Here is a 57,671-nt window from a genome sequence, read left to right on the forward strand (position 1 = left end):
TACCGGCCTGTCACGCCGGGGGTCGCGGGTTCGAGTCCCGTCCGGTCCGCCATTTGCTTGCTACATACCTATCTTGTAATTCTGAAATAGTCCTGTAACTCCCCTCCGATCGGAAAACTATTCTCAGCGTTTCCTGCGTCCACGTTGCATCTCTGAATAAAACTATCCCCTGGTTTATCCACAGTCCTTCTGGCTGCTATTTGTTCCTGTTCAGCTCTTTTCTGTATTGGCCTGGAGCCAGGTTGTGCCAGCGCTTAAATGCTCGCTGAAATGCGGGAGTTGATGAAAAGCCCATAAGCCATGCTATTTCACCTAAAGTCAGCTGTGTGTCACGGGTGTAGCGGGTTGCCAGAGCTTTTCGTGTTTCATCAAGTAGTCCCGTAAAACTTGCATGTTCTGTCTGTAACTGGCGTCTCAGTGTCCAGGGTTCCAGGTTAAAATGCCTGGCAATGCTCTCTAATGTTGGGGTTTGACCGCTGAGTTGCATCGCAATCGCTTCGCAAACCTTATCCACAAGCGACCTTCCCTGAAGAATACGATCCAGTTCCTGCTGACAAAGCTGTTCCAGATGTCGGAATGTCACAGGGTTGCTCTGATGACAGCTTTGACGACACAGGTCGTCAGGTAACCAGAGAGTGTTGCCCTGTGCTGAAAATTGCACCGGTATTTTCCAACGCTGATACGATGCGGCGTATGCAGGGCGATTAAATTCGATATCGATTTTAGCGCCTGCCTGAGTCAGTTCTGATAAAGAGAACCCGCTCCATTCCTGAAGAAGACTCAGCCAGCCTCCCAAAACGGCATCCACGACAAAAAAGTTGTATCGGTTGTAGGGGCTGATTGAGTAAAAGCAGAAACCGGTTCGCTCTTTTTCATGGACGATATAGCTATGTCCGCGGCTGTTTGAGCTGTAGAGGCGCTCAAAGCGAATTGACGTTATTAAGGCTTCTTCCAATGTTGCTGCCGATTGTGCTGCCAGACCCATCAGGCCAAAGTGATGGCTGCGGCATTTTTCGCCCATCAGAATACCAATATCATCCCGTTCGGTGAGCCGGCTCGCCTTTTCTCCCAGTCGCATATAGCGGGGAATACTGATCCTGCGCTCCGGGTGACTGTTTTTCAGATCGCCCAGTCCAAACTCTGCAAAAAGCGTATCCGGGTTTTTACCCTGTTCTTCCACCGCCTGATAGAGGCATTGCAGGATGTTGACGTTGATATCGCCCAGTTTCATAGCTTGCGTGTTCTCTAAAGTTATTCATTTGTCTCTCAAGGATAATACGTTTTTACGGGCATGGTTTACAGTTAAGCCAACATAAAAAGAAAGCTATGCATCTGTCACAGGCAGAACAGCAACATAATGAGAGTTTGCGACCGAGGATACTTTGATGACAATCGCCAATACTTCTACCTCTTCACCATACCCGACACTGCTACAGCCTCTCGATCTGGGTTTTGTCACCCTGCCTAACCGGGTACTGATGGGCTCTATGCATACCAATCTGGAAGAAAGCCCAAATGGTTTTGAACGATTGGCAGCCTTTTATGCCGAGCGTGCGAGAAATGGTGTCGCTCTGATCGTGACCGGTGGTATCTCGCCCAACAAAGAGGGGGCTGTCTTTGAAGGCTCAGCCAAAATGAGCACTCCAGAAGAGGCAGAAAAACACAAGGTAATGACTGAGGCGGTGCATGATGCCGGTGGCCGTATCTGTATGCAGATTCTGCACGCGGGTCGTTATGCTTATTCACAGCGACTCGTGGCACCCTCTGCGGTTCAGGCTCCGATTAATCCTTTTCCTCCTCGTGAACTGACCGGTGAGGAAGTCGAGCAGCAGATTGCGGATTACGTGAATTCTGCAGCGATGGCCCAGCTGGCGGGTTATGACGGTGTTGAGATCATGGGATCTGAAGGCTATCTGATTAACCAGTTTATCGCTGCCCGTACCAATAAGCGTTCGGATGAGTGGGGTGGCAGTTTTGATAACCGCACGCGCTTTGCCACTGAGATTGTGCGTCAGGTTCGGGAGAAAGTGGGTACTGACTTTATTATCATTTTCCGCCTGTCGATGTTGGATCTGGTAGAAGGCGGCAGTAACTGGGAAGAAGTGGTTGAGTTGGGCAAGCGTATCGAAGCCGCGGGTGCCACTCTGATCAACACAGGTATCGGCTGGCATGAAGCCCGCGTTCCGACCATTGCCACCAGCGTTCCCCGGGCAGCCTTTACTCAGGTAACGCAGCAGATGAAACAGGTACTGTCGATTCCTCTGATCACCACGAACCGAATTAACACGCCGGAGGTGGCAGAAGAGGTACTGGCGGAGGGTCATGCGGATATGGTGTCTATGGCGCGTCCGTTCCTGGCGGATCCGGCCTTTGTCAGTAAGGCTGCTGAAAACCGTGCCGATGAGATCAATACCTGTATTGGTTGTAATCAGGCCTGTCTGGATCATACCTTCTTTATGAAGATAACCTCCTGTCTGGTAAACCCTCGTGCCTGCCATGAAACGGAAGTGCTTGTTGAGCCAGCACAGCAGGTTAAAAGCGTTGCGGTTGTCGGTGCAGGTCCTGCAGGTTTGTCAGCGGCCACTACGGCGGCAGAGCGTGGCCATAACGTCACCCTGTTTGATGCGGGTTCTGAAATCGGTGGTCAGTTTAATTACGCCAAGCGCATTCCGGGTAAGGAAGAGTTTTACGAAACCCTGCGTTACTTTAAGCGCCGTATCGAAGTGACAGGTGTCGAACTCAAACTAAATACCCGTGTTGATGCTGATGATCTGAAAGCGTTTGACGAGGTGATTCTGGCAACCGGTATCACGCCGCGCACACCGGGTATTGAAGGTATCGATCACCCGAAAGTGGTGACCTATATCGAAGCGATCACCGGTGCCAAACCGATCGGTCAGAAGGTGGCTGTGATGGGTGCAGGTGGTATCGGATTTGATGTTTCCGAGTTGCTGACCCAAAAAGGCGAATCTGCCAGCCTGAATATTGAGGAGTTTATGCACGAGTGGGGCGTGGATCTGACGGTTCAGCACCGTGCCGGTATCGAAGGGGTAGAAGCCCATAACCCGGAACCCGCCCGCGAAGTCTGGTTAATGCAGCGTAAGGCCAGCAAACTGGGCAAAGGCTTGGGTAAGACCACCGGTTGGATTCATCGCGCTTCCCTGCAGAAACGTAATGTTCATATGCTGTCAGGTTGCGACTATCTGAAAATTGATGATGAGGGTCTGCATCTGACCATTAATGGCGAGGAGGATCTGCTGCCAGTGGATAATATCGTCATCTGTGCCGGGCAGGAGCCATGCCGTGAACTGGAGGCGGGCCTGAAAGCGCTGGGTAAGAATCCCCATCTGATTGGTGGTGCTGATGTGGCTGCCGAGCTGGATGCCAAGCGGGCGATCGATCAGGGCTTGCGTCTGGCCGTAACCTTGTAAGTCTGAACCTTGTTTAAATACCTGTAGGGAGCTTCGGCTCCCTTTTTTTATGGCGGATTATGAGCGGGCTGATTGTATGGCGTTCATTATGTCTCAGTCTGCTTTACTGCGTCCGTTGCCTTATTGGCCGCCTGTGTTATTACACTTATGATTGCAGGGGCTTAATTGAGGATCATATTCGTCAGCTTGATTCTGCTGCCTTATAATGCCCGAACTTTTATAACGGTTTAAATGTGAGCAGTTGATATGCAGATCTGGGTGGATGCGGACGCTTGTCCGAAGGTGATTAAAGATATTTTGTTCCGGGCCTCGCAGCGTTTGGATCTGCCGATGATTCTGGTGGCAAACCAGCCCTTAAGCGTGCCGCCAAACTGTAAAATCCGCGCGGTTCAGGTACCGCCGGGTTTTGATGTAGCTGATAATTATATTGTTCAGAATCTTAGTGCCGGAGATCTGGTCATTACGGCGGATATCCCTCTGGCCGCTGAGGTCATCGACGAAGATGCCCATGCCCTGAATCCCCGTGGCGAGCTGTACACCAAGAACAATATTCGTGAGCGCCTGATGATGCGGGACTTTATGTCTGACCTGCGCAGTAGCGGTGTTCAGACCGGTGGCCCTGCGGCTCTTAGTCAGCGTGACCGTCAGGACTTTGGTAATGCGCTGGATAAGTTTCTGGCCAAGCATGTAAACACTGCCAGCTGATATGCGGGGCAACCAATTTCTTTTACGGTTTCAGCGTTGGCAGGAAATAATCGGTGAACCCCCTTTGCAGCAGATTGATCATCCTCTGCTGAAAGAAAAAAATGTTGACCTGAGGGTGTTGAGAACTGATTTAGTACACCCTGTCATTTCCGGCAACAAAGCCTATAAGCTCAAATACAATCTTGATGCCGCGATTCAGCAACAGGCTACGGGGGTGCTCTCCTTTGGCGGGGCCTGGTCAAACCACCTGCACGCACTGGCCTATTCCTGTTACCAGTTGCAGCTGCCTTGTGTGGCCGTGATTCGCGGTGAGCCAGAGCTGATCCTGAAAAGCGCCATGCTTCAGGATGTTAAGCGTTGGGGCTGCCTGCTGCACTTTGTGAGCCGCAAAGAGTACCGCTTGCGGGAAGAAGCGGACTGGTTGCAAAAACTCTCTGAAACCTTTCCCGGATACTTTATCGTGCCGGAGGGTGGCAGTAGCCCCTTAGCAGAACCTGGGGTTGCTGAGTTATCTCATCAGCTTGAACAGGCCTGTCAAAAAAGTGATGGGGGAGAGGAGAGTGAGTTGCCGGATCAGGTCTGGTGTGCCGTTGGCACGGGGGGGACGTTGGCAGGGCTGCTTGCCGGACGGAAAAAGCCTTATCATCTACTGGGCGTGCCGGTGTTAAAAAGGGGGGATTTTCTTTGGCAGCAGATCGCTGACCGTTTTTCTGCTGCCGGCGATGATGTTCCCGGTAACTGGTCGCTGTTACTGGATGGCCATGGTGGTGGCTACGGTAAGGTCTATGAGGATTTACTCAATAGGATGGCATCTCTTGAAACCGCTTTAAGCTCAGATTGCGTTTCGTTACCGCTTGAACCTGTTTATACCGGCAAGTTATTTCTCAGATTCTGGCAGGCGTTAGAGAATGGAGAGCTGCCGGAAGGCAGTCGGGTTGTGCTGGTTCATACCGGAGGCCTGCAGGGGCGAAGGGGTTATGGTTTACCGTGGAGTTCGCCGGATGCCTGATCGTGACAGCCTTTTTCAAAATGCACTTAAATCGCTTTCCTCTCAACAGTATGATTGAACTGATGGCATAATAGGCCGCACCAGATTTTAGGAGACCAAAGGGTTATGCAGGATCACACGATAAAGAATGTTCAGTCTGGCATTCTCGCTGAATCAAATCAGTTTGGTTATTACATCACTTACACTCTGAGCCCCGATGATGATCTGTTGCCTCTGGTTCGCGATATGGTGGCTCGTTTTCCTTCTATGATCGATGAGTGCGGCCGTGTTTTTGATGTGCCGTCTCTGAATGGTGTGGTTGCCGTCAGCTCGGATGCCTGGGATCGTCTTTACCCGGAAGGGCGTCCCGCTGCGCTGAAATCGTTTCCTGAAATGAAGCAAAGTGGTCGTTCTGCACCTGAGACACCCTGTGATCTCTATTTTCAGATTCGTTCCGATCGCCATGACATCAACTTTATTGTTGCCCGTCGTATTGATGGCATGTTGGGTGAGATCGCCAACCTTCAGGAAGCGATTCCAACCTTCCGTTATCTCGATTCCCGTGATTTGACCGGTTTTGTGGATGGCACGGAAAATCCACAAGGCGAAGACAGAGTCCGGGTCGCTCTGGTGGGTAATGAAGATCCCGCTTTCTCGGGCGGTAGTTATGTTCATTTTCAGCGCTATGTTCACAATATGCCGGTCTGGAACGGTGTTCCTGTCAAAGAGCAGGAGCAGGTGATTGGCCGGACTAAGGCTGACAATATCGAGTTTGAGGGTGATGAAAAGCCGCTGACCTCGCACATTAAGCGTGCCGGTATTAAGGACGATGATGGCTCCTCGATTGAAATTCTTCGTCAGAGTATGGCCTACGGTAACCTGAGTGCACAGGGGCTTTATTTTGTCTCCTACTGCCGTTTTGCTGATAACTTTACCCGCATGCTGGCCAGCATGATCTACAGCGATGCTCACGGGCATTATGATCATATGTTGAAATATACCGAAGCCGTTACTGGAGCCTCTCTGTTTGCACCCTCCCGTGAGTTTTTAGCGAAGTATGTGGGTGCGGCAGCAGAAGCAGAACAGCTGAAAAAAGCGAAAGCTGAGGCCGAAGCCAAGCGCTTGGCGGAAGAAGAAGCAGAGCTGAACTCGACCCGTTCAGAGCTGGCTTATACGCCGCTCAGTGATGCTTTTGCTAACCCGGAAGCACTGAACCCAGTTGAGCCGGAGGTGGATCCGGAAGCGGAAGCAGAGAAGAAGGTGTCTGATCAGGTGGAAACCCCACCGGGAGAGCCTGAAGTGAAAAGTATTACCCCAACCAACACAGGTGGCCGTCGTTACTCTGCAAGTTTCTATCAGGCGATGCTGGATGACGATGAAGAACAGCGTCAGGCGCAGCAGTCCAGTGAACCGCAGGAAAGTAAAAACCTGAAACAACAGCCCGGTCTGCCTTGGACATTGACAGAAGAGGGCAAAAAAGGAATTAAAGACGACTAGCCCATTTTTAAGGCTGACTATTACCGGGGGCTGCTTTGCAGCCTCTTTCCTTTTATGACGCGGGCTCTTGTAGCCTGTTAACCGTCGAGATCTCCAATGTTTTCTATCTCCCGAACCGACAAAAGGCTAGCTGCAGATTTGCAGGAAAAGACTGATACCAAAACCAAGCCGCTTGGCGCATTAGGGCAGCTGGAAACTGTTGCCCTCAAGGTTGGTTTGGTTCAACAGACACTGACTCCCGCATTGAATAAACCCCATATGCTGGTTTTTGCAGGAGATCACGGCATCGTGAGTGAAGGCGTCAGCCCTTATCCACAGGAAGTGACGCCACAGATGGTGCTTAACTTTCTGGGCGGTGGCGCAGCAATCAATGTTTTTTGCCGTCAGCATGGCATTGATCTGGAGGTGGTTAACGCGGGTGTGGCGGCTGATTTGCCTGATCATCCTAAATTGTTCGATGCCTGTGTTGCCAGAGGAACTGCCAATTATCTGCACGGGGCTGCGATGACCGACGAAGAGGTCCGGCAGGCATTGCAGCGGGGTGCTGATCAGGTTGTGCGGGTGGCGTCCGGAGGCTGTAATGTGATCGGTTTTGGTGAAATGGGGATCGGTAATACCTCATCGGCCGCCTTGCTGATGCATCACCTGACCGGTATCTCGCTTGCGGAATGCGTCGGGCGTGGAACAGGACTGGATGAGAAAGGCGTTCTGAAGAAACTGGCGATTCTGCAGAAGGCTTCTGCAAACTATCTGCAGGACAATGACGGACAGCCAAGTCATAACCCGCTGCGCATTCTTGCCCGGTTTGGTGGTTTTGAAATTGCCATGATCTGTGGTGCCATACTGAAAGCCGCTGAGCTGAAAATGCTGGTGCTGATTGATGGCTTTATTGCCACCAGTGCTCTGTTGGTCGCCCATGGCCTGTTTCCGGATGTTCTGGATTATTGCATCTTTACCCATCAGTCTGATGAAAGCGGGCATCGCAAGATGCTCAGCTATCTGAAAGTTCAGCCGTTGTTGCAACTGGACCTGAGACTTGGTGAAGGCAGCGGTGTTGCTGTGGCTTATCCGCTGGTGGTCTCTGCTGTGGCTTTTCTGAATGAAATGGCTTCTTTTGCCGATGCGGGAGTCAGCGTTGAAGAGCTGGTATCCGGTACTGACGATGCGGGGAATGAGAGCAGCAATGACGGCTGATAGGTCCGGGAAAAGTTTTTGGCAGCAGCAGGGTTATCTGCTGCTGGGGGCTATCGTGTTTTTTACCCGTATTCCGGTGAGAAAACAGGTGCCGGATGAGGCGTTACAGCTGAATCGTGCCGCGCGCTTTTTGCCTGTTGTGGGGCTGATGGTTGGTGCGGTTTGTGCGCTGTCTTTTGTTGTCTTTTATGGCATCTGGCAAAACCTCTGGCTGGCGCTGTTGCTGAGCACAACGGTTGGCATTCTCACGACCGGGGCATTTCACGAAGATGGCTTTGCGGATTCCTGCGATGGCTTTGGCGGCGGCTGGCAGAAGGAGCAGGTGCTGCGCATCATGAAGGACTCCCGATTGGGAACCTATGGTGCACTAGGTCTTGGGCTGATGCTGGCGATTAAGCTCTCGACCCTTGCGCTGCTGTCACCGGACCTGATTCCCTGGGTGTTGCTGCTCGGACATGCCTTAAGCCGGAGCTTCTCCGCCAGTTTTATGTTCACCTTAAATTATGTTCGCGATGATGCCGACCGAAAGTTATCCGGCCGCAGCGATCCTATGACGGCTGGAGAACTGAGCTTTATTACCGCTGTCGGTGCTCTTGGGTTACTGTTTCTTTCCCTGGGAACTGCACTGCTTCTCATCGCTGGCCTTTTTCTGCTGCATCGTCTTCTTAGCTGGTATTGGCTGAAACGAATCGGTGGCTATACCGGTGATTGTTTGGGCGGTGCTCAACAACTGGCGGAAGTTCTGATTTATCTGATTTTGTCTGCTGCACTTGTTTAAGCCATAAACTATAAGTTACGAAGCATGCCGCAAGAAACCTCATCGAGTCCTAACGCTTTGCAACGCAAAACCTGCGATTACCTGCTGGTACGTCATCTTAAGCCAGTGACAGAAGCAGGAATCTGTTACGGTCAGAGCGATCTGCCTGCTGCCGAGCTTCCCGATCCTGCCTGGCAGGAGCTGATAGCTTTCCGGTCGGATCTGCCTCTGCTTTCTAGTCCGCTGCTTTCCAGTCCTCTACAGCGCGCACGAACACTTGCGGATCATTTGTCAGCTTTGCAAAGAAAGTCTTCGGAAGCTCCTGCTCCCGCATCCATAGCGGAAGACCATCGCTGGCAGGAACTTGATTTTGGTGACTGGGAAGGGCTGAGCTGGCAGCAGATCGGGCAGGACAATGTCGAGTCCTGGCAACAGAATCTGCTGGGGTTTCAGTTCCCCAACGGTGAGTCCGCCCTGCAGATGCAGCAGCGGGTGTTGTCAGCCTGGCGGGATTGGTTACGACAGCGAACAGGCGGTGTTCTGGTGACCCATCTCGGCGTGATACGTATGTTGCTTGGGCAGGTGCTGCAAATTCCTTTTCAGCAACAACTCATGTTGCAGATCGATTATCAGAAAGTGGTCTGGCTGCAGCAAAGCTGGCTTGAAGATAACAAGGGTGTGATTCAGCCCGGTTCAGAGGTCTGGCAGCTAAAAGGCGTTAATCTTTCAGCTGATGCTCTACTTCGTTAGCGGCTTATCGGCAGATTGAAGCCACGATCAATTTTATTCGGAAGGACAAGACTAAATGGCCGAGCGTGAAGGCGTTATTAAATACCAGCTGGACTACACACCATCGTCACCCTGTGACGATAGGCTGCTGGAATCGATTCAGCAGTGGCGGCTGACGTTGTTTCAACTGGGGCTGATTGGTCAGGATCCTGCCCGCTATGGCGGCCTGGGTTATGGCAATATCAGCATTCGCCACGGTAACGGCTTTATTATCAGCGGCACCCAGACCGGTGGGCTGGAACGCCTGACATCTGAGCATTACGCCATTGTTGAGCATTGTGATCCGACGACCAATCATATTGTTGCCCATGGGCCGGTGAAACCCTCATCAGAGGCGTTAACCCATGGCGCTGTTTACGCATTGGATGACACTATTCAGGCGGTGATACATATTCATAGCCCTGAAATCTGGCAAAAGCGTAACCAGCTGTTCCTGCCGGAAACCCCGGCGGATGTGCCTTACGGCACGCCGGAAATGGCGCAGGCGGTTAAGCTGCTCTGGCAAGCGGATGCTTTCAAACTCAGTCCTGTGTTTGCCATGGCAGGCCATGAAGATGGCATTATGAGTTTCGGCTCGGATATGACTGAAGCCGGTATGCCACTATTAAACACCTTTCAATGGGCCAGAGCCTTTGAACTGACCGAAGCGATTGAGTCCGGTGTTCGTGACCCAGACGAAAAACACTTCTGATGAGCCTGCAGAAATGGCTCTGTAGGCCAGAGCGATAAGGAATCTTTGCTGATGAGTACCTGGGTTGCACTGACACTGATGGCGGCTCTGATGCAGTCGGTCAGAACTGCAGGTCAGAAGTCTCTGGGACATGGCCTGACCGCCAGTGGCGCTGCTGTGGTGCGCTATCTCTATGGTCTGCCTTTTGCGCTGATCTATCTGGCGGTACTGATTTTCTGGTCCGGTGCAGACGAAACCTCATTTGTTGTCATTCCCAATCCGGAGCTCAGGTTCTGGGGTTATGCCCTGTTCGCCGCTATCTGTCAGTTGATTGCCACGGCGCTGATGGTTTGGCTGTTTCGTTTCCGCAATTTTGCTTTGGGCAGCTTTTACGTCAAAACCGAAGCTATGCTGGCGGCGGTTTTGGGCGTACTGATCTGGTCTGAGAGCTTGTCTCTCTTGGCATGGCTGAGTATTGCCCTGGGTGCTGTTGGCATCTTCCTGATGGGGCAGGGAAAAGCTTCTCTACTGATCAAATCGGATCGGGGCAAGACTCTGATTTGGGGGCAAAGAATCAAACACTTTTTGCTCGACCCTGCCGCTGGTGTCGGGCTTTTGGCTGGCCTGCTGTTTGCCCTGACCTCACTGTCATTGCGTCAGGCTAGCCTGAGTCTGAATCTTAATTTTCAGCTGGGTGCGGCAGTAACTCTGGTGGTGATGGTGATACTGCAAACCTTAATTGGCGCGCTTTATCTGAGCTGGCGCTCACCATCGGACTGGAAAGCGATGAAGCTGCAAACCGGTGTTTGCGCCTTTGTGGGGCTAACCAGTGTCGTGGGTTCTGTCGGCTGGTTTACCGCGATGACCTTGCAGCCTGTGGCCTACGTGAAAGCCGTCGGGCAGATCGAGTTTGTTTTTACTCTGTTGGTAGCTGTGCTCTTCTTTAAAGAGCGCCCTTCTCCGATTGAGCTGATCGGTATGGGCGCTATCCTGAGTGGTGTCTTGCTGTTGCTACTGGTGGGATAATACTGGCCGGATAAAGTCCTTTGTGTCGATTGCTTCAGATAACGGCCTGCTTGCGAAGTTTGGTTTTTCCATAATGGATAATAAGTGCCGCCAGAATCATCGCGGAACCCAACATCAGCCATTCCGGTAGCAGATGTTCACTGGCTGCCAGTTGCGCCTGAATGTCGATGTTAAAGTTGTGAACCAGTGCATTGGTCGCAAAGCCGGACAGAAACGCCACGCTTAATACACCGGTTAAGTAAGTCACAACAGCTCTGCCACCTAATTCTCTTTTAATGATGCCAAGCGTTGCCATATTGGTTGCCGGGCCAGCCAACATAAACACCAGAACTGCTCCGGGGGATAGTCCGGATAGCAAGAAACCTGCAGCAATCGGCGTGGATGCAGTGGCACAGATATACATAGGGATACCCACCAATGCCATCACCAGCATGGCGGTGAAGCCATCGCCCCACTGGGTCAGAAATTGTTCCGGAACCCAGGTCAGCGTTGCCGCTGCCAGTATGAGGCCGACCAAAAGCCAGCCTGCCATATCATTGAAAATATCCACAAAAGCGTAACGCTGGCCATCCATAAAGCGTTGGAAGAAACTGCTTTGGTTTTCCTGCGGGTTGTCCGGCTTTTTGGTTTTTACGCTGGCCGAGCAACAGCTTTTACTGGCGCAACAGGAGGTTGTCTTTTTTGGACTCGTTTGTTCCGATACTGTTTCAGGTTTGGGCGCATCGTTAAAATATTGTGTCAAAACTCCTGCGCTAATAGCGCTTAAAATTGCTGCAATGGGACGGATAATCGCCATAAAGGGCCCGAGCAGAGCATAAGAAACCGCGATAGAATCTGCTCCGGTTTCTGGTGTCGAGACCAGAAAAGAGACGGTCGCACTTTTGGATGCTCCGTTTCGTTTCAGACTGATTGCCGCAGGAATCACGCTACAGGAACAAAGCGGTAAGGGCGCACCAAAAAGAGCGGCTTTAACCGTCGAAGAGAGGTTATCCTGACCAAGATGTTTCGCTAGTGTGGCGGTGCTGACAAAGCTGTGAATCAGTCCGGCAATCACCAGCCCCCCTAATAGCCAGGGGGCCGCATCCAGAAACAGGTCGTAGAAATGTTCAGCAAGAGGCATCTTGTTCGTCCTGTCTTTTCGGGTCATCGGCAAGAGCGCTTAAAATGGTGCAGTGACTGGCGGGCATATTACCTCCGCAACAGGCATCGGTTATCTGCTTTAATGCACCGCGCATCTGTTCTAACTCCTGAATTTTAGCTTCGATCTCGGCCAGTTTTTCCTCGGCAAAGTCTTTAACCGTTTGGCAGGTTTCCTGTTCTCGGTTTACCTCCAGGTCCAGAAGGCCTGCGATATCCTTAAGAGAGAATCCCACTGCTTTGGCACGAAGAATAAAGGCGACCTGACTTAGGGTGCTTTCAGGGTAAAGTCGGTAGCCGGACTCCGAGCGATGAGGTTCCGGAAGCAATCCCTGCTTTTCATAAAAGCGCAGAGTTTCTACTGTGACGCCTGTTTCTTTAGCCAATAATCCTATTCTGTACAGGTTGCTCATTATGCGACCTCCATATGGCTTTTGCATTATTGTAAACCCTATAGTTAGCTTTAGGGTCAAGGCTGTAATCGTTTACTCTGATCTCAGGAAACAAAAAGTAGTGTATTAGGCTTTAAGTGAGGCTTATGCTTGCCGATAAGTGTGTTAATCTAAACGCAAATCGACAGCGGATGTTTATAACCGGCTGTCAGGGATATAAGAATATAAACAGAGGTTCACTGATGAAGCAGCGTATCATCGCCAGCACTTTAGCCGTTGCGGCTACCCTAGCTTCCATTCCGTCCGAAGCCGCTCCAGTCTATCGTCAAACCCGTGATTCAGCTCCTAGAGTCGATGCCTACCAAGAAGTTTATACTTATGTTGGTATTGATATGATGAGTTACAGCTACAGTGGTACAGCAAACGATTCTGGTAGCTCGACCCGACTGACGTTTGGCCAGCGATTCGAAGAATTTGTATCTGCAGAAACTCAGCTTGCTATTGGCGATGGAACTCATGAATACTCTGTTGGTGTTTATGCCAGAGGCGCTCTGCCTATGGGGCGTTTGCAGTTAAAAGCGCTCATAGGACTTGCGGCCTCTCAGTTTGATAATTCCGGCACAATTGAGAATGTGAAAAGTATTTCTTATGGTGGTGGGGCGGAGCTGACGCTATGGAGAGATTGGTATTTTAATGCTGACTACATGAGTTACGATTCCTCTTTAGATTCAATTAATCTTGGAATTGGCACACGCTTCTAAAGCTAATCGCTTAATAACAAAAGCCAGCATTGCTGGCTTTTGTTGTTTTTGGGGCCGAAATTAATTACAGAGTTAAATTGCGGAGGGCAATCCTATGGCAGAACTACTGCAGTATTGGCCGGAGTTTCTTACAGTAGTTGTGGTTCACTTTCTTGCAGTAGCGAGTCCGGGGCCGGATTTTGCGGTCATTTTACGACAGAGTCTCTGTGCCAGTAGTCGCTCAGGTATCTGGACAGCGATCGGAATTGGTAGCGGAATCCTGGTGCATGTTACCTACTCGCTCCTGGGGCTGGGTCTTCTGATTGCTCAGTCGACTACTGCGTTTACCGTACTGAAAGTGTTGGGTGCCGCATATCTGCTTTGGGTTGGTTGGCAGTGCCTGAAAGCAAAGCCTGCTGCGGACTCTGCAGAAGACGGTGTCGGTCTGAAAGAGGGGGCGAGTGCAGCAACGGCCTGGAAGGCTTGGCGATTGGGCTTCCTGACTAATGCGTTGAATGCTAAGGCGACCCTTTTCTTTGTGTCTCTGTTTTCTGTAGTGATCAGCCCGAGTACCCCGCTTTGGGTTCAGGGGTTCTATGGTCTTTGGATGACGGTGATGACTGGCCTCTGGTTTATCGGGCTTGCGCTGTTTCTGTCCCGTGAGCAGGTTCGGGGCTTCTTCCGTAAGATCAGCCATTGGATAGAGCGGGTGACGGGGGTTGCTCTGATTGCATTAGCGGGCAAGCTTGCGACAGCATCTCAGGGCTGAGATAAGCGCTACGGGTTAGCGTACAGGCGTTATTGGTGAGTCGGGTTATAGCCTATGCCAGGGCAGAGGGATATATCCCGGCCAACCATCGGAAACGACAAACAGGCGCTCACCGGAGCGCCGCTCCAGTAATAATCCTTCTGTACCCATTTGTGGTCTCCGATCACGTTTTTTTCCTGATAAATTGCTTGGGTCTGCTATTTCAGGGGCTGTGAGCTCTTTTATTAAGACCTGGGTGATATCCGGTGCGCTAATCCATTCCGGCATTATCGGTTGTGCCATCCAGTGGGGCTTTCGGCAGACCCGCCATTTTTCTTCAGCCTCTTTCTGATAATGTTCCTGCCATTGAGATAACGTTATCCAGCTTCCTTTCAGGTGATTGGGGTTCATCCTTTCAGGTGATGGAAGTGGTTGCCTAGGCTGGGTTGGATAAAACAGATAGCCTCTGGTCAGAGCGCTGGCGCGATCCGGAATCAGTGATTGTCCGGCTGCTGGGGCATGTTGCTCAAGCCATTGTTGAACCTGTGGCTGTTCTCCCAGTTTTAACTGTTGGTTGATCAGACGTTGCCATTTATGTTCCATACTGTCCTGACAGGCGACACCCAACCAGTGACTCCAGGCGTTGGGTTGGCCCCAGCCGGATTCCGTGCCCAGATAGAACTTGATGGCCAGTTCCAGATGCCAGACCAAACCATCTCGGGTATCTCTGAGCAGTACATCGAATTCTCCCAGCGTTCGATTCTCTCCCTGAATAATCAGGTTGCTGGCAAGAAGCTCAAGTTCAGGATGGATATGGAAATAAAACAGCCAGAGCTGTTCGTGATAATGGCCCAGTAATCCAGTCTTTTTATTGGTCAGCCATGCATCGATAGGGCGCGGGTCTGAATCAAGTTGTACCAAGGTACCCCAGTGGGGGGCGGGTATTTGCCAGCTTTCTGCAGTACAATGGCACAGCTGGGGCGAGGTTAATAACCAGACCAGATCTCTGATTGCCTGATGCTGAAATTTTTCTGGTGTCACGCCTTTATAACCTTTGCCTGATTTATTGGGGAAAGGTAGGTTAAAGCTCTGGCGGTTACAAGACCAACTTTGGCATTTGGGCGCTTTTGAAAAAGCATACATCCACACCAACAAATCATAAGACGGCAGATGGAACAATTTAAAAATATTGGCCTGATCGGGCGACTGGGTAGCACTAAGGTTGTGGATACCATGAAGCGGCTGATCCGCTATCTTCAGGAGCGTGATCTGCACATCATTATTGAAGATCAGATCGGTGAAGTGATGCCGGGTCATGGTCTTCAGGAGGTCAGCCGGAAACTGATCGGTGAAGTTAGTGATCTGGTGATTGTTGTCGGTGGTGACGGCAGCCTTCTGGGCGCAGCACGGGCTATTGCTAAGTACAACACTCCGGTGCTGGGTGTGAACCGTGGTCGTCTAGGCTTTCTGACTGATATTTCGCCAAGTGAGCTGGAAGAGCGTGTGGGTGAAGTGCTTGACGGACAGTACATCACAGAGACCCGTTTTATGTTGGATGCTGAGGTTTACCGAAACGGTGAGCCTGTGGGTAACGCTGTGGGTCTGAATGATGTGGTACTGCACCCTGGTAAATCAGCTCGCATGATTGAGTTTGATCTCTATATCGAAGGTCAGTATGTGTATAACCAGCGTTCCGACGGTCTGATTGTTTCCACTCCGACCGGTTCCACGGCTTATTCTCTTTCCGGGGGCGGCCCTATTATGCATCCTAAGCTGGATGCGATTGTGCTTGTGCCTATGTTTCCGCATACCCTAAGTAGCCGTCCAATCGTTGTTGATGGCAACAGTGAGGTTAAGATTATCATCGCTGAAGATAACGATGCTTATCCTCATGTCAGCTGCGATGGGCAGACACATTTGGTCACTAAGCCCGGTGATGTGCTCTATGTGAAAAAACGGCCGTTTAAGCTGCGTCTGATTCATCCGGTTGACCATAACTTCTATGAGATTTGCCGAACCAAGTTAGGTTGGAGTAGCAGCTTTGGTGACCAATAAGCCCGATTTCGCCCGTTTACCGGAAGCAGCCGGTTATGATCTGATCGGTGATATTCATGGTTGTGCTCATACTCTGGAGCGTCTGCTGTTACAGATGGATTACCGTAAGGTCAATGGTGTCTGGCAGCATCCGGATCGCAAGGTGATCTTCCTTGGTGATATTGTTGATCGCGGCCCCCGCATTCGGGAATCACTGGAGCTGGTTTATAGCATGGTTCAGGCGGGAGAAGCAGCCTGTATTATGGGTAACCACGAGCACAATGCCATTACGTATTGTACGCCTGCTCCCGAAGGTTTCGCTGATGACTATCTGCGCAGTCATAACCCTCGTCATACACGCCTGATCAAAGAGACTTTGGATCAGTTTGAGGGGGCTCAGGATGAATGGGAGACCTATCTGGAATGGTTTAAGACTCTGCCGCTCTATCTGGAGAATGACCAGTTCCGGGTGGTACATGCCAGCTGGGATGATGCGCTTATTCGCACCCTGCAGAATGATTATCAGACTGACAAACTCACCTACGGGCTGCTGATTGAATCTGTTCAGCCTGACAGTTTTGGTTTTCGTCTGATGGAGCATTTAACCCGGGGCAGTCATATCCGTTTGCCGGAAGGCATTGAAATTCACGGTGGTGACGGCTTTACCCGCCGTACTTTCCGGACACATTTTTGGGCTGAAAATCCTGAAACTTATGGTGACGTGATTTTTCAGCCGGATAACCTGCCCGGAAGCCTTGAAGATCGTGCTTTGAGTGAGCAGGAGAAGAAAGATCTGTTGTACTATCCAAAAGATGCACGGCCACTTTTTATTGGGCACTACTGGTGCGAAGGTGTACCGGCACTGGTGACACCGAATATTGCCTGTTTGGATTACAGCGCGGTTAAATATGGCAAGCTGGCAAGCTATCGCTTCAGCGGTGAGTCCCAGCTGGATGCCAGAAATTTTGTCTGGATCTCTGTCGACAGAGACGAGAACGGATAGATCGAGGCGGCCCTAAATAGAGCAGACGGTGACTTATCCTGTCCGTTCTGCAATGGAGGGGAACAGAGAATCCGGACTCCGAAACGTTTTATGACGCAGGGGCTCAAGGGTTCTTTTTGTGAACTTTTGTCACAGAAACTTGGAACTTTGACAAATGGACGCATACTAACACTAGGGTTATTCATGAACGTTGGTTGTTCGTTTAGCCTTTGGTTCTCAAAACTGACAGAGGTATGTATGCCTGCGGTATCGATTAATGGATACGGGAGTGTGGGTTCCATTTTACCCTGTTTTATTTTGACCGGACCTGTTCATTAAGAGTGACAGGATGTTCCTCCCGCGAGTTAATCCGGCAGCACGTACCATGCTGCCGGATTTTTTTATGTCTGCTTACCAGCCATTTCAAAGCGAAACAGTGATTATGATTAAAGTCTTGGAGTTGCCAGCAGGTCAGGACCTGTCGGAGTTAAGCCGTGAACTCTGGGTGCGAAAGATTGGGCACCAGATTCGACAGAATCAACAGGCTCAGGAGGTCTTTCTGGCTAACCCTGAGCATTATCCGCAGCTGATGCAGTTGGTTGATGATTGGCATAAGGGACAGCTGGCTTACACCGTTGAGCCGGAAAAAACGAACCCCCATGACCTGAATAAGCTTATAAAGATGGCTGTTGATTGGCCTCTGACAGCCTTGATCCTGCTGATGAGTTGTCTGGTAACGATGATGATCAGTATTGAGTCCCAGCCGGTATGGCTGGCCGGTCTAAGTATTGTTCCCTTTAAGCAGGTCTTTGGTGGCTTGTCTTATCAACCCTTGCTGCCGACCCTGAGTGATGGTGATCTCTGGCGTTTGATCACACCGGCTTTTTTGCATTTCGGTGTGATGCATCTGATCTTTAACAGTCTATGGGTCTGGGAACTGGGGCGTATGATTGAGCGTCAGCAGTCTACACTTCGCCTGCTGATACTTTTCCTCGTCAGTGGTATCAGTGCTAACCTCGCGCAGTACCTGATGGGGGATATTCTCTTTGGTGGACTGTCTGGTGTGGTTTATGGACTGTTAGGCTATTGCTGGTTCTGGGATCGTTTTGCCCGGCAGCCCGTCTTTTACATCCGTAAGCCGGTTTTTGTCATTTTATTGGTTTGGTTAGTGTTCTGTATGGTGGGGGGCGCCTCAATGCTGGGACTGGGCGATGTCGCTAATGCCGCTCATGTCGCAGGATTGGTGACCGGTAGTCTCTGGGCATTGATCAGCGTGACACTTTCCGGCCAATCCCGGCTTAATCACCGCTGAAATTCAGGATCAGAGCCTGCTTTTGTTCCGGTCACATTCTTTTTAGGCTCTGACCCCTGATAGATTGCGTATTTTCATAATGACTTTTATCTGCCATATCCCTTTGTGTGCATAAGATGCGATATAATCCCTTGTGTTGAAGTCAGGTATTCTAATTCAGACAATACCTGCTGCTATTTGATGATGGAGTTTCCCCATGACCCTGCAAGATATGATCAAGAACATGACCCCAGAAATATACGCCAGTTTGCGCCAGGCGATAGAACTGCGTAAATGGCCCAATGGTGTTCGCCTGACAGAAGAGCAGGTTGAACTCTGTATGGAAGCGGTCATTCTGTTTGAGTTTCAGCACGATATGCCGGCTCAGGACCGTGTGGGCTTTATGGAAGACCAGTGTGAGAGTGACAAAGAGCACACCGATATTATCAAGATTATGCACTGATCACGGATCTGAGTTCAGGAGTAACTATGACCCTCATTTCCGGTCAGCTACACAAGATGTACACCCAGGATACCCAGCCGGTGAGTTATCAGCTGGAACTGGGTGATGAAAGAATTTCCCTGAATGCACTTCTGGGTAAAAAACTGAAGTTCAGCTTTCACGGGGCGATCAACTGTTGCCACTGTGGGCGGAAAACCAAGAAAAGTTATTCACAGGGCTTCTGCTACCCCTGTTTTAAAAAGCTTGCCCAGTGCGACACCTGCATCATGAGCCCTGAAAAGTGCCACTATGATGCCGGCACCTGTCGCGAGCCTGAGTGGGGTGAAAAATTCTGCTTTCAGGATCATATCGTCTACCTGGCGAACTCATCGGGTCTGAAAGTGGGCATTACCCGGGAGACTCAGGTGCCAACCCGCTGGATGGATCAGGGGGCGATTAACGCCTTGCCAATCTTTCGGGTGAAAACCCGTAAGCAGTCAGGACTGGTAGAAGATGCCATTCGCCAGCACACTTCAGATCGAACTAACTGGCGCAATATGCTGAAGGGGATTGCCCCGGATATCGACCTGCTTGCTGAACGCGATCGTCTGTTGGAGCTGGCTAAGGATGATATCGCAGCACTTCAGGAAGAGCATGGGCTGGATGCTATCTACCCTCTGCATGATGCCCGCCCTTTTGTCTTCAGTTACCCCGTTGAAGCACATCCTGAAAAGGTGACAGCGCTGAATCTGGATAAAACACCGGAAGTGGAAGGCATACTGAAGGGGATCAAAGGTCAGTACCTGATTCTGGATACCGGAGTACTGAATATCCGTAAATTCAGTTCTTACCATGTTGATCTTGATGTTTCAGATACTGCTGAATAAGTCTGTTGTCTGAGTTTTATTCAGACGGGCTTCGTCCAATTGAGTGCAATCCATGAGTGATTTCTTTGATGCTTATGCCCTGACCGGCGGGCTGTTGATCGGCCTGAGTGCAACGCTATTGCTGTTACTGAATGGCCGTATCGCCGGTATTAGTGGTATCTGTGCCAATCTGCTGAGCTTCTCTTTCAGCGGCAAAAATATCCGGGGAGCGGTGTTTCTGCTGGCAATGATTGTCGCAGGTGGCATCACTTATCAGCTGATGGGGGATGCTGTGGCTGCGCCCCGTGAAAGCTTCCCAGTCTGGCTACTGGCACTGTCCGGGTTTCTGGTGGGGGTTGGCACCCGTCTGGCCAATGGTTGTACCAGTGGCCATGGTGTTTGTGGACTAGGTCGTCGTTCATGGCGCTCTCTGATGGCAACTCTTTGTTTTATGACAACCGGTATTCTGACCGTTCTGGTTCTGAGAATCGCTGGGGTGCTGGTATGAATCTGAAAGCCTTATTCGCCTCTCTGCTTTGCGGTGCTCTGTTTGGCTCAGGTCTTGTGGTTTCCGGTATGACTGACCCCCTGAAAGTGCAGGGTTTTCTGGATATTACCGGTAACTGGCAGCCGGCACTGATGTGGGTCATGGGTGGCGCGGTCATGGTAACTGCGATCTGTTTTCCATGGGTACTGAAACGCCAGCAGCCCGTATTGACTTATCGTTTCCACCTGTCGGGAGTTGCTCCCGTGGATCGCCGTTTACTGATCGGTTCCGGCCTGTTTGGTATCGGCTGGGGACTCTCTGGTTATTGTCCGGGGCCTGCTCTGGTCACGGCTGCGACTAACACTGCTGAAGCGATGATCTTTATTCCTGCGATGTTGGCTGGTTTCTGGGTAGCTGGTAAATTTTGTGGTGAATGCCAGCCGAAGGTCACCGGCACGGATTAGTTAGTAATCTCAGCAGTATTATGAGTGAGGTTACCGATAAGCCCCTGCAGATTGAAGTCGCCCCCCAATTGTTGAGTGTCCAACCTTGGGGGAGCTGGTTCCGGTGTTTTTGGGCTTAGCTTACAGCTGTCGACTCTGCGTATTGTTGGTAAAGCTGAATAAAGTCTGTCATCGGCAGCGGTTGACTGTAGAGGTAGCCTTGAGCCATTTCACATTGACTACGGATCAGTAGTTCAGCCTGATACTCGGTCTCAACACCCTCTGCGATCACCTCCAGATTCAGGCTGTTCGCCAGACCGATAACCGATGAGATCAGCGCATGGTCATTCTGATCTTCGGCACTGTCCGGCATGAAGCTTCGGTCGATTTTAAGGCGGTCTACCGGTAGATTCTGCAGACGACCCAAAGAGGAATAGCCTGTGCCAAAATCATCAATCGCGATCTGAATGCCGATTTCCTGAAGTTGTTGCAACGCCTGAATGACCTGATCGTTCTCTTTCATCAGAGCCGTTTCGGTTATCTCAAGTTCCAGTGCTGCCGCTGGCATACCGGTACGTTGCAGAATATCCAACAGGTCTTCATAGAAGTCGCTGCGAAGTAGCTGCACCATAGAGACATTGACACAGACCCTTTCCAGATCCATATCCAGCGATTGCCAGGTCAGGAAATCAAGGCAGGATTGTTCCAGTACCCTAAGCCCCAGAGGAATGATGAGACCTGTGGCTTCCGCGGCAGGAATAAAGAGATCCGGGACAATGCGTTTATCACCTTGTTGCCAGCGAACCAGGGCTTCAGCGCTGCAGATCTGACCGGTTTTAAGGTCGATCTGAGGCTGATAAAAAACCACAAACTCTTCCGGTGACTCATTGAGCGCCCGTCGCAGTTCCAGCTCTATTTCCATTTTCTGAATCGCATTGCTGGTCAGCTGTGAGGTATAGAACTGGAAGTTGTTTTTACCGATATCTTTTGCACGGTAGAGCGCGGTGTCGGCATTACGCAGCAGAGTTGTACCTGTGGAGCCATCATCAGGATAGCAGCAGAGACCGATACTACAGGTAATAAACAGCTTGTGACCTTCCAGTTCGAATGGGTTTTCAAAGGCCCCTAAAAGCCCGGATGCGAAAGAGGTGCTGCATCGTGAATCGCCAAGGTTCCGGCCAAGAATAATAAACTCATCTCCCCCCTGACGGGCAATCACATCCGACTCGGATACAATTTCTGTTAGTCGCTGGGCAACGGCCTGTACCAGCTGATCACCTACCTGATGACCAAAGCTGTCATTAACCGCCTGAAAGTTATCCAGATCCAGATAAGCAATACAGAAGTGTTCTTTGTTTTTCTCCGCATTAGGTATCAGCGTGTTAATACGATCCCGAAGCTGGGGGAGGTTAGGCAGCTGTGTCAGATCATCCAGCCCGGTATCTTTCAGGCTATTGATTTCATACATCATGGAAATGTACTTCTGCACATTGCCGCTGGCATCCTTCATCGCCATGATTTTTTGCCAAATATGCTGATCTTCCCCTTTCTTGTTACGGTTGATCACTTCACCCTGCCACTGGCCCCGGCTGATTAACTGATTCCATAGCGCCTGATAGAAACTGCTGTCGTGTTTACCCGACTGGAAAATTTCCGGAGTTTTACCCTTAACATCCTCCAGTTCGTAACCGGTAATTTTGGTGAAGGCAGGATTGATATTCAGGATCCGGCTATGCACATCGGTAATCAGATAAGCTTCATCTGACATCTCAAACACCAGTGCAGCCTGATCCATCTCTTCCTGATGTTGCTGCTGTTTACTGACATCGCTGACGGCAACGGTAATGCTGTCCACCTGGCGTTGATCATCCAGTGTTACAGACCACTGAAAATAAGCCGTGAAAGTAAACCCCTGTTTGTGGCGTTGTGGCAAACGGAGTTCACCCTCCAGGTCATTTTCACCGGCCAGAGCGGTAATACTACTGGTCAGATGGCGGGCATCCTTGGGGCTCAGGCAGAGATGCTCAATATGATCCGGTAAGCGTTCTTTGAAACCGTAAATTTTTCTGGCGGCCTGATTGGCAAAAATAATCTCACCACTTGGCGCATACTGGATGATCCCGTGACTGACGCTTTGCAGAACCTGCTGCAAAAAAGAGGAGTGGCGATCCAGTTTATTCTGTATCGAATTTTTTTGTCTAAGGCCAAGACTGGTCAGGCTGAAAATCAGAAGGCCGGACAGCAGGACAAAAGCCCAGCCTTTGTAGGTCTGAATTTCAGACAGCAGGACGGGATCCAGTATCATGCTTTCCAGAACGCGGTCCGAAAAGTAGATCCAGAGCAGGGAAAAAACAACGTAAACCGAAGCGATCTTTAAGGGGATGGCCAGCTTTACTTGTTCGGCTTTTAACTGCGTATGGTCCATGAGAAAGAGGTTCGCCCGTTTATGGTATTCAGAGGTATTTTAGGGTTGTGAAATCTTTGTAGCCGGAGTTCAGCGCTTCTAATCCCTTTTTCAGGGGTATCTGAACATTGACGTTTAACAGTGTAGCGCTTCTGTTTAAATTTCGTCTGCAGATTCCTTCGCAGAAGAATCCGCAGCATGTTTTAATCCCTTATACAAACAAGCTTTTCTACAGGAAGCGTACTCTAACTTGATTGGATATTTTAGTCTAAAGTAAAGCGGTTCTTGTCTCTGTAAAACCTGAAATTTTTTAACCCTTTTTGCCCTGATGCAAGCTTTACAACAAACAGGGCGATGTTGTGATCCCAATGGGTATGTTATGAATTCTGACAACAACGACGTTATTTATCTGAAAGATTATCTTTCTCCGGCTTTTCTGGTGCAGTCGGTGGATCTGGAGTTTGACCTTTATCCCCACGAGACCCGTGTGCGTAGTACCATCCGTTTTAGCCGCAACACCGAGCGTGATGCCGGTCTGCCACTGGAGCTGCACGGCAGCGAACTCAAGCTGATTTCAGTCGCCATCGATGGCGCTGCTCTGAGTGCGGATCAGTATCAGGTCACCGGTGAGCAGCTGATGATTGCCGATGTGCCGGATCAGTTTGTGCTGGAAACTGAAGTTGAGATCGATCCGGCCAACAACACCTCGCTGGAAGGCCTGTACCGTTCCAACACTATGTTCTGTACCCAGTGTGAGGCAGAAGGATTTCGTAAGATCACCTACTACCCGGATCGCCCGGACGTAATGGCCGCTTTCACCACTAAAGTGATCGCCGATAAAACCGAATATCCGGTACTGCTCTCCAACGGTAACCCGATCGACAAGGGTGATCTGGACAACAACCGTCACTTTGTCACCTGGCAGGACCCTTTCGACAAACCCGCTTACCTGTTTGCCCTGGTAGCCGGTGATCTGCAGGTGGTGAAAGACACCTTCACCACCATGAGCGGCCGTAGCGTCGCGCTGGAGATCTGGGTCGAGCCGGAGAACATCACCAAGTGTGATCACGCCATGGCCTCTCTGAAAGCCTCTATGAAGTGGGATGAAGAGGTCTACGGCCGCGAATACGATCTGGATATCTATATGATCGTGGCGGTCAACGACTTCAACATGGGGGCGATGGAGAACAAAGGCCTTAACATCTTTAACTCCTCCTGCGTGCTGGCGCGTCCGGATACCGCAACTGATGGTGCCTTCCAGCGTATCGAAGGCGTGGTAGCGCACGAGTATTTCCACAACTGGTCCGGCAACCGTGTGACCTGCCGTGACTGGTTCCAGCTTTCTCTGAAAGAAGGCTTTACCGTTTACCGGGATCAGTGTTTCTCGGCGGATATGAATGATGCCGCCGTTAAGCGTATCGAAGATGTGGCCATGCTGCGTACCGCTCAGTTTGCGGAAGACGCAGGCCCGACTGCGCATCCGGTGCGTCCGGATCACTTTATTGAGATCTCAAACTTCTACACTCTGACGATTTATGAGAAGGGTGCCGAGATTGTCCGTATGATCGCGAATCTCTTGGGGCCTGATCTGTTCCGCAAAGGTTCAGACCTCTATTTTGAGCGTCACGATGGTCAGGCCGTGACTGTCGAAGACTTTGTTGCCGCAATGGCCGATGCTTCCGGTATCGACTTTACCCAGTTTATGCGTTGGTACAGCCAGGCGGGTACGCCCGAGCTGACGGTACACAGTTCTTTTGATGCAAAAAATAAACAGTACCGTTTGACCATTCATCAGAGGACACCTTCGACACCGGATCAGTCAGAAAAACAACCGCTGCATATTCCCGTTAAGCTGGGACTGTTGAATACCGCGGGTGAAGACCTTCCGCTAAACCTGAGCGCTGGAGAAGCATCCGGAGAACAGGGCGATGCCGATCGCGTTCTGCACCTGCGGGAGCCTGAGCAGACCTTTATCTTTGAAGGTGTTGAAGACGCTCCGGTACCCTCTTTGCTGCGGGGGTTCTCTGCACCGGTAAAACTGAATTATGACTATTCCCGGGACCAGCTACTGCACCTGATGCGTCACGACTCTGATGGCTTTAACCGTTGGGATGCCGGTCAGCGTTTGGCGATATCTGCCCTGAAGGCGATGATCGCAGACTACGAGTCCGGGCAGATGCCGGAACTTGATCCGGCCCTGATCGACGCCTATAAAGGGCTGTTTGCCGCAGGCCTTGAGCCAGCCATTTTGGCGGAGATGCTGCTCCTTCCGGGAGAGGCTTATCTGGCCGAGCAGTTTGATGTCGTACCGGTAGATGCGATTCATGCTTGCCGCAATATTGCCCGCAAGACACTGGCGCAGGCATTAAGTGCTGAGCTGGAGCAAGCGGTTGTTGCAAACCTGCTGAGCGGTGAGTACCGCCCCGTGGCAGAAGATATCGCCAAGCGTCGTCTGAAAAACATTTGTCAGTCTTATCTGATGACATTGGAAACGGATGAGGCTGTAGAGCGCAGTTGGCAGCAGTTTACCCAAGCTGACAATATGACCGATCAGCACGCTGCATTGATGGCTCTGGTTCACTCCAGGCAGGATGAGAAAGCCAAAGCCGCTCTGGAGCTATTTGAGCAACAGTGGAGCGATGATGCGCTGGTAATGGATCAGTGGTTCCAGGTCCAGGCTAGCCGTCCGCATCCTGATGCGCTGGCACGGGTTAAAGCACTGATGGAGCATCCCGCCTTCAGTCTGAAGAACCCCAATAAGGTGCGTTCATTAATCAGTGTTTACTGCAACCAGAACCGCGTTAACTTCCACAGCATCGATGGCCTGAGTTATCAGTTCCTGGCGGATGTGGTACTGGAGTTGGATGCGATGAACCCGCAGATCGCTTCCCGACTGATTACGCCGCTCACCCGTTGGCAGAAGATGGATAGCAAACGACAGCAACTGATGCAGGTTGAGCTAAAGCGTATTGCCGATGCGGAGTTATCGAAAGATCTCTTTGAAGTGGTACAGAAAGCGTTGCCGTAACGGCATCATTTCTGAAGCTATAAAAAAACCCAAGCCTTGGCTTGGGTTTTTTGTTTCATTTCTCACGGATAAAGTATCGGAGAATGAATTACCAGCGCTGGACTGCTGATTAGTGCTCGTGACCACCAGCACCGTGAACGTGACCATGCTCCAGCTCTTCAGCAGATGCATCACGAACTTCAACCACTTCAACATCAAAGTTCAGCGTTACGCCCGCCAGAGGGTGGTTCGCATCGATGGTTACTTTGTCGTCTTCAACCTTAGTCACGGTAACCGCGATTGGCTGACCGGTATTGGATTCGGCATGGAACTCCATACCAACCTGTACTTCATCAACACCCTGGAACATTTCAGAAGGAACTTCCTGAACCAGCTCAGCAATGTGCTCACCGTAGCCGTCTGCTGGGGCAACAGTCACGTTCAGCTTGTCACCAACTGCTTTACCGACCAGAGCGTCTTCCAGACCTGGAATAATATTAGCGGCACCGTGCAGGTATGCCAGCGGCTCTGCGCCTGCAGAAGAGTCGATAGTATCGCCAGCTTCATTAGTCAGAGTATAGTGAATGGATACAACTGCGTTGTCCTGAATTTGCATGGGGTGCCCCTTTGCTTTAACTGTATTTAGCGTTTAACGTGCAGGATAACATGCCCCGTAGGCGTATATGCAACCCGGTTAGGGATTTTCCGGGTTAAAAGGTGTCATTGGTACTTTGTTTTTATCGTTTTTTTCTGGCGATTATTTATCAACAAATGTAAGATTTTGTCAGAAACGTAATATTTTGTAATAAAGTGTTTCTTAGTTGATGGCTGTCAAAAAAATACAGCTACAAATGAACAGAAGAGATCTGCAACAAGAGAACCTTCATAAAAGGTCGGCAGATAACAATAAGACAACAACCTTTAAATTGAGCAACAGGATGCTGCGCCATGAAACAGAACTTACCTGTCACCCAGGTCGAGAAGAGTTTTCCCGATGATCTGCCACTGGTATCAACAACGGATTTGAAAGGACAGATCACCTTTGTCAACGATGCCTTTGTAGATATCTCTGGATTTACCCGGGATGAGTTGATGGGACGACCACACAATATGGTCCGTCACCCCGATGTTCCGCCAGCTGTATTTGCCGATATGTGGGCCACCCTACAGAAAAACAAACCCTGGATGGGAGTTGTTAAAAACCGCTGTAAAAATGGTGATCATTATTGGGTTAACGCCTTTGTCACGCCTATTTTTGATAACGGACAAGTGATCGGTTATCAGTCTGTTCGTTCCAAACCAAGACAAAATCTGGTCAAGCGCACTGAGACTATTTATGAACGGGTCGCCAAAGGCCGCCGCCGTTACAGTCTTTACGATCTGGATCTCAGTTCCAGTGTACCTGTCTTACTCTTTGCTTCTGCTTTGATTCCAAGTGGTTTGAGCTGGGCCTTTGATTTTTCGGCGCCGGTCACCCTCGGAGTTTCGGCTGGGGTTGGTGCAGTCGGTTTGTTACTGCTGCGTACCCTGATGGCGCCATTGAAAAAGGCTACAGAGCGCGCTAAGCGTTACATCGACAGTGATCTGTTAAAAGAGATGTACGCCAATTCTACCGATGAAGCCGGCCAGATGTATCTGGCTGCAATCATGCGTGAAGCCAACGTGAGTGCGATGACAACCCGTATTACTCACTCCGCTAAAGAGCTCTACGCACTGGGTGATGAGACCACGCATATTGCCGATCACGCTGCTGAGGCGATCAACCGTCAGGCTGCCGAAGTCGAGCAGATCGCCACCGTGATCAGTCAGCTTTCCGGTGCGATTGATGAAGTGGCCCAAAATGCTAACTCCGCTTCAGATGCAACGCATCAGGCTAATGAATTAGCTCATCAGGGTCGAAGTGTGGTGAATGATACCGCGCAATCGATCAATATTCTGGCTTCGGCAATTCAGCAAGCGGCTGTTCAGGTGGAAAGCCTGCATCAGGCGACAGATGATATTTCTAAAGCGATTTCGGTGATCACTGAAATCGCCGATCAGACCAATCTTTTAGCACTGAATGCGGCCATTGAAGCGGCTCGTGCCGGTGAACAGGGGCGGGGTTTTGCCGTGGTTGCTGATGAAGTTCGTGCGTTGGCACAACGGACTCAGGATTCTACCGGTGAGATTTACGGCACCCTAGAGCGTCTGAAGAAAGAAACCGAGGAAGTCGTCCGGGTGATGAAGTCCAGTCAGGAAAGCGCCACAGGCTGTGTCGATCAGGCTCAGGTTGCTGGTGAGACGCTGGATGCCATCAGCCAGACCATGCAGTCCATCACGGATATGAGCCAGATGATTGCAGCGGCAGCCACTCAGCAAAGTGCTGCCTCGGAAGAGATTCGCAACAATCTGGATTCAGTGAATGAAGCCGCAGCAGAAGCAACGGAATCTTCAATCCGCACCAAAGAAGCCTCCAATAATCTGATCAGTAGTGTTCGACAGATTATGCAGAGTATTGCCCGTTAATCTTGTTCTGAGTGGGACAAGACAAAAAAACGCCGGATTTTAGATCCGGCGTTTTTTTGAGTCTGTTCAATTCAATATGTCTGACGGCTGATTCAGTAATCACCGTGCTTGGGCGGATTTGGGTTGTCCCAGCGATCTTTACGAACGTGATCCGCTTTAATACGGATCGCTTTTGGCTTATGGGCTATCTGTTGCAGGCTCATCCATAGGCCGGTGCCGATTACCGCTGTTAAAATCAAAGAAACCATCATTTCTAAGGCCATAGGAAACTCTCCTGTACAACGAGCTGGTCGGATTTTAAAGGAGTCAGACCTTTAATTCTTCACAAACCCTTACAGCGTGATTGTGTGTTACCTGTTGTCTTAAACAGACCTGAAAACAGGTAAATAAATAATGTGTACATCCTGAGACTAACCTATAGAAAAAAAGTTGCCAACTAAATGCCATTTTTTTCAATCATCAGATGATGGGATTAGGCGGAGGAGAAAACAAAAAAACGCCCCTCCTGATAGCGGTAGGGGCGCAGAATGTTTTTGATTGGTAGAGCGTGTTTCGATTGGTTGAGTCGCGATCAGAATCTGACGTTAGCAGAGATCCAAACGTTACGGGATTTATCTTTGTTGTTGTAATCGTCGAAGTAAGTGACTTCGTCATCACTGTAGACACCATCGTTGTTGGCATCATCGAAAGAGGCGGTATGGCTGCTAAAGTCCTGATCCAGCAGGTTGTTGATGCGTCCTGTCAGCGTCATGTTATCCAGCGCCTGCCAGGCGGCACCCAGGTGCAGTACTTCGTAATCTTTGTAGTAAACACTACCGTCTTTGCCCTCGTTCAGCCCATTACGACCAAAACCACGGAAGCGTTTACTGCGGGATTCTAACGTCAGGAAGAGATTCAGGTCATCTCTTGCCATCCAGTCCAGAGTAGCGTTAGCCATATGCTTGGCCGTTCCGGTTAGTGGATAACCTTTCTGATCACCACTTTCCTGCTCGCTATCGGTATAGGTGTAGTTTGCACGAACAGACAGCGTAGGCAGAATCTCATAACTGCCGGCCAGCTCTAAACCCTGAATGGTGGCTTTATCGATATTGACCTTTTTGGTGCTTCTGCTGCCGTAAGAGGAAAACCCTGAATCAACATAGTCGCCTTCAATGCCGCAGTCCGCAGCAGAGTCACAAGCCTGTGAGCTGATCTTGTCTTTAAAGTCATTTTCAAACAGGGTCACATTAAAGCTGTGGCGTTTCACTGGGTGCTGCCAGTAAAGTGCGACTTCTGAACTGACACTGGTTTCTGCTTCAAGATCAGAGTTGCCATAGAAGGGCATTGTGCCCTGTCCGCCAAAGCCTGTGATACCGTCATACAGATCTGTGGTTTTTGGGGTCTTATAACCGGTACTGACACCCCCCTTAACCGTCCAGCTGTCATCCAATGCGTAAACGCTATACAGACGAGGGCTGATCTGGCTACCAAAGGTATCGTGGTGGTCGTAACGGGCCCCGGCTGTCAGGGTAAGACGATCGGTAGCGTACCAGTTGTCTTCACCAAAGACCGATAGGGTGGTGAAGTCCTGAATAGCCCCGCTGCTGCCATCTTCCATGCCGAACACGCCATCTTTCAACTCGCCCTGCGTAATTTCAGCGCCGACAACAGCAAAGTGGTCTTTGTGGAAGGGAAGTTCCAGTTTACTGTTCAGACTGGTTTCTGCGCTCTCCAGAGTTCGCTTTGGACGTGGCAGAAAGGCTTCTGTGACCTTGTCTTTACACTGTGCTTCGGTCAGGCCACCGCATGAGCTGGTTTTCATATCATCCAGCTTGGTACGTTCTGCAGCACTGAGAGGCAGCGTTCGCCCATTGTTATTGGTTTTAACATGGTTCAGCGTGACGGTACTGCGACCAAAACTCCACTGACCTTCATGACTGATTGCCAATTGGTCGCGGGTAAACTCCTGGTCCTCTCCATAGCCAGAGCGGCTTCGATTCCACAGATCTTCAATGTTGTCAGTGGTGCCTACCTGACTGTCATCGTTGTTGTAAACCTGCTCTGATGTATCGTAATCGAAAGTAATCGTCTGCTTGTCTGATGGCGTAAAAATCAGGCTCATACCCAGGGATTTGTTAGTGTTATCAACGGTTTTACCGCCACTACCAAAACCTAACTCCCGATTGTGTGATGTTCCATTGGGGTCGGTAACATCAGAGTATTCGGGGTTTGAAGCTTCTTTATCATAAAGGCTGCCACGCAGCCCAAGCATCAGTTTACCGGGTAATACAGGCCCCATCGCGGAAAAGTCGAGTGTCGTGTCATCACCGTAGTCGTCATCGGTTTGTATGGTACGACTGGTCGTTATCGAGCCTGCCCACTGGTCTGCATTACGTTTGGTGATGACGTTGATCACACCACCCATCGCATCGGCACCATAGAGGGTCGATGCCGGACCGCGAATGACTTCGATACGCTCAATCGCATCCAGCGGTGGAATATGATTAAACTGGTTGCCACCAAAGTTATTTGGGTAGATGTCACCATGGTTATTCTGACGGCGGCCATTAATCAGTACTAAGGTGTAATCAGATCCCATGCCTCGCATAGAGATGCTGCCTTGGCCGGTTTTGTCGCGGGTTTCACCCACATCGACCCCCTCCAGATCTTTCACCGCATCCAGCAGTGTCGTATAGGGGCGAGAACGTAACTGCTCTTCAGTAATCACTGAGATACTGGCAGGTGCATCGGTTAGTTTTTGCTCGAAACCTGCAGCAGTCACTACCACAGAGTCCATGTTCACCTGATCATTAGCCGATGCTCTGTCATCAGCATGAACAACAGCTGCAACAGCAGCACTCAGCCCCAGTAGTACAGGACGGAAAACAGTTTTCATTCGTTAGCCCCTTTTGGTTTCGTATTGATCCGATCGTGGCCGGATTGACGGAATAGGTCGGTTTAATTCGGTGTGGAGCAGGAGCTTACGTTTCAACCAAATAAAAATCATTATCATTTACATTCTTTACTTAGACTGAATCGAAAGAGTATTCAAGCGGGTTAACCTTTCTTAATCTTTACTGCTATCCATGGGGGGTAAGGCTTTTACAGCGCAGGATTGACGCTGACGGTGTTGTAAAGATGCGTAAAAAGTCTCTGGTCAGACGATTGAATTGGCAGCATTCAGAGGGGACAATAGCCGTTAGCTTCAGGGCTTAATTGTCCTGAAAGATATCATGTGGACTAAACCATAAAGTGAAAAACTGGATTGCTAAAAATCAAAGGGTTACAGCATTTTTTAAACCAAAAGTTGAAATACGATTTAACCCATAAGTTGAGAAATTTTTTCTAGTTTTTAAGGTATGCGAAAAACAGAAACTTCAAAGAGAAACCTCAGTAAGGGACTGGTAAAATCTTTGAGCAAGGTGTAACCCATCCCAAGCCCTTAAGAATACAGCCCTTCTTGTATGCCATGAGGCTTACAAGCAGGTTTCACAACCCTTTGTCTAATCAATCGTAATAAGCCCAGCAGCGCTAGTCTCTTCAGTAAGCCAGTTGGTAACTGGTATCGATAAGTATTAGTGCTTCAGATATTGTTCGATCTCATTTGCCAATTCAGCGTATGCATTGTTCAGGGAATCAATTCGCTGTTGCAGACTATTCAGGAACTGAACGGGATCATTTTCATGGGCGAGGAGATCTGACTCTAGTTCGCAGGCAATATGGTTCACGGATGATCCGTTAATGTTGGCCGCAGCACCTTTGATCGTATGAACAGCCCTTATAGCCTCAGAAATCTGATCAGGTGTAGGTGCACCCTGGCCAGTTAATTGAGAGAGATTACCCATAATTTCGGGGGTATCCTGCAGGAAGGCATCCAATACTTCTGCTGCGATTGCTGAATCCTGATTCAGTCGCTCTAATAGCTGCTGATAGTCCAGAATAGCGCGGTCATTAGCCAACCCCTCTGTTGAAGACCGATTCGTATTTTGATGGTCTTCCGGTGTATCCGCTTCAGGTTCAGACAGCTGCTGATCCGCTTGGGTTAAAGGTTGCGGAACTGGCTGCCCTAAAAACTGAATCAGGGTATTCAATAACTGATCCTGATAGAGTGGTTTACTCAGATAAGCATCCATTCCCGCATCATAGCAGTGTTGATCATCGCCTATCATGGCATTTGCCGTTAGGGCAACCACAGGTACGCTATTCGATGTTGCCCAATCATGGCTGGCACGTAGTTGCTCAGTTGCTTTATAACCATCCATAACCGGCATCTGGCAGTCCATCAGAATCAGGTCATAGCGTTTTTCCGCCATTGCTTCCGTTGCAATCAGTCCGTTAGAAGCTATATCACAGCTTAAGCCCAGCTTTTCGACCATTGATCGGGTAATCAGTTGGTTGGTGATGTTATCTTCGGCGATCAGAATTTTCCCTTGTAGAACTTTACCCGCCAAAGGTGATTCCTCTTCCTGAGAGACATTACCTATCTGGCTGGAGTCTTGCGGATCACCTCCAAGAATAAGGGGCTGAATATGGTTATACAGGTCTGAATGAACCAGTGGCTTGTAGATAATTCCATCGACACAATTGGCCAATCTCTGATAAGTCTCAGCGGGCAGTGCCGGCGAAATAGCCAGTAATTTCATATCTGAGAATTGAGCAGCTAAGTGGATTTCTTCAAGCAACTTGCTTGCGTGGTCATTAACAGGGTCATATTCAAAGATAAATAACTGAATACTGCTATGAGTATTCAAACTTTCCTGAAGAACCTGATAGACCTCATCCGGTTCCGATACCACCTGATGAGGTAGGGACCAGGCTGAGAACAAACTTTGCAGCATATCCCGAATAGCTGGGTTATAGGACCAAGCCAGCAATCGGGATGTTTCAAAATGGGGATGCACTTTAGTTATCGGTGCTTGTATCTCTGTTTCAAGCGGAAGGGTAAAGTAAAAGCAGCTGCCTTTTCCCGCTTCACTGGACACTTCCAATGTTCCGCCCATTTTGCTGACCAATTCCTGGCTGATATAGAGTCCTAACCCTGAGCCACCATACTGGCGTGTGGTTGAGGTATCAGCCTGTTCAAAACGCTGAAACAGTTTTCCCAGCTGCTCTTCGGTCAGGCCAATACCTGTATCGATCACACTGAAGGTGACCATGCCCGGTGCCGACAGGACATCGACGTTCACAAGCACTTCGCCGTTTTGTGTGAATTTAATCGCGTTACCTACCAGATTGGTCAGTACCTGACGAATACGCAGTGAGTCGCCAGTGACATGTATTATCGGCAGATGGTGGCTGGGGCAGGCCAGTTGAACCCCTTTCTCATTGGCCTTACTGCCTAGGGTGCTGGTCAGGTCATCGAGCAGTTCATTCAGCACAAAGGTATGCGCTTCGATCTCAAGTTTACCGGCGTTAATCTTGGACAAGTCGAGGATGTCATTGATCAGTTCAAGCATCGCTTCGGCACTACGTAATGAGACACCTAGCAGATTAGCCTGAGAGGCATCCAGAGGCGTGTCCTTCAGCAGATTAAGTGTACCGATGACCCCGCTGATCGGAGTTCGGATTTCATGGCTCATATTGGCCAGAAACAGATCTTTGGCCTCATTGAGATGTTCGGCCTGCTCTTTATTCTTTTTCAGTATCTGTTCCAGTTCTTTCTGCTCGGTAATCTCCTGATGAGTTCCGTACATTTGCAGGGGTTGCCCGTCTGGCGTCCAGGAGAAAACCCTACCGCGATCTAACACCCAGACTTCATGGCCATCCCGGTGAATCATGCGACTTTCAAATTCGTAATAATCTGTTTCACCGTTGAAGTGAGCATTGAGTAGGCGTTCGCTTTCTTGTAGATCATCCGGGTGGGCAAATTTCATCCAGGTCTCAATGCTGACCGGCTGCAGTTCTTCCAGCTGATAACCCACGATCTCCGCCCAGCGTTCGTTGAATAGGGTTTCACCGGTCTGTACATTCCACTCCCAGGTCCCCAGATTGGTTCCGGCTAGGATTTTATCCATTCGCCAGTTTTGCGTTTCCAGTTGCTGCAAGCTATGCCGTTCTTCCGTGATATCCCGAAAAACTATAAGAGCGCGCTTCTGACTATTGACCTGAATGTGTTCAATACGAACACGGTAGTAGCGGGTGTCACCGGCCACATCGATTGAAAGTTCGACATCCTGATGCTCTGTGGGTAAGGGTTGCCCCTTCATCACATCACGGATATTGGTTTTGTTTTTGGGGTTTTCAGGTAGCAGGGGGCCGTATGCTTTGGTGTTGGCGTAGATAATATTTTGTTGGTCATCCAGCAGTAAAATGGGGTCAACCGCAGTATCCAGCAGAGTGATCAGCTCCTGATCCCGTCGGTATTTTTGTTGATTGTTACGGCGGTAGAGCGCCATAAGCGACATCATAATGATAAAGCTTCCCCCGCCGTTGAGAATACCATGGAGGCGACTCTGTTCTTTCAGGGCGGCGATAGTGTGGTCACTGGTTTTGGTGCGGATATACAAGGTGACAGGGCGGGTTTGTTTGGCTAACAGTGTCAGACGATTCCATTGAGACATCTGTTCATAATCAAATGGATTCAGTCCCTGTAGATTGATCATTTTGTGGTATTCGTCGGGTTGGCGCTGTCTCACTGTCAGCTGTTCCCGGCCGGTATCCCAGCCCCATTCCAGTGATGGATCAGCACTGTTCAAAACCCAGTAGCCTTCGGTATCGATGATCTCAATCTGGATATTTTCAGGCAGGCTTTGTTTGATGTTGCGCATTACCGGAGCCAAATTGTGATTGACCACAATCATGCCATTTTTGAGGTTCTCTCTTTCATTGGTTGAGAGCACACCCAGCCTCAGGGTGGGTTCGTAGGGAATAACCAGCTGTTTGTTTTCCCGGTTAAGATCGAGAGGCGAGTTATAAATGCTGTTGCTTTTCTGCAGTAAGATTTCAGTGAAGTAATAACGATGTTTTTTGTTCTGCAGAGCGTTACTCGTTGAGTGTTGCCATTGCTGATTAGCCCAGAGACGGTCGACTCTTGCTTTTTCATCGCCACTTAGATCGATCCAGCGAATCTGGTCCAGTGAGTTGGAATCCTGAATCGATTGGAGAAATATGGTTTCAAAGGCCCTGGCATCAAATGGGGTTTCAGGCTGTAGTAACCCTGTAGTGATCAGTTCCAGTTTAAGGCGCAGCAGGTGCTCAATCATCTGCTCGCCGCTTTCCTGTAGTTCTGAGGAGGTTTTATTGTGAGCTGCCAGGTGATTGCTTTCCTGCTCGCTACTCAGCTCTGAAAGGCGGTTGTCATAACTGGCGAAACCGATAAAAAGCGAGATCAGAGTGATGACGGCGACGCCGATTGCCAGATAAATACGCTGGAAGTTGGATGTTCTGGACGCCAAAGATCTTTGCATAGATATCGATCCGTGTAAGGGGGATTAATATGACGCATCTCTAAAACTGATATTTCAGGTCATGTTGTTCTGATATTAGATGATTTTCTTTTAAGAATCAGGGCAACTTTGGGGTGAGTTGGATCAGATTATGACGATTTTGAATCAAGCTGAAGCTGCAGCGACTGTGACGTGAGCCCTTTTAAATGTAGTGCGAAATTTGGCGTGATGAATGCTTCTTTAATGGATTTATGGAGGTACCAGAAGATGATGGTTGCTGAGAAAACAGTTCTATAGCTCAAGAAGAAGCACCTGGTTCGCTCTGAAGGACCGCGAAATTCCACAAGATATGTTTTTAGCGAAGCTCTGTTAGAACTATTGGTTGACCCTGCTAGAGCTCAGGATAAAAAAGACGATCCATCTGAAGCAACTACAGTCTGCGCGTCGTCACTTCAGCACGAGAAAGAGAGATTGTCTGCTGAGTTGAAATTAGCCATGGGTGAGGTTGAGGCTTTTCAGGATTATTTGGGAAAATTTCCAGAGGCTAAAAGGGTTATTTTGGATCTGCTGGGCCAATCCAGAGACTCCGCTGCGCTACTCTATGGCAAGCTGAATGCGATCCAGAAAATTATTGATGCGACTTCTACGGAGACAACCGCACTATGTTGAGAGGCTGGCAGCAACACTGCCTCGAACAGGCTATAGTTGCCTATCAAACTCAGCCTCATTTTTTAGTTTTGGCGTCCCCAGGAGCAGGTAAAACCAAGCTGGCAGCTCATGTTGCGAAACAGCTTATCACCAACGACCAGATAGATTATGTCGTTTGTTTTTCTCCGTCTCGGATTGTTGCTTCAGGCATTGAAGATGCCTTTAGGTCAGTTCTGGAGAGACCATTTCATGGGAGATTAGGCTCAGTAGGTGTCTCTAGGACCTATCACTCGTTGATCAGTGCCAACCAACTGATTAATGACCTTCGCAATAGCCGTGTGCTGGTCGTATTTGATGAAATTCACCACTGTGCAGGTGATAGTGTCTCTGAATCGAATAGCTGGGGATTGCACCTTCTGACCAGTATTCAGGAACTGGCAACTTACACGCTTTCTTTGACCGGTACACCATGGAGAACCGATACGCTCCCCCTCCCTTTTGCCCGTTATGCCGATCCAGAAGGAAACATCCTCTGTGACTTTTCCTATGGTTTGGCCGAAGCGATCAGAGATGGTGTGTGCAGAATGCCGCAGGTCACAGCAATTGATATTGAAGATATTACTGTTAAACGTCAGCAGGAGTTCACGACGTATCAGGATATAGCTGCATTGCTTGAGAGCGGTGAACTTGGATATCGGAACCTTATTAAGCATCCTGAAATCATTGAATATCTTCTTGGCAGGAGTGTTTCAAAGCTCTCTGAGCTCCGTAAAACATCCCCTCATGCCGGTGGGCTTATTGTGGCCTCTTCCTATGAGCATGCGATTCAAATTCAAGAGTTACTTGCGTCAGCATTCGGCAAAATGGCGACGGTAGTTTCCTGCTATCAGGACGATTCCACTGACCTGATTGATGACTTCAAAAACGGTGATGCAGAGTGGATTATCAGTATTGCGATGATCGCTGAAGGTACTGATATTCCGCGCTTGCAGGTTTGTTGCCATCTCACGGATGTAACCACAGAGCTCTATTTCCGACAGATCACTGGCAGGGTTATACGAACTACGCCAGATCAAGAGAATCAGGCTTACCTCTATATGCTTGCCGAACCAAGTTTGGTCGAGTATGCAGAGCGATTAAATGAAGATGTGCCAGGTTGTTATTTTTATGAGCTATCGAGTCGTGTTGATGAAGTTTATCTGACTAAGCATGTTGCGTCGGTATCGCATTCAGCTGCTTATCCTCAGCCTGCCGATTTGGGGGGGGAGCTCTGACGTTGGTGGGGCAGAACTGTATTTAAGTGTAAGGGAAGATGCTAGCACCAGAGCTATTGATCTTCAGCTCAAAGCATTCAAGGAAAGACTGCTAGAAAGTTTTGTTGTGAGCCGGGATAAGGAATTTTCTGTATGAATGTTAATTTCTACTCTCTCAATATGTGGTTAGAATGGTCAATTGAGACAATAGATTAGGCGCGTATTTTCATGAATGGACTAGAAAAATATTATCTGACAAATCTTTATACTCCAGATAACAATCGAATTTTGGCTGAAGTAAACGCAATTATTCAGCCTAGGTTTTTAGATGTTGTCGATGTGTTTTATTCGGAGCTTCTAGAAGATAAGTCAGCGCGCCAGTTCTTAGATAGTGATCAGGTCGAGACACGTTTGAAGGGAAGTTTAGAGCAGTGGCTTGAGGAAATTCTCTCTCCTAAAGAACGTCATGAGATGGAGCATTTAACTGAACGGCAGTTACAAATTGGTCAGGTGCATGCTCGTATCGATGTCCCTATGCCAATAGTCGATAATGCAATGCTGATGGTAAAGAACGGCTGCTTTGAACTTTTGGTTCAGTCTGATATGGATCGGGAGCATCTCGCAGAGGCTATACGCTTAGTTAACAGCATACTTGAAGCATGCCTTAGCATGATCAACCAAGCTTATATGCACGACATGGTTGAGAATGAGAGAAGCGCAATGTCTCTTAGACTTAACCTTTCGGGACAAGATATTGCGTTAGAAATTGAGAGAATTCGCTCGGATCTGTTTAGTTGGTTGAGTGACAGTATCCTTTCTGTGATGTCAGGAGGCATGCTTTCTTCTGATTCAATGGAGCGTTCAGAATTTGGTTTATGGGTTAACCATAAAATGGAGTTGTTAACTCCGAAGTCTGATATCTGTGAAAGAATCAAAAATAGAATGCGCCTACTTTCTTCTGAAATGCTCTCAATGAGTGATAACAAGACAAACGAGGGTGAGTATCGCAAAAGGGTGTCTAATGAGCTCAGTAGAGCAGCCAATGAAATAGGTTGGTTACTGTCCGAGCTGTCCAGCTCGTTGTTGAGCCATGCCTCCAAAGTGGACTCCCTAACTCAGCTCATTGAACGGAAGCACATGTCTCCTGTTCTTCAGAAAGAGACGCAAATGTCTTTGGCGACGGGAAAGCACTATGTATTAATCATGTGTGATATTGATCACTTTAAGAGAATTAATGATATTTATGGCCATGCGGCTGGGGATGCAGTTCTGAAGCAAGTAGCTCGTGTACTCAGAGAAACGATAAGAGTAAGTGATTACTGTTTTAGATATGGTGGTGAAGAGTTTCTAATTCTGATGCCTGAATCCTCTTCGCAAGATGCATACGATCTTGCAGATAAGATTAGACAGAAAGTTGAGTCACTAACAGTGGAGTTGGAAAGCCACCGATCAGTCAATGTGACCATGTCCTTTGGGGTAGCCGGATTTTGTGGTCACCCAGATTATGCGAGAAGCCTTAAAAATGCTGATATGGCCTTGTATGCAGCTAAACATCAAGGCAGAAACAGAGTGTGCCTAGCATAGTATCAAATACGTACCAAATCAGAGGTTTTATAACAGACTAAGCGGATCATTCGATCTGCTTGGATAGCTGTTTGTCGAAATACATTCTCTTATCGGATTCGGCTAATAATTCTTTGATAGATATTTTACTTCCGGCTGACCGAGTTGCTGAACCTATACTCAAAGACGGCCTTATTAAATGACTTTGGTAGCGTATAGGTTCCGATTGGCAGCGTAGCTTCAGTTTTTCGATCAAGGAGTCGACCTTATTTGGCTCTGCTATTCGGTCAAGTACGATCATAAACTCGTCTCCGCCCATCCTCGCTACGAAGTCTGAGGATCGGACGGAAGATCTCAAGAGTTGACTGACATGAATCAGAAAATGATCTCCAACCTCATGCCCGTAGGTATCATTGATAGCTTTAAAGTCATTTAGGTCAATGTTGAGAAGTGTAAATTCTGATTTCTTGTCGCCGGTCAGTCTTTGTCCCAGGTAATTCATAAAGAAACGTCTGTTCGGCAACTTGGTAAGCTCATCCTGAAGCGATGCGTCTCTTGTTAAACTCAATGCTCTGAGCAACAGCAAAGCCGATACAAAAAGCACTAAGGCTACAGATACCCCGACGACGAAGATAATCCTCCTTGACCACTCAATTGATGCGCTGTCATCAAAGTTGTACTGACCGGCAATTTCAAACTTTGAATTTGGCAAAAGTATTGGGAGGACTAAGTCAGGAGAAGTGAATAACTGTGCATTGCCAAAAAAGACCACAGGGTCTTTTAAGTGCTGATAATATCTGCGGATGGCCGTTGCCAAGCCATCTAATCGGTATATTCCGCTATCTTCCATGATGAGTTCATAGTCCAAGACAACGCTGACGGTCCCCCAATACTCGTTGTTTAAGGGGGCATCAAGAAAAATGGGGAAACGTGCAATAAGCGCTTGTCCACCCTGTACCAATTCGAGGGGGCCATCCAGATAAACTTCCTGAAGTTCTTTAGCTCGCATTGCTGAGGTGAATTGTTCTGGACGGTCTCTTAGATCAAATCCTAGGGCTTTCTCGTTCCCTTTTAGGGGGTAAACATGAGAAATAATATTATTCGGAGCAACCCCAACACTTCGGATGTACTTTGATTTATCGATGAGAGCCTTTGCAATGGTATCCCAATTTTCAAGAGCAAGCTTTGGGTTTAACATGATGATAGTTGCGAGGCTATCAGCGGTATATACGGTCTGAAATACGAAAGCTTCGAAATTAGCCCTGACTAAGGCGACACTTTTTTGAGACTCCGACTTAGTTTCTTCCATCTCCTGTTGTTGGTATAGATTGGAAAAGGTATGAATAAGGAAGGTTATCCCTACCCAGAAAAGCAACGACAGAATGGTAACGATTAGTAGATACTGTTTATTCTTATAAAGCATAGAGGTATCCGAGACTACAGGGTAGGATGTTAAAAATATTCGAGTCTATATCCCTATAAAATCTCAATATTCAATAACTCTGCGAGAGTAGTATATAACTCCTCTCGGCCGCACTTTTCGCCGCAGATCATAAAACTCTCACTTAAAGCTCTCAACGCTTCTTGTTGGGTGATGCTACCCGCCAAAATATGCCCCTTGAGAAAGTTATGATAAATGTGATTGATCTCATTGCAGGACAAATGGAACTCGCTGGATTTGACTGAACTTGGCTCATAACGCACTGATATGCAAGAAGATAGAGCCTTTTCTGAGATGTCCTGATTAGTCATGGTAATTGTTAGCCTTAGACAATTTAGTTGTAGTTATAGGCTATGTATGTGATTACTTACACTACAGAATGTAACAGTCATTACACATGGCAGATCATGACTCCTTGATTTTACGAAGTGTTGCTGCTAGCTGTTTCGGGAAGATTTTTTTCTCTTTTTGGGATACCTTCTCAATGACCTATTCTGCAGTAGTTGACTGACTTAAGATTTTTTTAGCAATGTCTGTGTCATGGGCTCTGTAAAAACATAAAAATCCGGTAAGTAATGGATTTGCGATGTTTTCGAGTGCTTCGGCTTGGAGTAACAGGTGATAGGCTGATTCAGTCTCATCTTGTGAGTAATTATGATAACGACATAAACTGTACATCACATCAAAGGCTTCCATTCTGCTACCTTTAATCCGTAGGTTATTTAGGTTTGGAGGGCGTACCTATTGAAATTAGCTTAGCTCTTTTTGCTAATTGTGCATATTAATTATTGGTTTCTGGCGCCACGGGGGGCAAATGGGTCGGACAAAACAATTAGAACGCTTCCATAGTTCGTTAATTCAAATTTGCGACGACTCTGCATATTTACGCGGCGGAGTACGACAGAAGGTCGAAATGCTACTTCGGTTAGCCAGTCTCCAGTTGAATGCTGCTCGTGTGAGTGCCTGGCGGTATAACCCTGAGCGGACAAAGATTGTTTGTTATTGCCTTTATGACTTCTGTTCAGAAAAGATTGATTCGGGCTTGGAGCTCGGCATAGAGGACTTCCCTCGATATTTCGAGGCAATGTCCTCAAACCGAGTCATTGTCGCCAATGATGCACGTCAGCATTACGCGACTTCAGAATTCACCGAAAAATATCTATCTCCGATGGGCATATATTCTATGGTGGATACGCCTATTTATTCTTCTGATGGGCAGCATGGAGTTTTGTGCGTTGAAGACTCTCAGCAGGATAGAGAGTGGAGTGTTGATGAGGTCTCTTTCATCATTGCTGTTGCCGATAAAATCTCCTTGGCGCTAGAGCATAGAGCTTGGCAAAAAGCTTCCGAGAAACTGAAACAGGCAAATAGTATTGACCCCCTAACTGGCTTAGAAAATCGAATCGCATTCCAGAATAGACTCGATGAAGCTTCTGCCATTGATATGTACCAACGCAAGGCTCTCTTTGTCTTTGGAGTGGATAGATTCAAGGATATAAACGATGCGATTGGCTATAACCAAGCGAATGAGGTTTTAAAAGAGTTCTCTAGTAGCCTTCGCTCCCTTCAAGACATTCAAACCTCATATCCTGCTCGAATTTCCGGGGATTTATTTGCTTTGTGGATTCCCTGTATCGATGGATCTATGGAGCAAATTATTGCAGAGGTGATGAACCTCGTTGGTCGGCAAGCCTTGGTACTTCCCAGTGGGAGAATTGAGTTTACAGTGTCTTTGGGAGCCGTTGAGACATCGGACTCTAGGACAAGTATTGATAGCTTGGTCCGAAAGGCAGAGATAGCTTTAGCAAGAGCCAAAATCAGTGGTGTTGGTTCCCATGCTATTTATGACGAACAATGGCTGAGTGAGCTTCGTTCACGCAAAGACTCCGAAAATGATTTATTGCATGCTCTGGCCGAAGAGCAATTAGTTCCTTTCTACCAACCCATTGTCGATAGTTCTACCGGCAAAGTTGCTGGCTTAGAAGCGCTAGTAAGGTGGAATCACCCTAATCGAGGAGTGCTTTCCCCTGCTTTTTTCCTCCCATTAGCAACTGAAATGAGAATCATGCCCTTGCTCGGGGAGTTGATGGTATCGCAAGTTCTTAAAGATATTGCTGAAAATGAACGTTTGAGACAGCTTTCGTGGATTTCTGTAAATCTTTCATCTGAGCAGCTTTATAGCAAAACAATTTTGAAGCTGATTGCTTCATTACTTACTAAGTATGAGATACCTGGTGAGTTACTTGAACTAGAAATCGTCGAAGAATTAATTAGCTATGATACGAAGCTGGTGGTGCAACAATTAAATGCAATTGCAGAACTGGGGGTTAGGTTCTCAATTGATGATTTTGGAACAGGCTACTCATCACTTGCGAGGTTGAAGCACCTCCCTGTGTCAAAAATTAAAATCGACCGCTCATTTGTTGATGGGTTGCCCAGCGATGAAAGTGATTGCTGTATTGCAAACTCTATTATTGGTATGGCTAAAGGGCTGGACTTGGCTATCGTCGCTGAAGGTGCTGAAAATAAGGAACAAGCAGATTGGCTCATACAAAATGAGTGCCACTACATCCAAGGATATTATTTTGCCAAACCAATGGCTCTTGATGAGCTTTTAGATTTTCTGTTGAATGAGTGATTAGCGTCTCAATAATAGACCTTAATAACTTAGCAACTTGATATCAGTAGCGCCTTAATTAGTGTAATTATTCGTAACATCCGGCATCATAAGAATATGGGATGCTTAGGGTACTCTCCCGACTATACGTGCAGTGTGCCGCCTTTTTTTCTCATGACTGCCTAACCTTAGCCGAAGAGCCTCAAGATTATGAAAACATGGTCGTTAAGAAACAAACTTCTGCTGTTCTCCTTGCTTTTATTAGTTGTTGCTCTGGGCGGTATGTCCTGGGTGGGCACCAATGCAATGAAACACACCTCTGAGGAGGTGATTAGCCAGATATCCGTCTCCAGTCGTGAGCGGGTTTTCGATATTCTGGAACAGGCCTCCTACCGCGTTGCCAGTGATGTTGGCAGCTATATGAACCGGGCGTTTGATACTCCGGTTAATATGAATCATGCGGTCACTTTTGGTATGCATGAACCCGAAAAGCGTCTGAGTCGTGACGAAGTACAGGCGCTGGTTCGTCAGGCTGTGGCGGCTAATCCTCTGGTCAGCTCCGGTTATATCCAGTTTGAGAAAAATGGTTATGGCGATAATGACGCCGCGATGATCGGATCGGGTGAGCACACCACATTTATAGGCACGTTAGAAACCTACTGGGTGCGCGAAAATGGCACTCTGAATCACTATCCTACCGAAGATCCAAATTCCAAATATTCTGAGACTCCTAATGATCTGGGAGATCGGGAATCTGAGTGGTATCTCTGCAGTTATGAGACAGGTAAAACCTGTATTGTTGAGCCTTATCTCTACGAGATTGAGCCCGGCAATGAAGTGCTGATGACCAGTCTGGTAACGCCGATCAAGAAAGATGGGCGCTTTGTGGGGGTTGCCGGTTCCGATATCAATCTTCCGGTACTGCAAAAGCGGATGAAAGAGATGTCTGCCAAGTTGTTTGAGGGTAAAGCTCAGCTTCATCTGATTACCGCTAAAGGCCGCATTGTGGCAAGTAGTCAGTATGCTCAGAAACTTTCCCGTCCGTTGAGCGAGGCAGATCAGGGTTTTGCTCAGGCACTGCAAGGTAAGAATGGTGAGATTTTTGAATTTAATCAGCTGCTCGTTGCTGAGCGTCCCATTCATATTGAAGCACCGGATACCTATTGGCGACTGGTGATGACTGTTCCTGAGTCGGTTGCTTTTGCCGGGGTTAATCAGTTGAAAGCGGATCTGCAGACGGATGTCCGTAATACCATGGGTACACAGTTTGTCTTTTCACTGGTGATTATCGGTGTTGCAGCTGCAGCCATTGTGATCTTTGTTGGCACCATTACCCGACCTCTGAACCAGATGCGTGAACGTGTGTTCAACCTGAGTAGTGCTGATGGTGATCTCACTCAGACCCTGAAGATTGAAAACCATCGCGAGCTGATTGAGATTAGTCAGGGCATTAACCAGTTTATCGCCAAGCTGAGGGAGATGATTTTGGCGCTGCAGGAGCAGAGTCTGCAGGTGCAGAAACAGACTAATCTGCTGAGCGAAGCCACTACCATCACTACAGAAACCATTGCCCGCCAGACCGCTGAGACTGACAGTGTGGCAACGGCGATGGAAGAGATGGCGTCCACTAGCGCCGAAGTAGCTCGTCTGGCTTCTACCAGTGCGGAAGGGACTCAGGTCTCTGAAAAGATTTTGCATAACACTCAGTCAAGCTTTGATCATAGTGTTGAACTGGTGCAAACCATTGCTCAGGCGATGGCGGAAAACAGCGAACGTATCGCGAGAGTTTCTGCCCGCAGTGAAGATATTAATCAGATTGTGAGTACTATTTCTGATATTGCTGAGCAGACTAATCTTTTGGCTTTGAATGCGGCCATTGAGGCAGCCCGTGCCGGTGAGCAGGGACGTGGCTTTGCCGTGGTTGCGGATGAGGTTCGAACGCTGGCGGCTAACACGCAAAAATCCACAGAAGAGATCAACGAGCTGGTTAAGCGTTTGCAGAGCAACGTTCGGGAAGCTGTTGAGCAGATTGAAGCTAACCGCAGCCGATCCGAAGAGACCACTCAGAGTATTTCAGACAGTGTCGAAAGCCTGAGAGAGTTGGCTGCTCAGGTTAACCTGATCGCCGATAACACAGTTCAGGTAGCATCGGCGGCTGAAGAGCAAAGTCAGGTCAATGCTGAGATCAGCCAAAGTATCGTTGGTATTGGTGATACCGCCAAAGAGCTGAATGATCAGGCCCATAGCATTGATGGTGTTCGTCAGGAACTGACTCTAGTAGTTGGGCTTTTAGATGATCAACTGAGTCGTCTCAAGGTTTAACCAAGACAAATGAAGACAGTGCCAGAGGAACTGATTATGAAATCAGAGGAACATTTATACCTCAGAATGGATGGTATTCAGGCGATTTTGGCATTGTCGAAATTTCATCAATGCATGGAAGTCACTAAGGGAATGGCAATCGACCAGTTAGCAAGTTTTATCGGTATGGGAAAGGCTAACTGTTTCGCAATGGGTTTGATTGCCTTCTACTTTGTTTTTAACAAAGAGCTAATAACAGCTTATCAGGAAAACCCAAGAGACAATGACCTAATCAGTATTTTCAATGCTGATGTGATAGATAAAGACGTGGCCATCGAAGCCACGAAGGAAATATTAGCCGATGGATATTTGATGAAATATCTTAAACTTGTTGAAGTTGATTAAAGCTTAGGACTTGCTGAGTAACTCGCTCAAAGAATAGTACTGTGATAGTTTTGCTGGTTCGATGTGTGCTGGGTACATTGAGTCGCCGCGTATATATCGAGAACTCATCTCTATTTCTCTAAAGTTAACCTTCTCTAATTCGCCTTGGAATGGTTGATAGTCAGAAGCCGGATAGAGGTTTCTATAAGCTTCGTCATATATTTTCAGGCTAATTGGTTCCTCTTGAGCCCAGCATAGTTGATATGCGTACTCAATTAGGTTCTTAATGTGCCTTTGTTCTCCACATGTTGCCGCAAAGATTCTCAGGTTTAATTCCCCTGAAAAGTCGCGGTGCTCAAAAGTAGAATTTTCTCGTAGCTTATACGTATTAGGTTTAGCATGAAAAGGTTACGTTATACCGATAGCTAGATTATGGCGATTTTGAAACAAGCTGATGTGGGAGCGTCTGTTCCTGAACTTTGATCAGACTTTTATAAATGGCATGTGAAATATGGTTCGTATTAGGTAAGAGTTGCCGTTTGAAGAAGTTGCGCGCTAAAAGCGCTGGATCGCCCAATAAGCCTTGTAAAAAAGTGATAAAGCTATTTCACTTCAAGGAGATGGCCCAGGAAACAATCCTATCGCAGGGAGTCAGCATCAGTATGGCCTTCCATGTCTTTGGGGATTTAGTGAAACCTGTTATCGCTATCAGTTAAGATACCATTTCTAGAATGAGAAGATTTCAAACGGGCTAATCCAATTGACAGAGTCTGAGTTATACTGGGGCTTTGGTCTATATTTCTACTATCATTCGCAATGAGAAGAGAGACTCTTCTCGGCTTTTGACTGTATTCACCAACTGCCTATGCGGCAGATCAACCTGTAACTAGATTTCAGCAAAACTGTACTCTATTACCAACTGCCTATGCGGCAGATCACTCTGAATACCATCCCTATTCATACGGGATAGTATTACCAACTGCCTATGCGGCAGATCACACGTTCTTCCCCATGCTCGTTAGGGACTAGCAATTACCAACTGCCTATGCGGCAGATCACGATCTTGACGGTAGTATCATGCACTACGGTTCATTACCAACTGCCTATGCGGCAGATCACAGGAGTGGTTACCGGTCAGAACGGTGTAAGGCATTACCAACTGCCTATGCGGCAGATCACTATGAGTACTCTAAAATTCTATCTTTAAACTCAAAGAGTTATGTTTAATCTAGTTGTTTTACCCAAAAAATCCAGCCTAATTGTAACTACTTGAAATCAATGGGTTTTCAGGCGTTTATGAAATCATTGGTAGCAGTACCAATTGCTCATTCTGAGATGATAGCCCATAACCGTTGAAGGTTTGTAGAGACAAGTTGCTAACGGCTTCTGCGACTCTTCCAACGAAAAGAGTAAATGCCTTGCCTGTACTTGTGCTTTCCATGGGAATACTGTGGAAGTGATCGATCTCTCTTCCCGGCTCTTGATTTCTGGGAATATAGACCTCTCCTCTGGCTTCTGCTCGTCTCTTTGCTCTTCTGATCCGGCGAGCTTTCGATGCCGGGGTCAGCTTGCCGGCTAGTTGGTTTCTTACGAATGCCACGCCCTGTTTATCGGTCAGTGATGCTTGTTCGATTTCAGTTATTTCAAAGAGATCGTTTTCAGTCATTGTCTGAAAGTAGCGCTCCTTTTTAAACCAGGTAAGCAGATCTTCGTTTTCTGACATAAAGGCGATGCATTTACCAACAGACTGATCACTCCAGTCCGGGAAATGAACGCCAATACTGTTAGCTTTGTTGCGATAGAGAAAATGATGCAGTGTCAGAATACAACGCCCGGCAAGCAGAAATTCATCCGTATCAGAGGAAATATATCGAATTACAAAGTAGTGCCACTTCACTTCGCTTTTCCTCCCTGGAACATGCCTCCTTTGGTTAAAACTGACGTTATATAGTGGATCGATGCGGGTATATCTTTCGGCGTTTTGGCGTTTTCCAGAACTGAGATATGTTCATCAATCCCCTGAAGTAAGGTGTAGAAATCGAGCTGTGTGGAAGGGTGGCGGTAAGCGATATTTCGATGGCTGTCAGAACCGTATTCGTTTACCCGAAGTGAGATCGTATTGGGATCATCGCTGTACCAGTTATCAACAAGCTGAATAGCGGCATTAACTTTGTCGGCTGTCATGCAGGCCGTCTGAACTCCCTGATGGTGAATTGTCGCCAATACCTTACTTGCATCTGAATCACTGGTGTCCGTAAAGCATTGGCTGGGGAATATCTCGGCACAAAATCCTGGTTTCAAACGCGCCGCTATTTCGGCACTCCAATAATATCTTGGAGAAGTTAAAGCTGTTTCAATCTCTGTAGCAAGTCCCTTTAATATCTTTGCAGTGTCTTTTTTCCATGCAATATCCGGGAATTGTAGATGTGCATTTGGCAGGGTATAGGTGTTGCCTTCTGAGGTCTCTACAGTGATCTCGAATGCAGCGGTCTCTCTGTTCCGCCAAAGCCATGCACCTGACAGAATATTCTTGGTGTAGCGTTCTGCCAGCTCGGAGTATCCCCCCGCTTGTTTATAGAGGCGGGTGAAAGTCATAAGATTGTTCCAGAACTCTTCATCTGAACAGGTATCCGGTTTCAGGCTATTGGCGACGATCCTTAAGGAAAACTGGCAAATCAGAGTTTTAGCTTCTGGTGGCAAATAGCAGGTATCAATGGTGTGTGGATTCCCCGACGACAGCTTTTGAGTTGTGGCATCGGCTTTGAGTGATACGCTGATCCCTGATTCAGCCGCTTTATCCTTTTTGATCTGATAAGCCTCGGAAAAACCGCTCTTACTTCCTCTGATTTTTGTACGTTCAATCGTGAGAGGGTGCTGTTTCTCTTCTGCGTCCTCATAGAAAAAGACGGCAGGGCCAGGGTGAAGAGATCGTTTATACGCGAGCTGATTCGGTAAATTCATCGATTTATCCCTTTCTTACCAAGTGAATGGATTCATCATTGTTAGTGGCTGGAGCCAGCCCCCAGAAAGCTTTATTGAGGAAGTAATCCGGTGACTTGGTCAGCCGAAACATGGTTTCCCTTCGGCAAATACCAATGGCAGGCTCTGCATAAAAGTGCAGGCCACATAAAGTGCCTTCTCTGATTTTGGGCTCTTCCAGCGCTTTGAAGCCTGTGAGTAGGGGCGCGCGTTTTTTATCCTCATGCAGTAAATCAAATAGTGAGTTTTGTTCGATCACCTCTGAGCTGTCCGGAATGAGCCAGACACCTCTTCTGAATTGCCTGACCAACTTCCGATACAGAAGGTCAAAATCATTGGTTAGGTGAACCCCATGATTATTTTCTGCCTCCTGCAGTATGAGGCTACCGCTCCACAGCCTGTCCGGTAGATGATTGCGTAAATCATCAACTGTTAGTTCGCTCAAACGGCCAGCGGGTTTACTGTATTCAATAACGACAGAGAACTGACCGGAGAAAGAAAATCTGGGTAACAGGCCGGATCGTTTAACGGTCTGACTGCCATTCTGGGGTGAGGGACGGGAAGGCTCTGCTAACAGCGTGGATCGGTTGGTCGTGAACTCGTGGCACATTAAAGCAACACGCCGTACAGAAACAGCAAAGCCACTTTCTTTAAGCTGCGTCTCAAGGTTTTTACAGAAGCCCCAGAGCCCGGTCATGGATGGCATGCCGGCACAGTATGGATTATTGAGTGCATTGCCATCAGCTACTGACAAATTGTGTAGTGCTACATATCCCAGTTCAGGCTGCTCATCGGGTGGTGAGGTCTGATTTTCGTGACTCAGAAGCTGTTTCAACCGTTGATCCAGTGTGGTGGCTAGGCTTGGATGGTAAGCAAAATCCTGAGTATAGGAATAAAGTTGAAGGCTTTGATGGAATACCTTGTTGAGGTGTTTTCTGAGGTCTTTTGATGATATTTCATCCCGAACAAAAGACTTTTCAATGGGGTTCAGGTTTTCGTAGGCTAGGTTCCCTGTTTCCAGAAAATATTGTCGAACATCCATCAAGGCGTTCAGCCAGCTTTCGAGAATGCTATCAAACTGCCTGAGTGCATCCCGTCGTGCGATTCTGGACTGTCTTAGAGATGCACAAATGCTTCTGTTGACCAGAGATCTGTAAACAGACTCAGGATGTTTACCTGTTAAAGAACCGCTTGTTAGCAGTGAGGTTTTCTCAGTGCTAGCCCTCGTTTGAAAATCTATCAGCCCCTTGGGTATAGGCTGGTAATGCAGGTAGCGGAGATTGCCACCCAAAGCGCCGCAGAGCTGACCGATAGCTGCAGGCCTTGGATAACTGATCTTGATAGAAGGAAGTTCTTTAGCCTTGGATTGAATTTGTAGTTGAAGTGCATGGTTGACCACGGGCGTGATCGCAATCAGGTGACTACCTCGCCACGGTAGCCGTAGCTGTGGTGAATAAATATCGACTGTATTGGGTGGTGTTGAGGTCTGGAGAATCTGCTTCAGTTGTTCCCGAAGTTGGAGCCACTGCTTTTTGAAAACTCCAAGCCTTGAAAAAGCGTTTCGCCATGCCGGTTGATCATCAAGTATAACGGCCAGCAGTGTGTGCCTATTGTTTTGCCATTGGAACGCTGAGTTTAAAAAACGGGCAAAGTTGTAATCGCTGCTGTTGCCTGACCAACCAAAAACAGGCAGTTGTTTCTGAGAATTGATAACCCGGATTCGGTTTTTAAAGTGGACTCGGGCATCAGGGAATTTCAGATTGTGGGTATGAAACTGTTGCGCACTTTGGAGCACTTTCTTCCAGAAAGCCTCAGTGGCGAGTGATGATTTTGCGCTGGCTCTGTCATCGAGAATTTCAGCTGCTCGGCTAGTCAGATTGGTCAGAATTATCACGCATTCCAGTTCGTAGCCATCGACTTCAATCGGCGGAGTGTACGGTTCAAAGTATCGCTTAACCGCCTGATTAAATTCAGCACTGGTTCCCTCACTTTTCTCCAACAAGTCTTTCAGCATACTTGAATCCTTATCTGGATGAGGTCGTGGCCATAAAGTGTGAACAGGACAGTGCTAATCCTGCGACATCCTGTAATCGAAATATTGGGCGGTAACTATTGAGAGAGTGTTTTGCAGATAGTCGGGTGGCAGGGCTCAGAGTTCCCGTTTCGTATAGGCGGTAAACATCATTGATCGAACACTGAAGCAGAAAAGCCGTCTCTGTAAGGCTCAGTAATGTGAGCCCCAAGTGGCTGGCAGAGATTCTTGACGTATCCAGCCCTTTGATAAGTATCTCCCTGATAACACCAGAGATAAGATCTTTGGGAAGGTTTGGAGTTTTGGTGATCTCATCAAGAAATCCTGCGGAGATCGTGCGAAAAGGCATGCTTGAAAAGGGCTTTGTAGCCAGGAATGATTGCTCCGAAATACACTTATCTAGCTGTGTGCTAAGAAAATGCATTCCCTCACGTAGCAAGGACTCCTGATCTCTTTCTGGGGCCAGTTTCTCGAAAAGAGCCAGAACCGCCAGCTTCTCGGAAAAACTGCAGTTGCCAAATGCAGAGAATGCTTTTGGATTTATTAGCCAATAGCTTTTTGGACCAGCAGGTTCCTGCTCACATTTTCTGAGATCAAATCCACAGAAGCAGTGTGTAATCAGCTCTGAGTCCATATAGTTCAGTGCTTCATTGCATCGTGGGCAGCATTCAACAAGCTTACAGTTGTGTTCTGTGCAGGCTGTTACTGGTTTTAAATGCCACAAATAACGGATATATGGTTGTTCGCCTTGCAGGCATATTGGACAAACGGGAATGGAATCTTGGCGAAGGTAGTGTCTTGGGATGATGTGGTTTTGGTAGCGAACCGTTGCTCGTTGATACAGGTCTACGGACGCCCCATGCTTAAAAGCGATATCCAACAAAGTGAATGGTTTAAGCTCCAGCATTTTTTCAACAAGAAAAAGTGCCTGAGATCGCCTGCCGCTATCCTGTTGGGCGTGGTAGATATTGATACCGACCAACTCTGTTGGAAGTCCGCCTGCGGTTTCTGAATGATGCTCCTGCAGCCAATGTTTCAGCTCCAGAGTAAAGTCATAAAAGGAGTCGAAGTGATTAGCTCTGCACATCCGGAGCAGATAGCTTTCCAGCGATTCATCGGTATAGATCTGAATGTGTGCAGGTAATTGTTGCATTCAAAAAACCTTTGATTCTACAGGCTTTCTTTTAACTGATTCCGAGAAAACAGGGTATCTCTTTGTGTTTGCCTTTAAAGTTGGAAGCTCTATGTGTTCCCCAGTGGCTTGCATCCCTCAGCTTAAAATCATACCTGAGTAAACTGTCGAAGCTGTTTGTTATTCTTTACTCAGCATCCTAAAAATATCGAGTGCTCGTGAACATGTGTGATACAAATAAGGCTCTATTATGCATAGCCTTTCAAGCATCATCTCTATTTTCTCAATAGCATCCTGACTGATTGACAGATATGCTAACTCCGTACACCACTGCCCTATATATTCTGCCCAACCATCTTTATCCTCAAAGGCGGCCCCTGCCACGAGACCTATTGCCAGATAGTTTTCGGGCTCAGAATCTACATCAATATAGTCTCGATATAGTCGGCTCAGAATCGTTACCGATGAAGCAAGCTTTTTACTTCTGGTCATACAGGCAACCTGAGCCAGTCCGTTTAACACCTCGTAGACAGAATCCTTGTCGTTAACCGCAGCCAACTTATGCTGTGCGCTTTCAAGTAGCGAAACTGCACGATCTAAATGTTCGTCATCAATTTTCCAGAAGGGAGCTGAGTTCATCAAAACCCGGTAGGAATCAAATGACGCCTCGCCGTTGATATGCTTAGCAAGTAAATTTGAGATTTCATCCGGCACAACCGCTGGTGCAGAGTTACCTTCCAATGGTCCAGGCAAGAACGAGTGCATTTTCAATCGCGAACCAGGCGTAAGTTCCTTTTGAAGATATTCAATAACCTCACATTTATCAGGGAGTTGGCACGCTACATTGACCCGCCCATATAGTTCATTGATAAACTGCTCTGCGGTTAAGTAAGTTGGTAGCCACCTTGGCTCTTCTATTAAATCGATAAAACTTTGGCAGTAAAAGTAAAGTCCCCTTTGTTCAGAAGCCCACTGCTCAACTTTGTCAAAAGCAATGCCCTCTTCCAGCGCCACTTTAACAATTAAACCTGACTGGGCGAATGAAGCAAGGCGCCTGTAGAATGGTGGCATTCCTCTAAATATCTGCAATCGAGCCAGTTCGCCATCAACAAAAACTACCATTGAACAAAACAGGCGTAGGTTATTTAACGTTTCGGTTGAAGATATGCGTTCAAATAGGTTCTTAATAATCGCGGCTGATGAATCCTTGAATTTCAGTATGCCTACTTCAAGGCATGATATTAAAAGTATTGGATGACAGGTTTCGATTGCTTGGTTTGCTATTGAGTGATATTGAGCCTCATCAACAAGACAATTGGAAACAATTGCTGATATAGACTTATGGGTGCAGATCAAAAGATCATTACCGCCCACTTTATTTTCTATTCGGTTGTCAAAATACTGTTTTAGCTCGACATTACAGTACTCATCAATATTTTTACTCCCACAGCATTTCCCTACGAGCCTTTCATAATAGAGAATATTATCTGGAACCAGCGTAGAGGCTTTATTTGACTGGCTTTGAAACTCCTGTCGCAATAAGTCCTCAATGTGACTTGGCGAGCACTCCAAATCAAGCAAGAAATCTGACACATCATCATCACTGATCGTTGGTGTTGAAAGCACTGCCCGCCAACGGTGCAGCTCATCTTTCGAAAGTGATTTATCCTTCGCTTCTTGCTCAAATAGGCTTATCCGCCTGTCCACATCAGCACAAAGCGGCCAAAAACTATCGTTAAGTATCTGCAAATCACCCTTAGTTAAAGAAAAGGCTAGACGTTCCCCCGGATGATGGCGTAGAGACCAAGGATTACCCTTAATATCCTCCAGAAAAAATTCTTCCTCGATATTTTCAAAAGCACTGCGAATAGCCTTAAAGAGAGTACTTCTGGAAAAGGCTACATCTTTATCACCAAAACTGACTGTAGCATCCATCGCAAGAGCCAGCTCTTCCAATAACTTAGAATCAGATAATAGTTCAGCTCTTACTAGGCTGGGGAATAAATTGATAGCATGGGAGGTCATATACGCACGCATAGATTCAGAGTTTGACATCCAACTCTTCCTCCAATGTCGATTGTTGAGAAATGCTTTTAACCTGCCGCTTCATCGAATCAACCATACTCTTAAAACTCCATGGATCGATATCCCTCAGCGGACCCAGAACAAACTCATCTAACCATGCTTTGTAGCCTTCCTTTTGCTCATTAGATAAGGACTCCGGTGCAATCAACATGGAATTCACCTTTAAAACCTCACCCAAATAGGCCATCCCTCCATCACCCCTTATTTGGTGGGCCTGAGCCCACTCCCGATAGCCCATCAGCTCATAAAGCCAGCAAGATCTGACACGGCTTAGTTCGAGTGGAATATCTGCCGACCACTGATTCCTTATGGCTTGTGCAATCTTTTTCATTGTTTCGTGTAGCCACTGGGCATCTCGCGGGAGCTGAACCAGACCACTAATTCTGATCAGAAGCAGATTTTCTCTTATCTGTCTTAGTTGTTTAGTTGGCTTAAACTCACCAGCTACTATAACCGAGTGATTTAGGTGATATTCAAGCTCTTCCGCAGAAATACTAACAAACTCAAACCCAAACTCCCGAAGCAGTGCTCTGGCATCCAGCTTCTGTTCTTGAGAAATAAATCCTTTATGATTTAGTGTCTCGACAAAATCTAATGATGTAAAAATTGGCACCGTTATTTCATCGAATTTAATATTTAGATGTTTGTTCATAAATCGATCATCTATCAAGGCTGCATCGCATACTTTAAGCGTTTCAAAAAGCTCCTCTGTTGGCCTCGCATAATTATTCTTAGAAGCAGCTTCTTGCTCTCGATTTAGCGGCATTTCAGCAAGGATCACTTTCCCAGATGTAAGCCCATCAGAAAATAGCTTCCTGATATTTTCTATTTTCGAATCTGCCTGTTCGATGATTGAATCGTAGTTTATCAGCGACCTATACCTATCACGCTCTCTCTTAAATACATACACCTCGAATCCGGCATCACTGAGCTTGTCGAGCATTTCAACGGTCATCAAATAGGTAATTGACAGTGAATCGAGATACAATCTTGCACCACTTGCCACATCAAGATCGGAAGGCCACTCTTTTTCGTGTTGGCGCAGGTAATTTAAGGCTTTAACACACTGAGCTTCCGTTATTACAGCTAGGCTTTCGAGTTTTTTAATTAATTGCGTACACGAAATCAGAATGTGGTGAAATGAAGAAAGGTCTGCTTCCACCTCTCTGAAGGAGCCGTCGACCTTATACACAGGGCTGGAACATACCACCAATGCCTGCGATTCATTTGTAGGACTGGCATTTACCCCCTCAAGCATATATGCAAGCTCATCACCAACATCTAATGCCAGTTCCGGATTATTAATTTTCTTAGGATGAAAAACGGAAATTCTGCCATCAGATACCAGTCGCTCAAAATCTTTTGCCCTTTCAATTTGGCTCGGTTGGTGAAAAGCAACTTTTTGCTTTTCTTCAAACAACCAGAACATGAATGAGTGAGGGATAATAATGTGCTCAAAGCAATTAAATAGATGAATTAGTAGTCCTATATTCTCCATAACTAAAGCACTAGAGGCATCAATAGCAATTGTCTTACTAGCAATGATTTTATCCGGCCTAGTACCATGAAATATAGGGACTAAATTCTTCTGGCGTATATCTTTCGTTTTTTTGTTTTCTAGGGGCTGGATCAGATAAAAATCTGACATAGTTCTATTCAATAGTTCCGTGACTGTGAAGATCGGGGCGTCACCATCAAAATAGGCTTTATAAACTTTTTCATTTTTAGCTCTGGCCTCAGCCATCATCTCTTTTAAGCCTTCTAATGACGTCTTACGCAAGGGACCATCGTCATTGGAAAGAATCACAGCTTTATTGAGCCATTCGGATGTTACCTGATCGTCCTCCCAGCCCATCGTAGTCGCTGTGAAGTATGATGAGGCGAGCACTTCAGGATCATCTGGATATTTGCCAGTGCAGAACTCTAGTATTTGCCTTGTTCGGCGAGGGGAGACTGCTCTAGCTAGCTGGGCAGCCTGTAAAAGTTCATTAGTTTTCAGCTCTTCCCTACGATGCCAACTGTCTTCCACAAAAATACTGAGTGACTCCCAGTCACCTCCAAATATTGACAGATTGATTTCAAGGTTTTTTAGGTGAGGTTGTTGCAAATTAGACTGCTTCAACAACTCAATCTGTTCACGGGCGCTACTTAAGTCTCCCTTTCTAAATAGAGACCAAGCCCATTGAGCCTGCAACACCTCGCTTCTCTTAATGATGTCCATCCTATCTGACAGAAATTGATGCAGCTCAGAAAATTTTCCAAGCGAAGAGGCGGCATTACAGACTCTAATAGCATCAGATTCCTGGCCAGTGCGATCAAAAAGCTCCCGGCAATATGAGTAGTATCTATCCCCAAGATTTTCTCTTTCCAGTAAATCAACCAAATGAGAAAGGTCGGTTATAGCGTTACTTTTTTGATATTGGTTTATGGCTAATGCAACTGGATCTTCGCCCTTGGCCTGCGCAATGATATTTTGAAGATTCGTTACTTCAGTTTCAGGAGCACCCGAACTTACTATCTTTTGTAGGAGCTGTTCTGCGTCATCTACCAATCCTGATCGCGCCAATGCCTCCACTTCGAGCATGCTAACAGCAATGGGGTTAACCGTTTTTTCCAATTGCTTTCTGTGGCCAGCAATATATTCCACCATTGCCGAGAATGGCCTTTGGGTCTGAGCTAATACAAACCTAGCTAAACCAAGAGTTGGGTCGCTATCATGGCTTAGTGCTGTCTGCCTGTTAACCTCCCTTTCGATAGACTCAGAATCGAAATCAATGTCAAATGCAAAAGCTAATGGCAGATACTCAAGCGTTTTTTTAGTATAGCCAGAGAAGAAATATGTCTGAAGTTCAGCCTTTGCTTTTTCATGTGTTTCGCTGTTTCTAAGTTCTAGCCACAGTGCATAATTATCTGCCACATTTGCAACATCTTTAGCATCGAGACGCCTTGCCAAACCTGAACAAATTTTAAACAGCTTAACGGCGTGATTTCTAAGCAATATAGATTCAGAATCATCTGCCAGTGGAAACCTATCCGCAGGGAAGGGAATATAAGTCAATACGCTCTTACGAAGCTCAACGGCCTTAATTGCGTTTACCAAGAATGTAAGTGCAGAAACTTGCGCAAGCGCAGGTGACGTTGGTGAGGATTCGCTGTTTATCGCCTCAACAAAATTTAATGCCTTTCCCCATTGTTGCTCTGAGAGTAATGCAGAAACTAGAGCAATCTGCCCATCACAATCTAAATCTTGAAAGCTTAAGCCTGCGCTTTCAAACCAGCTCAATGCAGCTTCAGCCCCATCAACTGTTCTTTTAATCATGAAGAATGCAGTAAAACT

General features: G+C 47.8%; 43 protein-coding genes and 1 CRISPR repeat array (1 of these 44 running past the window's edge). Of the genes, 26 read left to right on the top strand and 17 right to left on the bottom strand.

Annotated features, from left to right (window positions below; all coding sequences use genetic code 11):
- Nucleotides 1–196: 196 nt before the first annotated feature.
- Nucleotides 197–1,231 carry an AraC family transcriptional regulator gene (locus AC4GL5_RS04185; protein ID WP_490381534.1) on the bottom strand — a complete coding sequence of 345 codons (1,035 nt, stop codon included), beginning with the start codon at nucleotides 1,229–1,231 and terminating at the stop codon, nucleotides 197–199.
- Nucleotides 1,232–1,385: 154 nt separating this feature from the next.
- On the opposite strand from AC4GL5_RS04185, the gene AC4GL5_RS04190 reads away from it, so the two are divergent.
- From AC4GL5_RS04190 to AC4GL5_RS04230, 9 genes are all read left to right on the top strand, one after another.
- Nucleotides 1,386–3,431: an FAD-dependent oxidoreductase gene (locus AC4GL5_RS04190; protein ID WP_490381535.1), complete on the top strand. Its 2,046-nt coding sequence runs from the start codon at nucleotides 1,386–1,388 to the stop codon at nucleotides 3,429–3,431.
- A 246-nt stretch (nucleotides 3,432–3,677) separates the two neighbouring features.
- The gene (locus AC4GL5_RS04195; protein ID WP_490381536.1) at nucleotides 3,678–4,136 is read left to right on the top strand and encodes a YaiI/YqxD family protein; all 459 of its coding nucleotides are present in this window, start codon (nucleotides 3,678–3,680) and stop codon (nucleotides 4,134–4,136) included.
- Nucleotides 4,137–4,200: 64 nt separating this feature from the next.
- On the top strand, nucleotides 4,201–5,145 hold the full coding sequence (locus AC4GL5_RS04200; protein ID WP_490381537.1) for a 1-aminocyclopropane-1-carboxylate deaminase/D-cysteine desulfhydrase: 945 nt from the start codon (nucleotides 4,201–4,203) through the stop codon (nucleotides 5,143–5,145).
- Between the two features lie 105 nt (nucleotides 5,146–5,250).
- Nucleotides 5,251–6,621: a Dyp-type peroxidase gene (locus AC4GL5_RS04205; RefSeq protein WP_490381538.1), complete on the top strand. Its 1,371-nt coding sequence runs from the start codon at nucleotides 5,251–5,253 to the stop codon at nucleotides 6,619–6,621.
- A 96-nt stretch (nucleotides 6,622–6,717) separates the two neighbouring features.
- Nucleotides 6,718–7,815, top strand: coding sequence for a nicotinate-nucleotide--dimethylbenzimidazole phosphoribosyltransferase (cobT, locus tag AC4GL5_RS04210; RefSeq protein ID WP_490381539.1), 1,098 nt, complete (start codon nucleotides 6,718–6,720; stop codon nucleotides 7,813–7,815).
- Nucleotides 7,805–8,593: an adenosylcobinamide-GDP ribazoletransferase gene (locus AC4GL5_RS04215; protein ID WP_490381540.1), complete on the top strand. Its 789-nt coding sequence runs from the start codon at nucleotides 7,805–7,807 to the stop codon at nucleotides 8,591–8,593. Before cobT ends, AC4GL5_RS04215 begins: the two co-directional genes overlap by 11 nt.
- 24 nt (nucleotides 8,594–8,617) lie before the next feature.
- Nucleotides 8,618–9,322 (top strand): histidine phosphatase family protein, encoded by a 705-nt coding sequence (locus tag AC4GL5_RS04220; RefSeq protein WP_490381541.1) that lies wholly within the window; start codon nucleotides 8,618–8,620, stop codon nucleotides 9,320–9,322.
- 55 nt (nucleotides 9,323–9,377) lie between these two features.
- Nucleotides 9,378–10,052 (top strand): class II aldolase/adducin family protein, encoded by a 675-nt coding sequence (locus AC4GL5_RS04225; RefSeq protein ID WP_490381542.1) that lies wholly within the window; start codon nucleotides 9,378–9,380, stop codon nucleotides 10,050–10,052.
- A gap of 51 nt (nucleotides 10,053–10,103) precedes the next feature.
- Complete coding sequence (locus tag AC4GL5_RS04230; RefSeq protein WP_490381543.1) at nucleotides 10,104–11,057, top strand: EamA family transporter; 954 nt, start codon at nucleotides 10,104–10,106, stop codon at nucleotides 11,055–11,057.
- 34 nt (nucleotides 11,058–11,091) lie between these two features.
- Here AC4GL5_RS04230 and AC4GL5_RS04235 read toward each other — a convergent pair whose 3' ends face one another.
- A complete protein-coding gene (locus tag AC4GL5_RS04235) occupies nucleotides 11,092–12,177 on the bottom strand; it encodes an SO_0444 family Cu/Zn efflux transporter (RefSeq protein WP_490381544.1) in 1,086 nt (361 codons plus the stop codon).
- Nucleotides 12,164–12,607 (bottom strand): Zn(2+)-responsive transcriptional regulator, encoded by a 444-nt coding sequence (gene zntR, locus AC4GL5_RS04240; protein ID WP_490381545.1) that lies wholly within the window; start codon nucleotides 12,605–12,607, stop codon nucleotides 12,164–12,166. The genes AC4GL5_RS04235 and zntR overlap by 14 nt, the downstream gene beginning before the upstream one ends.
- 221 nt (nucleotides 12,608–12,828) lie before the next feature.
- Between zntR and AC4GL5_RS04245 the strand changes: the two genes are divergently transcribed.
- Together AC4GL5_RS04245 and AC4GL5_RS04250 are read left to right on the top strand one after the other, a co-directional pair.
- The gene (locus AC4GL5_RS04245) at nucleotides 12,829–13,347 is read left to right on the top strand and encodes an outer membrane beta-barrel protein (protein ID WP_490381546.1); all 519 of its coding nucleotides are present in this window, start codon (nucleotides 12,829–12,831) and stop codon (nucleotides 13,345–13,347) included.
- Between the two features lie 94 nt (nucleotides 13,348–13,441).
- Nucleotides 13,442–14,095 carry a LysE family transporter gene (locus AC4GL5_RS04250; RefSeq protein WP_490381547.1) on the top strand — a complete coding sequence of 218 codons (654 nt, stop codon included), beginning with the start codon at nucleotides 13,442–13,444 and terminating at the stop codon, nucleotides 14,093–14,095.
- Nucleotides 14,096–14,140: 45 nt separating this feature from the next.
- On the opposite strand, the gene AC4GL5_RS04255 is transcribed toward AC4GL5_RS04250, so the two are convergent.
- The gene (locus AC4GL5_RS04255) at nucleotides 14,141–15,115 is read right to left on the bottom strand and encodes a DUF1853 family protein (RefSeq protein ID WP_490381548.1); all 975 of its coding nucleotides are present in this window, start codon (nucleotides 15,113–15,115) and stop codon (nucleotides 14,141–14,143) included.
- A gap of 129 nt (nucleotides 15,116–15,244) precedes the next feature.
- Here AC4GL5_RS04255 and AC4GL5_RS04260 point away from each other — a divergent pair, with 129 nt between their 5' ends.
- The 7 genes from AC4GL5_RS04260 to AC4GL5_RS04290 all read left to right on the top strand — a co-directional run bounded on the left by AC4GL5_RS04260 (nucleotide 15,245) and on the right by AC4GL5_RS04290 (nucleotide 20,640).
- Nucleotides 15,245–16,129: an NAD(+) kinase gene (locus tag AC4GL5_RS04260; protein WP_490381549.1), complete on the top strand. Its 885-nt coding sequence runs from the start codon at nucleotides 15,245–15,247 to the stop codon at nucleotides 16,127–16,129.
- Nucleotides 16,119–17,111 (top strand): metallophosphoesterase, encoded by a 993-nt coding sequence (locus tag AC4GL5_RS04265; RefSeq protein WP_490381550.1) that lies wholly within the window; start codon nucleotides 16,119–16,121, stop codon nucleotides 17,109–17,111. The genes AC4GL5_RS04260 and AC4GL5_RS04265 overlap by 11 nt, the downstream gene beginning before the upstream one ends.
- A 382-nt stretch (nucleotides 17,112–17,493) precedes the next feature.
- Nucleotides 17,494–18,402, top strand: coding sequence for a rhomboid family intramembrane serine protease (locus AC4GL5_RS04270; protein ID WP_490381551.1), 909 nt, complete (start codon nucleotides 17,494–17,496; stop codon nucleotides 18,400–18,402).
- Nucleotides 18,403–18,598: 196 nt separating this feature from the next.
- Nucleotides 18,599–18,844 (top strand): YeaC family protein, encoded by a 246-nt coding sequence (locus tag AC4GL5_RS04275; protein WP_490381552.1) that lies wholly within the window; start codon nucleotides 18,599–18,601, stop codon nucleotides 18,842–18,844.
- A 26-nt stretch (nucleotides 18,845–18,870) separates the two neighbouring features.
- Nucleotides 18,871–19,710, top strand: a complete 840-nt coding sequence (locus AC4GL5_RS04280; protein WP_490381553.1) for a DUF2797 domain-containing protein — start codon at nucleotides 18,871–18,873, stop codon at nucleotides 19,708–19,710.
- Between the two features lie 52 nt (nucleotides 19,711–19,762).
- A complete protein-coding gene (locus tag AC4GL5_RS04285) occupies nucleotides 19,763–20,197 on the top strand; it encodes a YeeE/YedE family protein (protein WP_490381554.1) in 435 nt (144 codons plus the stop codon).
- Entirely contained in the window at nucleotides 20,194–20,640 is a 447-nt protein-coding gene (locus tag AC4GL5_RS04290) for a DUF6691 family protein (RefSeq protein ID WP_490381555.1), read from the top strand. Before AC4GL5_RS04285 ends, AC4GL5_RS04290 begins: the two co-directional genes overlap by 4 nt.
- A gap of 115 nt (nucleotides 20,641–20,755) precedes the next feature.
- Here AC4GL5_RS04290 and AC4GL5_RS04295 read toward each other — a convergent pair whose 3' ends face one another.
- Nucleotides 20,756–23,044: a putative bifunctional diguanylate cyclase/phosphodiesterase gene (locus AC4GL5_RS04295; protein ID WP_490381556.1), complete on the bottom strand. Its 2,289-nt coding sequence runs from the start codon at nucleotides 23,042–23,044 to the stop codon at nucleotides 20,756–20,758.
- Nucleotides 23,045–23,402: 358 nt separating this feature from the next.
- Between AC4GL5_RS04295 and pepN the strand changes: the two genes are divergently transcribed.
- On the top strand, nucleotides 23,403–26,051 hold the full coding sequence (gene pepN, locus AC4GL5_RS04300; RefSeq protein WP_490381557.1) for an aminopeptidase N: 2,649 nt from the start codon (nucleotides 23,403–23,405) through the stop codon (nucleotides 26,049–26,051).
- Nucleotides 26,052–26,160: 109 nt separating this feature from the next.
- Here pepN and AC4GL5_RS04305 read toward each other — a convergent pair whose 3' ends face one another.
- Nucleotides 26,161–26,646: an FKBP-type peptidyl-prolyl cis-trans isomerase gene (locus tag AC4GL5_RS04305; protein WP_490381558.1), complete on the bottom strand. Its 486-nt coding sequence runs from the start codon at nucleotides 26,644–26,646 to the stop codon at nucleotides 26,161–26,163.
- A 332-nt stretch (nucleotides 26,647–26,978) separates the two neighbouring features.
- Here AC4GL5_RS04305 and AC4GL5_RS04310 point away from each other — a divergent pair, with 332 nt between their 5' ends.
- The gene (locus AC4GL5_RS04310) at nucleotides 26,979–28,535 is read left to right on the top strand and encodes a methyl-accepting chemotaxis protein (RefSeq protein ID WP_490381559.1); all 1,557 of its coding nucleotides are present in this window, start codon (nucleotides 26,979–26,981) and stop codon (nucleotides 28,533–28,535) included.
- Nucleotides 28,536–28,627: 92 nt separating this feature from the next.
- Here the strand turns inward: AC4GL5_RS04310 and AC4GL5_RS04315 are convergent, their stop codons facing one another.
- From AC4GL5_RS04315 to AC4GL5_RS04325, 3 genes are all read right to left on the bottom strand, one after another.
- The gene (locus tag AC4GL5_RS04315) at nucleotides 28,628–28,798 is read right to left on the bottom strand and encodes a hypothetical protein (protein WP_490381560.1); all 171 of its coding nucleotides are present in this window, start codon (nucleotides 28,796–28,798) and stop codon (nucleotides 28,628–28,630) included.
- Nucleotides 28,799–29,106: 308 nt separating this feature from the next.
- Nucleotides 29,107–31,410 carry a TonB-dependent receptor domain-containing protein gene (locus AC4GL5_RS04320; RefSeq protein ID WP_490381561.1) on the bottom strand — a complete coding sequence of 768 codons (2,304 nt, stop codon included), beginning with the start codon at nucleotides 31,408–31,410 and terminating at the stop codon, nucleotides 29,107–29,109.
- A 679-nt stretch (nucleotides 31,411–32,089) separates the two neighbouring features.
- A complete protein-coding gene (locus AC4GL5_RS04325; protein ID WP_490381562.1) occupies nucleotides 32,090–35,920 on the bottom strand; it encodes an ATP-binding protein in 3,831 nt (1,276 codons plus the stop codon).
- 357 nt (nucleotides 35,921–36,277) lie between these two features.
- Here AC4GL5_RS04325 and AC4GL5_RS04330 point away from each other — a divergent pair, with 357 nt between their 5' ends.
- The 3 genes from AC4GL5_RS04330 to AC4GL5_RS04340 all read left to right on the top strand — a co-directional run bounded on the left by AC4GL5_RS04330 (nucleotide 36,278) and on the right by AC4GL5_RS04340 (nucleotide 39,384).
- Complete coding sequence (locus AC4GL5_RS04330; RefSeq protein ID WP_490381563.1) at nucleotides 36,278–36,568, top strand: VspR family transcription factor; 291 nt, start codon at nucleotides 36,278–36,280, stop codon at nucleotides 36,566–36,568.
- Nucleotides 36,562–37,821: a DEAD/DEAH box helicase gene (locus AC4GL5_RS04335; RefSeq protein WP_490381564.1), complete on the top strand. Its 1,260-nt coding sequence runs from the start codon at nucleotides 36,562–36,564 to the stop codon at nucleotides 37,819–37,821. Before AC4GL5_RS04330 ends, AC4GL5_RS04335 begins: the two co-directional genes overlap by 7 nt.
- A 207-nt stretch (nucleotides 37,822–38,028) precedes the next feature.
- Nucleotides 38,029–39,384: a diguanylate cyclase gene (locus AC4GL5_RS04340; RefSeq protein ID WP_490381565.1), complete on the top strand. Its 1,356-nt coding sequence runs from the start codon at nucleotides 38,029–38,031 to the stop codon at nucleotides 39,382–39,384.
- Nucleotides 39,385–39,430: 46 nt separating this feature from the next.
- On the opposite strand, the gene AC4GL5_RS04345 is transcribed toward AC4GL5_RS04340, so the two are convergent.
- Together AC4GL5_RS04345 and AC4GL5_RS04350 are read right to left on the bottom strand one after the other, a co-directional pair.
- Nucleotides 39,431–40,786, bottom strand: coding sequence for a diguanylate cyclase domain-containing protein (locus AC4GL5_RS04345; protein WP_490381566.1), 1,356 nt, complete (start codon nucleotides 40,784–40,786; stop codon nucleotides 39,431–39,433).
- Nucleotides 40,787–41,293: 507 nt separating this feature from the next.
- The gene (locus tag AC4GL5_RS04350; protein ID WP_490381567.1) at nucleotides 41,294–41,500 is read right to left on the bottom strand and encodes a hypothetical protein; all 207 of its coding nucleotides are present in this window, start codon (nucleotides 41,498–41,500) and stop codon (nucleotides 41,294–41,296) included.
- Nucleotides 41,501–41,717: 217 nt separating this feature from the next.
- Between AC4GL5_RS04350 and AC4GL5_RS04355 the strand changes: the two genes are divergently transcribed.
- The 3 genes from AC4GL5_RS04355 to AC4GL5_RS04365 all read left to right on the top strand — a co-directional run bounded on the left by AC4GL5_RS04355 (nucleotide 41,718) and on the right by AC4GL5_RS04365 (nucleotide 46,127).
- A complete protein-coding gene (locus AC4GL5_RS04355; RefSeq protein ID WP_490381568.1) occupies nucleotides 41,718–43,442 on the top strand; it encodes a sensor domain-containing phosphodiesterase in 1,725 nt (574 codons plus the stop codon).
- A gap of 189 nt (nucleotides 43,443–43,631) precedes the next feature.
- Nucleotides 43,632–45,743 carry a methyl-accepting chemotaxis protein gene (locus AC4GL5_RS04360; protein ID WP_490381569.1) on the top strand — a complete coding sequence of 704 codons (2,112 nt, stop codon included), beginning with the start codon at nucleotides 43,632–43,634 and terminating at the stop codon, nucleotides 45,741–45,743.
- 36 nt (nucleotides 45,744–45,779) lie between these two features.
- Entirely contained in the window at nucleotides 45,780–46,127 is a 348-nt protein-coding gene (locus tag AC4GL5_RS04365; RefSeq protein ID WP_490381570.1) for a hypothetical protein, read from the top strand.
- A gap of 830 nt (nucleotides 46,128–46,957) precedes the next feature.
- Nucleotides 46,958–47,285: a CRISPR direct-repeat array (repeat unit 28 nt; unit sequence ATTACCAACTGCCTATGCGGCAGATCAC).
- Between the two features lie 115 nt (nucleotides 47,286–47,400).
- Here the strand turns inward: AC4GL5_RS04365 and cas6f are convergent.
- The 6 genes from cas6f to AC4GL5_RS04395 all read right to left on the bottom strand — a co-directional run.
- Nucleotides 47,401–48,003 (bottom strand): type I-F CRISPR-associated endoribonuclease Cas6/Csy4, encoded by a 603-nt coding sequence (gene cas6f / locus AC4GL5_RS04370; protein ID WP_490381571.1) that lies wholly within the window; start codon nucleotides 48,001–48,003, stop codon nucleotides 47,401–47,403.
- The gene (csy3, locus tag AC4GL5_RS04375) at nucleotides 48,000–49,067 is read right to left on the bottom strand and encodes a type I-F CRISPR-associated protein Csy3 (protein ID WP_490381572.1); all 1,068 of its coding nucleotides are present in this window, start codon (nucleotides 49,065–49,067) and stop codon (nucleotides 48,000–48,002) included. The genes cas6f and csy3 overlap by 4 nt, the downstream gene beginning before the upstream one ends.
- Nucleotides 49,068–49,071: 4 nt before the next feature.
- Nucleotides 49,072–51,099, bottom strand: a complete 2,028-nt coding sequence (locus tag AC4GL5_RS04380; RefSeq protein WP_490381573.1) for a type I-F CRISPR-associated protein Csy2 — start codon at nucleotides 51,097–51,099, stop codon at nucleotides 49,072–49,074.
- 10 nt (nucleotides 51,100–51,109) lie between these two features.
- Nucleotides 51,110–52,270, bottom strand: coding sequence for a TniQ family protein (locus AC4GL5_RS04385; RefSeq protein ID WP_490381574.1), 1,161 nt, complete (start codon nucleotides 52,268–52,270; stop codon nucleotides 51,110–51,112).
- A gap of 159 nt (nucleotides 52,271–52,429) precedes the next feature.
- Nucleotides 52,430–54,304: a hypothetical protein gene (locus AC4GL5_RS04390; RefSeq protein ID WP_490381575.1), complete on the bottom strand. Its 1,875-nt coding sequence runs from the start codon at nucleotides 54,302–54,304 to the stop codon at nucleotides 52,430–52,432.
- Nucleotides 54,291–57,671: the 3' portion of an HTH domain-containing protein gene (locus AC4GL5_RS04395; RefSeq protein WP_490381576.1), read on the bottom strand. It continues 729 nt past the right edge of the window; 3,381 of the gene's 4,110 nt are visible here — the last part of the coding sequence; the start codon falls outside the window, past its right edge; it ends in the stop codon at nucleotides 54,291–54,293. The genes AC4GL5_RS04390 and AC4GL5_RS04395 overlap by 14 nt, the downstream gene beginning before the upstream one ends.

This window comes from Oceanospirillum sp. (genome assembly GCF_982874595.1).

What these genes read in the sequence shown, in the direction of transcription:
- AC4GL5_RS04230 (WP_490381543.1), top strand. Translation starts at nt 10,104, where the DNA reads ATGAGTACCTGGGTTGCACTGACACTGATGGCGGCTCTGATGCAGTCG.
- AC4GL5_RS04340 (WP_490381565.1), top strand. Translation starts at nt 38,029, where the DNA reads ATGAATGGACTAGAAAAATATTATCTGACAAATCTTTATACTCCAGAT.
- AC4GL5_RS04335 (WP_490381564.1), top strand. Translation starts at nt 36,562, where the DNA reads ATGTTGAGAGGCTGGCAGCAACACTGCCTCGAACAGGCTATAGTTGCC.
- AC4GL5_RS04350 (WP_490381567.1), bottom strand. Translation starts at nt 41,500, where the DNA reads ATGGAAGCCTTTGATGTGATGTACAGTTTATGTCGTTATCATAATTAC.
- AC4GL5_RS04390 (WP_490381575.1), bottom strand. Translation starts at nt 54,304, where the DNA reads ATGTCAAACTCTGAATCTATGCGTGCGTATATGACCTCCCATGCTATC.
- AC4GL5_RS04360 (WP_490381569.1), top strand. Translation starts at nt 43,632, where the DNA reads ATGAAAACATGGTCGTTAAGAAACAAACTTCTGCTGTTCTCCTTGCTT.
- AC4GL5_RS04380 (WP_490381573.1), bottom strand. Translation starts at nt 51,099, where the DNA reads ATGCTGAAAGACTTGTTGGAGAAAAGTGAGGGAACCAGTGCTGAATTT.
- AC4GL5_RS04355 (WP_490381568.1), top strand. Translation starts at nt 41,718, where the DNA reads ATGCTACTTCGGTTAGCCAGTCTCCAGTTGAATGCTGCTCGTGTGAGT.
- csy3 (WP_490381572.1), bottom strand. Translation starts at nt 49,067, where the DNA reads ATGAATTTACCGAATCAGCTCGCGTATAAACGATCTCTTCACCCTGGC.
- AC4GL5_RS04245 (WP_490381546.1), top strand. Translation starts at nt 12,829, where the DNA reads ATGAAGCAGCGTATCATCGCCAGCACTTTAGCCGTTGCGGCTACCCTA.
- AC4GL5_RS04385 (WP_490381574.1), bottom strand. Translation starts at nt 52,270, where the DNA reads ATGCAACAATTACCTGCACACATTCAGATCTATACCGATGAATCGCTG.
- AC4GL5_RS04295 (WP_490381556.1), bottom strand. Translation starts at nt 23,044, where the DNA reads ATGGACCATACGCAGTTAAAAGCCGAACAAGTAAAGCTGGCCATCCCC.
- AC4GL5_RS04235 (WP_490381544.1), bottom strand. Translation starts at nt 12,177, where the DNA reads ATGCCTCTTGCTGAACATTTCTACGACCTGTTTCTGGATGCGGCCCCC.
- AC4GL5_RS04260 (WP_490381549.1), top strand. Translation starts at nt 15,245, where the DNA reads ATGGAACAATTTAAAAATATTGGCCTGATCGGGCGACTGGGTAGCACT.
- AC4GL5_RS04305 (WP_490381558.1), bottom strand. Translation starts at nt 26,646, where the DNA reads ATGCAAATTCAGGACAACGCAGTTGTATCCATTCACTATACTCTGACT.
- AC4GL5_RS04280 (WP_490381553.1), top strand. Translation starts at nt 18,871, where the DNA reads ATGACCCTCATTTCCGGTCAGCTACACAAGATGTACACCCAGGATACC.
- AC4GL5_RS04185 (WP_490381534.1), bottom strand. Translation starts at nt 1,231, where the DNA reads ATGAAACTGGGCGATATCAACGTCAACATCCTGCAATGCCTCTATCAG.
- cobT (WP_490381539.1), top strand. Translation starts at nt 6,718, where the DNA reads ATGTTTTCTATCTCCCGAACCGACAAAAGGCTAGCTGCAGATTTGCAG.
- AC4GL5_RS04220 (WP_490381541.1), top strand. Translation starts at nt 8,618, where the DNA reads ATGCCGCAAGAAACCTCATCGAGTCCTAACGCTTTGCAACGCAAAACC.
- AC4GL5_RS04205 (WP_490381538.1), top strand. Translation starts at nt 5,251, where the DNA reads ATGCAGGATCACACGATAAAGAATGTTCAGTCTGGCATTCTCGCTGAA.
- AC4GL5_RS04315 (WP_490381560.1), bottom strand. Translation starts at nt 28,798, where the DNA reads ATGGCCTTAGAAATGATGGTTTCTTTGATTTTAACAGCGGTAATCGGC.
- AC4GL5_RS04365 (WP_490381570.1), top strand. Translation starts at nt 45,780, where the DNA reads ATGAAATCAGAGGAACATTTATACCTCAGAATGGATGGTATTCAGGCG.
- AC4GL5_RS04225 (WP_490381542.1), top strand. Translation starts at nt 9,378, where the DNA reads ATGGCCGAGCGTGAAGGCGTTATTAAATACCAGCTGGACTACACACCA.
- AC4GL5_RS04345 (WP_490381566.1), bottom strand. Translation starts at nt 40,786, where the DNA reads ATGCTTTATAAGAATAAACAGTATCTACTAATCGTTACCATTCTGTCG.
- AC4GL5_RS04325 (WP_490381562.1), bottom strand. Translation starts at nt 35,920, where the DNA reads ATGCAAAGATCTTTGGCGTCCAGAACATCCAACTTCCAGCGTATTTAT.
- AC4GL5_RS04190 (WP_490381535.1), top strand. Translation starts at nt 1,386, where the DNA reads ATGACAATCGCCAATACTTCTACCTCTTCACCATACCCGACACTGCTA.
- pepN (WP_490381557.1), top strand. Translation starts at nt 23,403, where the DNA reads ATGAATTCTGACAACAACGACGTTATTTATCTGAAAGATTATCTTTCT.
- AC4GL5_RS04215 (WP_490381540.1), top strand. Translation starts at nt 7,805, where the DNA reads ATGACGGCTGATAGGTCCGGGAAAAGTTTTTGGCAGCAGCAGGGTTAT.
- AC4GL5_RS04310 (WP_490381559.1), top strand. Translation starts at nt 26,979, where the DNA reads ATGAAACAGAACTTACCTGTCACCCAGGTCGAGAAGAGTTTTCCCGAT.
- AC4GL5_RS04285 (WP_490381554.1), top strand. Translation starts at nt 19,763, where the DNA reads ATGAGTGATTTCTTTGATGCTTATGCCCTGACCGGCGGGCTGTTGATC.
- zntR (WP_490381545.1), bottom strand. Translation starts at nt 12,607, where the DNA reads ATGAGCAACCTGTACAGAATAGGATTATTGGCTAAAGAAACAGGCGTC.
- AC4GL5_RS04250 (WP_490381547.1), top strand. Translation starts at nt 13,442, where the DNA reads ATGGCAGAACTACTGCAGTATTGGCCGGAGTTTCTTACAGTAGTTGTG.
- AC4GL5_RS04290 (WP_490381555.1), top strand. Translation starts at nt 20,194, where the DNA reads ATGAATCTGAAAGCCTTATTCGCCTCTCTGCTTTGCGGTGCTCTGTTT.
- AC4GL5_RS04195 (WP_490381536.1), top strand. Translation starts at nt 3,678, where the DNA reads ATGCAGATCTGGGTGGATGCGGACGCTTGTCCGAAGGTGATTAAAGAT.
- AC4GL5_RS04320 (WP_490381561.1), bottom strand. Translation starts at nt 31,410, where the DNA reads ATGAAAACTGTTTTCCGTCCTGTACTACTGGGGCTGAGTGCTGCTGTT.
- AC4GL5_RS04275 (WP_490381552.1), top strand. Translation starts at nt 18,599, where the DNA reads ATGACCCTGCAAGATATGATCAAGAACATGACCCCAGAAATATACGCC.
- AC4GL5_RS04270 (WP_490381551.1), top strand. Translation starts at nt 17,494, where the DNA reads ATGTCTGCTTACCAGCCATTTCAAAGCGAAACAGTGATTATGATTAAA.